Raw genomic sequence first — 55238 nt, forward strand, 5'->3', positions numbered from 1 at the left:
TCGAACTCGGCCGTGAAACCTGACAGCGCCAATGGTACTAACGCTCAAGCGTTGGAAGAGTAGGACGTCGCCAGGCATTGAAGCCGGCGTGCCGATAAAAACCCATCACAATGACAAAGGGCACAACTGTGCCCCAAAAGAGGGCCCTCGCAGGCCCTCTTCGCGTTCCAAAAGAACGCAACAAAGCCGCACGCGGGGTGGAGCAGCCCGCCGTCCAGTCCGGCGCAGTCGGAACGGAAAACAAACACGCTTCCGGGCTGAAAACATCAGCCCCAATGGTGACGCGGGGTGGAGCAGCCCGGTAGCTCGTCAGGCTCATAACCTGAAGGTCGTAGGTTCAAATCCTACCCCCGCAACCAAAGCAAATTGCAAAATATCGGCAGACTTCGCCCCCTTCTTAGAACCCGCCTTTCTAGCGGGCTTTTTGCGTTGTGCTGCGATTGTCAGGATTCCGGCCAGGTCGCCTTGAACCTCAACCACGAGTTCGTCGCCTTCGAGGGTGAGAATCACTCTTTCTATCAAGGAGCGGATGATCTCCTCAGCGTTGAGGCGATTGCAATCGTCCGCCTCAGATAACGCGCTGGCAAGGGTGTCCAGTTGCTCTCGATAATGATGAGCCATGCTGGGGTGTAAGATCGGTGTCGGTTCTTTCGCTGCGGTGAGTTGGGCCTCAAGATCACGCTTCCTTGCTTCAAGCACGAGCATGCGCTGGTTGATCTTCTCCGCGTTTGCGCCGCGCAGGATCGTGTCGACCAGCTTGTCGAGATCGCGGTCGATCTTCTTCACCTCTGTCTGTGCAGCAGCGATGGCTTTGCCAGCGTCTTTTCGGAGCCGGTTCATCTCCCGGGTAAACTCCTCGCAGTATTCTGCGAAGAGGGAAGGATCCATCAGATGATGGCGGAGTGCATGCAGAACGCGGCTATCCAGTTTGTCTCGACGGATGGTCGCACGGTTGTGACACGTTCCCTTGTTCCGAGAAGAGGCGCAGCCGAGATGGATCGACGAAACGAGCGTGTAGGCTCCCCCGCAGCAACCACAGCGCATCAAGCCCGACAGCATGTACTTAGCTCTGTTGCGAGGTCGGCTCCTGTCGACAACACCATCGACAACTTCGAGCGCCAATGATGCTTGTCGGCCCTTGGCCAATTCCCAGAGCTCATCGCTGATTATGCGTAGTTCAGGGACGGGTTGAGTGATCCACTCGCTTTCGGGGTTCGGTCGAGCTTGACGTTTTCCCGTGTCTGGATCCTTGATGAAACGCTGGCGGTTCCAGATAAGCTTTCCGATGTAGAGCTCGTTGTTGAGAATCCCAGTTCCGCGCTTGGGATTGCCGCTGATTGTGGAAAAGCCCCAAGCCCCTCCGCTTGGACCGGGTATGCCTTCCTCATTCAGATCGACGGCGATGGCTCGCCCCGATTTTCCGGCGCAGTACTCCTGGAAGATTCGTCGAACAATCTCGGCTTGGGGTTCATTGACAGTGCGAGCCCCTCGGGCAAGTTCTCCGTGATCATCGAGAGCCTTCACAACGTCGTAGCCATATGCGTTGCCACCGCCGGATTTGCCCTGCTCCACGCGGCCACGTAGACCACGGCGCGTTTTGTCGGCAAGGTCCTTGAGGAACAGCGCGTTCATTGTCCCCTTCAGACCGATGTGAAGGTGCGTTATCTCGCCTTCTGAGAGTGTGAGAATTTTGATGTCGGCGTACGCCATCCTTTTGAACAGGCCAGCTATGTCCTCCTGATCGCGGGACAGACGATCCAAGGCTTCCGCGAGCACGAGATCGAAATGGCCACGAGCCGCATCTGCCATCAAGGCCTGGATGCCGGGACGCAGCAACGAGGCGCCGGATATGGCGTGATCCGTATATTCCTCGACGATTTGCCAGCCCGACTTTTCGGCGTGCAGTCGGCAGATCCGCAACTGGTCCGCGATGGACGCGTCACGCTGGTTATCGGACGAATAGCGGGCGTAGATGGCAACCTTCACAGCAAGACCTCCAGCATCAGGAGTCAGGTGGGTGGCGCTCCGTCAGCTCATTGAAATAGGCTTTTCGAGCAGCCTGCCGGGCGAGAACGCGTACAAACGCAAGTAGCCGAGGATTACGGCTTCCTCCGGGAGAGGTGATCTCAAGGGGCGGCGTGCCCATCCTGCCCGAGCTGTTCGGCTCGTGACGGCTGTGAACGGTCATACTCGCTGTTCCTTTTTCGGAATGCAAGCCGAACCGGGTTGGCACTCATCAAACGGAATTCTGTGGGAGGGAGCGCGCTCAACCGCTGACGAGATTATCGCGCAGAGACGGCACAGGAAATAGATCATGCACATGGACTCGCCCATTTGGGCCTGTCCGCCATTTGCGATCATGCTCGGCCGTCGTTCGCGTGACAACCGAATATATTTAACGCTCTCCAATCCAGCACCGCGTCGAGCTAATTTGAAAATCAGGTGAAGTCTGACGCGTCAGCAGAGCCATGAACTTCGCTTTCAATTTTCGTGCCCATATCGACGGAGGCATGTGGTTAATTCTGCCCGCGATCTCACGCGGCACTGCCACTAGTTTTCGGGGCGCTTTAAATCCCAGGGTTGGGACCGCCGTTGATGTGAACAAGCATGCGTTCTCTCGGGCTCGTTGGCCCTGCTTGCGTATGCTGGATTGAGAAGCAGACGGTCCGCAGCTAACTCGATAATCGCCGCTGAACGTCGTGGTAGGGCGGAAGTGGTCGGTAAACGCTTGCCTGACAGGTGCTATTTCGATCGTGGAGGCGGAACGTCCCTATTATCGTTGCTGCGGGTAAACACGACCAAGACCAAGGACAGCGCAAGGAATACCGGCATGGCAAAGGCGATGCCATACCCCAACGAGGCAGCAAGCGCGGTGCCTGCCACGCCCGCGCCGATCTCTCCCGCATCGCGCATGCTCTGTACCGCCGTCATGTCGGTGCCGGCCTGATGGGATTGTGATGCAAAGTGCATAGCCCAGGTCATCGCACCCACCGAGCCCGCGCCGCTGCCGATGGATCCGGCGACCACAGCGACGAGAACCAACGGCATCGACAGCGCAATCACGCCCGATCCAATGAGCGCCCATGTCGCTGCGGATACGACGAGGCACACCCCCGCTGCCGTCAGCAGCGATCGCAATCCCACCCTGTTCAACAGCCACGCGCCCCCGCCGCAACCGATCAGGATCGTCACCGCGCCGCCCGTCGTCCCGACCAGACCGATAGCCTCCATGCTCCACCCCCGGTCGACCAGAAGCAGCTTGAACAAGCCAAAGGTGGCACTGGCGCTCATGGCAACCAGCAGCGCCAGCGCGAGAATGCGGAAGGCTCCCCGACGACGCAGAAACCGCTTCAGGCTTGCAGATTCTCGGGCCTGCTCCCGCGGTGCCTGCGGCTCGTGCCACAGCGCTGCCAGCAGCAGCGCCATCGCGACAATACCGGCCAAGCCAACCATACCAACCGTGCGTCCAAACAGTCCGGAAATGATCAGGAAACCACCACCGCCCAGAAAGAAGCCCACCATCGTGCCACCGACCTGAACCGCATTGGCCCGCGCCAGCATCGGACCTGAGAAATTCTCGACGGCCAGCCCGTCGGTAGCGGTGTCCTGCGTTGCCGATGCCAGCGAAGCGAGCGTGAAAAGGGCGATGGCGATGCGTGAGCCCGCCGCTTCGAAGCCTACCAGGGCGGCGGCGAGAAGGCAGGCTACTATTACGCCCTGCATCGGCAGGATCCAGCTACGCCGCTTGCCGAGACGCGGGGACCAGTGATTATCGACCCATGGCGCCCACAGGAATTTGATGATCCAGGGAATACCTACCAGCGGTAGGAAGGCCAGCGCACTAAGGGGAGCGCCGTCGCGGCGCAGAAGCGTGGGCAGGGCTTCCATCGCCAGCCCCATCGGTATGCCCTGCGTTATATAGAGCAAGCCGATGACGCAGAGCAGGCGCAGGTCGCGCGAAAGCGGCATAAACGGCATCAGGACAGTCTTTCGATTGCTTTGCGGCGTAGCGGTCGACGGGCCAGCCAGAGGCGGGTTCCGGTAACGACAAGCGTAACAGGGAGCAGGGACAGCAGCAGATAGATGACACGCACGACACCGCTGCTCCATAGTCCGATATGCAGGGACTTGGCGGCGATCATCACTTTCATGAAGCCCGGCTGCGGGCGATCGGGTAGGACAGTGCCACTGTGTGGGTCAAAAGCGAGTGAGCTGGACTTTGCCCAGGACCACGCCGAGCGATCCAGCAACATGACGGTTACCGGCCCGCTGCCGTCCCCCGGCATGATACCCATGATCTCCGTCCCCGGCTTTGCAGTCAGAGCAGTTCGGGCCGCCAGAGCGACACGCGGGGGCGATTCCGAGGCAGCCACCGCTGATGGCGCGGGCCTGCGTCCGCTCAGCATCTTGAAGCCCAGCAGAAGTGTGCCACTCGTCGCCCATAGATGCAGCATCGCCATGCCGACCAGTCCGGCCCACTTGTGCAGGGAAACGGAAGGCGAAGCACCATGCCAGGGCTTCCGTCTCAATACCCGCAGCCGCCCACGCATCATTACGAACCCAGACACCGCCAGCACAATCACGCCGAAAGCGGTCAGCAGAACGAGGATCTTGCCGCCCGCTCCCAGCAGCAAGGCGTTATGCAGATCGAGCAACCGGGTGCGGGGCGAACTGCCGTTGCTGGTCGGGGTGCTGATCACCCCGCTGTCGCCATCGAAAAGTACGGTCCCTGACATATGGTCGGCCCCATTGAGGACGATCGTCCAACCGGCGCCGGTCGACGCAGGCGGCAATGCCAACTGTACCTCGGCACCGGGCACTGCTCTGCCCGCATCGGCAAGCGCGCGATCGATGCCCGCAGGCGCTGTAGGCGAGGTATAGGCCGCATCCCAGGGTGGCAGGAGCAGGAGCGCGATGCCGCTGAGCAGCACCAGCGTAATCGGCAGCAGACAGAAAAGGCCGATCCAGCGATGCGCCTTCCATAAGGTCGGCCGCAGTTTCACGAGACGTCTCGGCAAGGCCGCATCCGGGTGCCTCCCGCAGGAGTCACGAACAGCAACCGCGACGGCTCGCGCAAGAGGAGGCGGTGCCAGGTGCCCGGCGCGACCACGCATCCCTGCCCTGAGGCCAGAGACACCAGACCGGTCTGCGTCTCGCCTTCTCCGGCAAGCGCGACATCGATCGCACCGTCGAGCAGGAAAAGTACCTCGTCCCCATCAGGGTGCATTTCCCATGTGTCGGGGTGCAAATCTGTCGGATCGACCGGCGTCGCCATTCCGACGATGCGTTCACCCGTCGCCCGGTTGATTTCCCGCCACGCCTCGGGAGTGCGGGGCAGCGGGCACGCGGCGCGCCCGGCAGCATCCAGACGGACCAGCGTCTCGACGGCAGGGAAGACGGTGACCCCCACTTCAGTACCGGACCCGGAGCGTGGCCATTACGCTGCGCGGATCGCCGTACCAGTTGTTCCACTGAGTGCCGCCGATCGAGGCGAAGTAGCGCTTATCGAACAAGTTATCGACATTGAGGCCAAGATCGACCTTGGGAGTGATCGCATAATCGGTGCGCAGGCCCACCACGGCATAGGCGCCCTGAGTCATCTTCACACCCGAACTGACGAGGTAATAGCTGCTCTGCCAGTTCACGCCGAGGCCCAGGCCCAGCTTGCCCTCCATCGCAGACGGTCGGTAATGCGTCCAGAAACGCACCATGTGGTGCGGCGTGAACGAGGCGAACGCGGTGCCCTCGCTGCTGCTGGCGGCGCCTGTGGCGGTACGATCGCGCAGATATTCAGTGTCGACATAAGTGTAGCCTGCCTGAATCGTCCAGTCGCGTGTCAGTTCGCCCTGCAGTTCGGCATCGATACCCTTGCTGGAAACCCTGCCGTCGGCAATGTATGCGCAGGTCGATCCGGTGACGCACGGATGGTCGGGGTCGAGCTGTGCACGGTTCGACTGGTGGATGCGGAACAGCGCCAGCGACCCGTTGAGCTTGCCGCCCAGCCATTCGCCCTTGATGCCCGCCTCGATGTTGCTGCCGGTAACGGGATCGAGGACATCGCCCTCATAGGTGAGATAGTTTTGCGGCGCAAAGATCGAGGCATAGCTGGCATAGAGGCTGAAAGGCCCGCCCACTTTCCAGACGAGGCCGCCATAGGGCGTGAACTCGCGGCTGACCTTGTAAGCGCCGGTCGGTGTCAGCGGGCCGCCGATGGTCGCCTGCCGGATCGTCTCGGTTTCCCACCAGCTGACCCGGCCGCCCCCGATCAGGGTCAAGGGGTCCGCCAGCTTGAGCCGCAGCACGGCATAGCCGCCATATTGCTTCGTGTTGGTAGTCTGCACACCGGCCCAGGTCTTCGTCGCCGGCTCGGCAACGGTGATCGGATTGTCGGAGAACAGATCCACCGACTGGCCGAGGCCCGGCAGGCTGTACGAGGTTTGCCGGGTTCGCCCGTCCCAGTAGTTCGCGCCAAGGATCACCTGATGGTGCTGGCCGAACAGATCGAACCCGCCCGAGACATAGCCGTCCAGATCCGTCTCGCGGTTGCGGAAATCATAGGCGCCGCCATAGACGATGGGGCCAAGCCCGGTTGTCCGGCTAACCGCGCCGTACGCGGCGGCATAGGTCATGTCGCTGTCACCGACGATCCGGCTGACCGCCAGCTTGCCCTCCCAGTCTCCACCGAAATTATGCCGCAGCTCGGCGAACATCTGCACGTTGTTCCAGTCTCGGGTGGACCAATCCGCCGCAGTGCTGCGCGATCGGGGGATGGCCAGCGTTCCACCGTCTGCATAGCGGGGTATGCCCATGGATATGCCTTTGTCGCGCACGTCCTGCCACTTGATCGTCGCTGCCAGCACCGTGTCCGGCGTCACGTTCCATTCGAGCGTGCCATAGGCCATGAACTTGCGGCGGTGGCCGTTGTCATAGAAATAGTCCCGGTCTTCGGCGACGCCCACCATCCGCGCGCGCAGATCGCCTGAAGCGGTAAGCGGGATCGAGATGTCGCCCTCTGCGCGGTAGTTGTTCCAGCTGCCGGCGCTAAGGGTCGCTTCTGCCTTGAGATCCCGTCCGGGACGCTTGCGCACGAGATTGATCGTTCCCGATGGATTACCGGTGCCCTGCAGCAAGCCGCTGGCGCCGCGCAGCAGTTCAACCCGTTCGTAGATCGCCATGTCCTCGGTATTCACCGCCTCATTCCATCCGGAGGTCGGGATGCCGTCGAAATTGAGTGTGTCGATCACGAAGCCGCGCGAGTAATAAGCGGTGCGCAACCGCGTGCCCGGCTGCACCGTGACGCCCGGCGTGTTCTTCATCACGTCGTCAAGCGTGATGAGGCGCTGTTCGTCGAGACGCACGCGCGTGATGATGCTGATGGTCTGCGGTGTTTCCGCGATCGTAAGCGGCAGCTTGGTGCCAACGCCGACACCTTCGGGCAAGGCGGCTGTGACGACAATCTCCGATGCCGAACTACCGTCACTAGCTTCTTCGGCCCGCGCCGATGCGGATGAAAGAGCACCGGACAGGCAGGCAAGCGCGCAGCCAGCGCGAAGCGCTGTTCGGAAGGAAGCGGACATCTCGGAAAACCCCATTTATGCGAACGATTATCAATAGGGTTGCCCCTACCTCTTCAAGTTCGCCGTGTCTTTTCGATTTACGGCGGGAATTTTCAGATTTTCATACCCTGCGTCCCATGGCGGGCGATCGTTCCGGGCGTCACGCCAAAGCGGCGCGCAAAGGCCGTGGTAAAGTGGGGCAGCGTGTAACCCACGGCTTCGGCTGCCAACGTCGCCGACATTCCCGCATCCAATAGCCGCCAGCCTTCGCGAAGGCGCAGTTCGCGCAGATGCTCGCTGATCGAGTACCCATACAGCCTCCGGAAGCCGGCGGTCATTGTGCGCAAGCCAAATCCGAACCGCCGGGCGAGGACATCGAGAGTCGGCGCATCGCGCCAGTTTTCGCGCAGATAGGCGTGCAGTTCACGGATACGCTTCGCCTCAGCCGCACTGGCAAGCGCCACTTCACGTGCCGGAGCCGATGATCCCAGCAGGTCGATCGCCAATGCAGCCAGCTCCAGCGCCTTGCCGGCAGAATGCAGGCGACCGGCAGCGCCGTTGAACGGGCCGTGCAGGATGGAGTTCGCCACGCTGGCCATCGCCAACGGGGTCGCACGGCGAATGTGCCGTACGTCTCTCGCGTCAGGAAGATCGCCATCAAACACGTCGCTGACCAGAGCAGCGTCCACAAACAGTGTGAGATAATGGAGCCGGCAGCCCTGTTCAAAACTGTGATCGAGTTGCCAAGGGCGGCTACTGATGAACAGACTGGTTTCAGCCGCGCGTTGTATCTGCGGCCCGGCACCGTCTACATCGAGTGTAAAGCTGCCTTCGATCAGGAAGGCCAGCTTGATGCCTCCTTCCAGCGTTTCCACCGCTCGCTCTTCCTCATCAAACCCTGCATGCCCGCCGCTGAGCAGGATGTGGGGTGTGGGATGGGACGTCCAGTTCATCTTCAGGTAGCCGGTTATAGCGAAATTTTAGAAAACGAGCGGCTCGCTCAGAAAGCTCAGCGCATAGCACGGGATCGATAGCCTATTTGCAAATCAGTCGCAACAAGGCCGCCGGGATCTGATGGTCCGGCCCTGTAAAAGGGTATGGGGGCGCTCGTGGGCAATCGTTCGCTCGTAATCTGTCGGCGGACGAAATCTTGGGAGCGGGTGGGGCGGTGTGTACACAGCATGGCTTGCAGCCTCGCCCGGACGTTCAAGCGTACGCCATCAGCCGCCCCACACGACGTCGAGGCGAGTGGCCGCGATCCGCCAAGCGCCGCTTACCCGGCGATACTTGTCTGCATAGATGCCGAGCAAAAGGAGGGGGGCGGGATCCGGCTTGGACGCGGTCTCGAAATCGATCAAATAGCAACGCCCAGTCGCCTCGCTGCCAGTAACACTGACCTCGTGGTTGGTGATCGCATGGACGAAGGGGTAATGCTTGCGCCCGTCGCGATCATAGAGCCGGTATGCTTCGGCTAAACCGGCCTTGATGGCGGGGAGACCGACCATCTCTCCGGTCGTCACCGCCACCACGGCATCTGCGGTGAACACCTGCTCCAACCCTTCGAAATCGGCGCTATCGAGACAATGGGCATACCGGATGCGCAATTGTCGGATTTCCTCGATGTCGAGCAGGGGCAAAAGGCGAGCCTCGCTGGCGTACCGGTGTTAGGCATCCTGCTCGACCTTCTTTTCGGCCCAGGTCGGATAATCGGTATAGCCCCGTTCACCCGACGCGCCGTACCATGTCGCGCGATCAGGGCTGTTAATCGGCTGATCGTTCTGCATCCGCTCAACCAGATCGGGGTTCGCGATGAACGGACGACCGAAGGCGATCAGATCAAGATCGCTGGACTGGAGCGCCTGCTCCGCGGTCTCTTTCACGAATCCGCCGGCAGCGATCAGGGTTCCGGTATAAGTCTTGCGAAATGTATGCGCAAAGCCCTCGGGCATCTTCTCGGCACCGATTGTCAGCTGGTCGCTGAGATGGACATAAGCCAGTTTGCGTTGCTCAAATTCCGCCGCCAGCGTTACCCAAGTTTCCGCCTCGTCGGCATAGGGCTCCATGCCGTACAGGCGCCCGAACGGTGATACACGTACTCCCACTCGGTCGCTGCCGATTTCTGCGCTAATGGCGTCAAGCGTTTCGAGCATGAAGCGCAGGCGGTTCTCGATCGATCCGCCATAGCGGTCGGTGCGTCGGTTGAGGGCGCCATTGACGAACTGCTCGAATAGATAGCCATTGGCGCCGTGTAGTTCGACTCCGTCGAAGCCGGCGTCGATTGCCAAGCGGGCCGCGCGGACGAAATCATGCGTGATCCGCGCGACCTCGCGGGTTGCCAGCGCGCGCGGCGGGCTTGCCGCGAGCGTCGCTGCGTTCCCGGCCTCGTCGCGGCCGAAAGCCCAGACGTTGGTGCCGGATGTCGCAGCGGAGGACACCGGTGCCGCGCCATTGATCTGGAGCGAGACGTGCGAGACGCGGCCGACGTGCCAGAGCTGCGCGAAAATCCGACCGCCCTCGGCATGCACTGCGTCTGTCACGCGGCGCCAGCCCGCTGCCTGCGCCGGCGTGTATAGCCCGGGATTGAAGAGATAGCCGCAGCCTTCGATCGAGACGGGCGCGCCTTCGCTGATGATCAAACCAGCGGTCGCACGCTGGCTGTAATAGAGTACGGTAAGATCATCCGGCACGGCGTCCAATGCCCGAGCGCGGGTCATTGGGGCCATGACGATGCGGTTCTTGAGGGTGATAGTACCCAGATCGTACGGTTCAAAAAGCATGGTGATTGGCTGTCCCTGTTACGCGGAGACGATCTACGCAGCCCAGTCGAAGACCTATGATCGGGTCTACGTCTTGGCACCGCTCGGATCACAGAAGAGCAGATCATCGGCGTGCTGAAGGAGCAGGAGGCTGGAATGGCGACGGCGGATGTGTGCCGCCGCCACGGGGTCAGCTCAGCGACGTTTTAAAAGTGGAAGGCCAAGTATGGTGGCTTGGATGTCTCCGAGGCCCGACGGCTGCGCTCGCTGGAAGAGGAGAACGCTCGGCTGAAGCGTCTTCTGGCCGACGCGATGCTGGATAACGCCATGCTCAAGGAGATCGGTCTAAAAAAGTTCTGACGCCTGGAGCGAAGCGTCAGGCGGTGGCTCACCTCCAGGAAGTCTTCGAGGTGAGCCAGCGCCTGACTTGCGAGGCTCTGGGCGTGGATCGAACGAGCGTGAGCTACGTCAGCCACCCGTCGGACGATACTGCGGCACGGGTACGCATCCGCGAGTTGGCCGGGCAGCGGCGTCGGTTCGGCTATCGCCGCTTGCACTGGCTGCCGTGCCGTGAAGGATGGACGATGAACCACAAGAAGTTCCGGCGATTGTATCGCGAGGAGCGCCTGCAGGTGCGCCGGCGCGGTGGACGCAAACGGGCTTTGGGCACGCGGGCACCCATGGCGATCCCTCAGGGGACGAACCAGCGTTGGAGCCTCGACTTCGTGTCCGACGCCCTCGTTTGTGGGCGCCGGTTCAGGATCTTCGCTCTGGTCGATGACTACAGCCGGGAGTGTTTGGCTCTCGTCGCCGACACCTCGATCTCAGGCTTGCGCGTTGCCCGCGAACTCGAGCTCGCCATTCTCGAGCGTCAGGACAAGCCAGCCATGGTGGTCAGTGATAACGGCAGCGAGCTGACCAGTATGGCTATCCTGCGATGGTCGCGGGATCGCGACATCGAGGGGCACTACATTGCGCCAGGCAAGCCGCAGCAGAACGGCTTCATCGAGAGCTTCAACGCTCGACTGCGTGACGAATGCTTGAACGAGACGCTGTTCTCCAGCCTTGGCCATGCTCGCCAGATCCTGGCGGAATGGCGGCACGACTACAACCACTTCCGGCCTCACTCGAGCCTGGGGAACAGAACCCCGGCCGAGATAGGAGCCAGTTCAGTCGGCAAACCGGGTTGGGGGTTAACCCCAAACCCGCTTGTTGCCATCACGCCCACGCTTGGGCATCAAACCGGGCACAGGCTTTACTCATAGCTGGTAGAAACCTCGGGCTCAGACCAGTAGATTTAAACGACGCCGCCTCCGTGCGACAGATACTTGAACGCTCGAAAATCGCTACGCGGACTGACGCCGAAGGTAGGTGCGCCGGCGCGCAACTCATCGCACGCTTCGGCCAAGCTGTGGACCGCCACCTGACCGGCCCCGATCGCATCGTAGCGATTGAATACGACATGCGGTTAACGGTGCTCCCCGAACTGAAATGGCAATTCTCGAATAGCAGTTGCCGCCCTTCGGACGCCGCAAGGCTGGACGCCTTAACCGTCGACGCGCTGATGAAGGCGTTTGCGGAGTTCGAAGAAATCCCGCGTCCGGACACGGCGACGGGTAGCTTCATCGCCGTTCCCGACTGGCTGCCTTATGCCCCGACGCGGTATACGCTGGCTAATTTCGTCTATAGCGATCCCACGATCGGCATCGCGATTAGTGTCTTCGCTTTGACCGACCGGCTCGTCGCAGTTCATACCCCTCAGAAATTCGCTTCCGAACTTGACGTGACCCTGGAACCGGATGGAACGGTTTACGTAAAGAGATCGGGCCCCGAGACCAACCTGATCTGGTTTGAGTACGACTCTCGCAATGAAGCTGGGCAAATCGCCACGTCGCGCGCCTATCTCGCAACCCGGCGGTACTGATCAGCTGAAGGCTTGCAACGGTAAACGCTGGCGTTCGGCCATGCGCCTTTTGCGATCTTCAGCAATGCTGGCCCGCTGCTCGATATTCTTCACGGCGGGCTGGGCATCAAAATCGCCCGTAGCCGCGAGAACGGAGCTTCCGTGCCTGTCTTACGATCTGAATTCGGCAAGGCTGGGCACTGGCAGTCCGTTTTGTATCAGATCGCCAGCCGCCCATGCGCCGATGATCAGTGTGCCCGCGAAGATCGCTTTTTCCCAGATGTTGAACACGCGTCGGTGCTGCTCCTTGCTGGCGATGATATAGAGGCACGTTCCGATGGAATAGAAAATCGCGGTGTTTGCTATTGCGCGTGACCCACCTGCAAAGACCAGCAGTAACGTGTAAACCACGGCGCAGATCGCTATGATGAGATTTGCAGGGCGCCTGGCCCGGTGAAGACCTCGTGTTCTTTCGCGCCACAGCACACCGGTGCCAAACAGCGCCGTGAGCAGAAAGGGGATCAGCGACATCTCGCTCGTCAATTGCAACATCATGTAATAGGGCGCCGATGACCAGTACGTCGCGATCATCATGGCCTGAACCACCAGGTTGCTGGCAAAAAGAGCCGCGACGGGGGCGTGGTTGCCGTTCGCCTGTCTGAAGATCTTCGGCATGTCGCCGCGATGGGCGGCAACGAACAGCACCTCCGCGCAGATCATGGTCCAGGCGAAATAGGCGCCCGATACCGAAATGATCAATCCGGCACCGACCAGCACACCTCCGGCGGGTCCGATCACGGCGCTCAATATGCCTGCCATCGATGGTTGGCGGATACCGGCCAGTTCGGAGCGTGCGATCACGCCGTAGGGCATCACGGTCACCAGGACGAGAATGATCGTAACCACCAGCAGGCCGAGCAACGTGGCCCGGCCGACATCGGCGCGCCGCCTGGCGAAGGCCGAATAGACGCTTGCGCCTTCCACGCCAAGCAAGGTGTAGAGGGTGACGAGCATCGTCGCCTTGACTTGCTGGCCAAGGCCGGTTCCGCCGACACTGTCTTGCAGATTGGCCTGAAAGACCTCCAAATTCCACGCCGCCGCCAGGACGAACAGGAAAACGATGAGCGGGACGAGCTTGGCGATTGTGGAAACCAGATTGACCATCGCACTTTGCGGAGGCCCCCGCAACATGATGAAGTGCGCCGTCCAGATGCCCGCCGAGGCAAGGGCGATGGAAGCGACGTTGTGGCCTCCGGCGAAAACCGGGAGATAGGCGCCCAGCGTCGCCTTTATCACTACCCAATAGGTGCAGTTTCCCAGGCAACCGGCCAGCCAGTAGCCGAATACCGAGAGGAAGCCCACGTAGTTCCCGAAACCCTCTCTCGCATAGATGTAGATGCCGCCGTGAAGCTCAGGCAAACGCAGTGCCAGCAATTGCAGGACGCGGGCGAAAGCGAACATCCCGGCCCCGGCTATAACCCAAGCCAGAATGGCGCCTTGCGGCCCGGCTACCCGCCCCAGCGATCCCGGCAGGGTGAATATGCCGCCGCCCACCATGGAGCCCACGACGATGGCGGTAAGGACGGGGAGCGCGAATTTCCCGCGCGAGACCGGCAGCTGTACGACCACGTCAGATGCTCCCGCCGCCTAACGCTGCATAGAGCGCAACGTCGTTCTGCAGCGCCGCCGCGCGAAGCAGGATAAGCTGCTGTTCCGCCGTGAAGAGATTGCGCTCCGCATCGAGCACTTCGAGGTAGACCGAGACGCCGCTGCTGTAGCGAAGCTCGGCCGTTTCCGCCAACACGCGCTGATCCTGCACCGCGCGCTGCTGGGCGGCGATCTGTTCCTGCAGGCGCTGGCGCCCCACCAACCCGTCGGCCACCTCGCGAAAGGCTTGCTGCACGGTGCGTTGATAGATTGCGACGAGTTCGTCCCGGCGCGCCTTGCTTAGCGCCAGCTGGGCGCGGCGGCGCCCGAAGTCGAACAGCGGAAGGCCCGCCCCGCCACCGAAGGCCCAGCTGCCGCTGTCTCCATCGAACAGGTTGCCAAGCTGCGGAGACAGGAACCCTGCCATGCCGGTAAGCGATATGGTCGGGAAAAACGCCGCGCGGGCCGCGCCGATATTGGCATTGGCACCGCGAAGCTGTTCTTCCGCTGCCAGGATATCCGGGCGAAGCGTCAGCAGCGAAGAAGGTAATCCAGCGTCCAGCAATGTCAGCTGGTGCGCATCGTTTATGCCATATCCATCCGGAAGCGGCTGCGCCATGGGGCCGCCGGCCAGAAGCAGGAGCAGGTTGCGCTGCTGATCCGTCGTGCGCTGCAAATCCGCCAGTTGCGTCTGCGCCTGCGTGATCAGGATCATCGCCTGCTGATAGTCGACCTTCGAGGTGACTCCTGCGTCCAGGCGAAGTCTGGCGATCTCCCCCGATTTCCGGCGGCTGGCCAGCGTGCGCTGCGCCACGTCGATACCCGCCTCGCCCGCGCGAATGGCGTAATAGACCGTGGCCACGTCGCGGATGAGGGTGAGCCGCAAGGCCCTCTGCACATCGACGGTCGCCAGATAGTTCCGCCGCGCCGCCTCCGTGAGATTGGCCACTCTTCCCCACAGGTCGAGTTCGAAGCTGGAGACGACGAACTGCACCTGGAAAGCGCTGATGGTCTGCGGGCCGATGGCCGTCGGCGTTCGCGAGCGCCCGGCACTCGCACCGGCATCGACGTTGGGCAGCCGGGCCGAGGCCTGAGCCCTGTACTGCGCCTCTGCCTGCGCGATGCGTGCGGCGGCGGCCGCAAGGTCGCGGTTTCTTTCCAGCGCCGAGCCGATATAGGCCTGAAGCTGAGGATCGCCGAAGAAGCTGTGCCATGAGATCGCGCTGGCCTGCGCGCCTGAGACAGGCGTCGTTTCCGGATAGGCGGTCGGAACCGGTAGCTCCGGCTGTACATAGGCGGGCGCCATGTTGCATCCGGCCAGCAGCGCAGGCAGGCAGAGTGCAAGGGCGTGCCGGCGCACGTCTAGCTTTCCTCTGCCTGATTCAGTTTGACCTGGGCATCCCGCTCCGCCCGCCGCGAACCGAGCCATCTGCGCGCCGATACGAAGAACAGCGGCGTGAAGAAGATGCCAAGCACGGTCGCCGTCAGCATGCTTCCCATGACGCCGGTCCCGACGGCACGGCGGCTGGCCGCGCCGGCTCCCACGGCGATGGCCAGCGGCACCATGCCGATCACGAAAGTCAGGCTGGTCATCAGGATCGGCCGCAAGCGCTGACGCGCGGCAAGGCTCACCGCCTCGGTCGCCGTCTTGCCGCGAGCCTCTTCGTCGAGGGCAAACTGCACGATCAGGATCGCATTCTTTGCCGCAAGCCCGATGATTGCGACAAGGCCGACGTTGAAATAGACATCCGCCATCATGCCGCGCGCCAGGGTAAAGAGCACCGCCCCCAGCACACCCAGCGGTACGATCATGAGCACTGCCAGCGGTATGGACCAGCTCTCGTACAGCGCCGAAAGCAGCAGGAACACGACGATCAGCGAGAGCCCAAGCAGGGCCCCGATCTGGCCGCTTGCCTGGCGCTCCTCGAAGGCGGTGCCGGTCCACTCATAGCCATAACCGGGCGGCAGGACCTCTCGCGCTATCCGCTCCATCTCGTCCAGTGCGGCCCCGCTCGATTTGCCGGGGGCGGGCTGGCCGGAAATGGCCACTGCCGGGAAGCCGTTGTAGCGTTCGAGCTGGGCGGGGCCCGCGGTCCAATGGGTGGTGCTGAACGCGCTGAACGGCACCATCTCGCCCCGGTCGTTGCGCACGCGGAGGGCGGAGATGTCACCCGGCTCCATCCGCTGCGAGGCTTCGCCCTGCACGATCACGCGCAGGACGGTGCCGTCATGCATGAAGTCGTTCGCATATGCGGAGCCGAAGGTGACGCTCAGGGCCTGGTTGATCTGGCCGATTTGCAGGCCCAGCGCCCGCGCCTTGACCCGGTCCAGCTCCAGATAGAGCTGCGGGCGAGAAGGCTGGGTTTCGAACCTGACGCCTGCCAGTATCGGGCTTTTGGCAGCTTCGGCAATGATCGCATGCGCACGTGCTGCAAGGTTCTCGCCGGTGCCGGTGCGATCCTGAACCCGCATGGTAAAGCCGGTGGCATTGCCCAGCGCCTGGATGGGGGGCGGCTCGAAGGCGAACATCGTCGCCTCCGGAATGGTGAAGAACGCCCGGTTCGCGCGAGCTGCAAGGGCACCGGCGGAGTTGTCGGCGCCGGGGCGTTCCTCCCAAGGCTTCAGGTCCACGAACGACATCGCCGCGCCTTCTCCCTGCCCGAACAGGCTGAAGCCATAAATCGAGACGACGTTGCGGACCTGCGGCTGCTTGAGCAGAAACGCTTCGGCCTGCGTCACCGCGCCTTCGGTGCGCGCCATGGTGGCGCCGGGGGCGGCGTTGTAGCCGATCAAGATCGAGCCCTGATCCTCGGTCGGCAGGAAGCCGCCGGGCAACCGTGCGAACAGCAGCCAGGTCGCAAGGCAGATCGCGAGGAACACGACGAACCAGCGCACAGGAGAGCGGAGCATCGTTTCCACCACGCCGACATAGCGCCGGGTGGTACTTTCCAGACCGCGGTTGAAGCGATCGAAGAACTTCGCCGGCAGGCTCCGCGGCCGGTCATCCGCCTCCGCCTTTGCCGGCGGCGGACGCAGAATGCTGCCGCAAAGCGCGGGGGCGAGCGTAAGCGAAAGCACCGTCGAAACGATCATCGAGATGGTCAGGGTGACGGAGAACTGGCGATAGACGCCGCCGCTCGCGCCCGGGAAAAACGCCATCGGAATGAACACGGCGACCAGCACCAGTGTGGTGGCGATGATGGCGCCGGTAATCTGCCCCATCGCCTTGGCCGTCGCCTCGCGCGGGTCAAGCCCTTCCTCGCCCATGATGCGCTCGACATTCTCGACGATGACGATGGCGTCGTCGTTGAGGATGCCGATCGCCACCACCATCGCGAATAGCGAGAGCAAGTTGAGCGACATACCGAACAAGAGCAGGCCAAGGCAGGTGCCGATCAGGGCGATCGGCACGATCAGTGTGGGAACCACGATCGCGCGCCAACGCTGGAGAAACAGATAGACGAAGGCCGAGACCAGCAAGAGCGTCTCGATCATCGTGCGCATCACGTTGTTCACGGAGCGAACGATGAACGGCGTGGAATCGAACGGCGTCTGCCACGCGATGTCCGGAGGGAAGCTGCGCTCAAGCTCGTGCAGGCGCGCGCGCACGCCGGATGCCGTCGATAGCGCGCTGGCCCCCGAAGCGAGCTGCACGCCGATGCCGACCATTTCCTGCCCATTCAGCGTGGCATGCATGGCATAGCTGTCCTCGCCGAGTTCAACCCGGGCGACGTCTCCGAGCCGAACGGTCGATCCGTCGGGATTGGAAGCGACGATGATTTCCCGGAACTGCTGCGGCGTGGAAAAGCGGCTCTGGGTAACGATCTGCACGTTGAGATCCGCCGCCGAGGCCGTGGGCCGCGCGCCCAGCGTACCCGCCGCGGTCTGGCTGTTCTGCTCGCGCACGGCCTGCAGCACTTCGGCCGGCGTCAGCCCGTAACCGGCAAGCTTCTCGCGATCGAGCCAGATCCGCATGGCATAGGCCGAGCCGAACAGCTGCACATCGCCGACGCCGGGCACGCGCCGCAGTTCCTCGACGATGTTGTTACTGGCATAGTTCCCCAATTGGGCCCGCGACATCGCCCCCGACTTCGATCGCAGAGCGATCATCATCAGAAATCCGGACGAGGATGAGGTGACTCTGACACCCGCGCGGCGGACGTCTTCGGGCAGGCGCGAGTCCACACGCGCCAGGCGGTCCTGAACTTGCGAAACCGCCACGTCGAGTGAAGTGCCGGGCTGGAAGGTCACGGTGACCTGGGCAGTGCCGTTGGAGCGGCTGGTGGAGGACATGTAGAGGAAATTGTCGACCGCGTTCATCTCGCGCTCGATTACCGATGTCACGGTCCGGTCGAGGGTGCTGGCATCGGCGCCGGGCAGGGCGGTGGAGATGCTGACGGAAGGGGGCGCGATGTTCGGAAACATCTCGACCGGCAGGTTGGAAATGGCGATCCCACCGAACAGCAGAGCGAAAATGGCTATTACCCAGGCGAAGACCGGGTGATAGACGAAGAAGCGGTTCATCCCTCGCTGCTCGCCTGTTGCGCGGACTCTTGCGCGGGTTGGGGGGGCGGCTTGAATGGCTGAGGCGCGACCTTCTGGCCGGGGACAACGGTTTGCCAACCCTCCACCACGATCCGCTCGCCCGCCTTCAGTCCTGACCGGACGATCCACATTCCGTCGTGCGCTTCGCCGAGCGTGACAAGCCTGCGTTCCGCCACATTGTCTGCGCCGACGACGATCACGCTGGTATCACCGGCGCCGATCATGACCGCGCGTTCGGGCACCGAGAGCACATTCACGAACATCCCGGCCTGCAGGACGCCGCGCACGAACTGCCCGGGAAGAAGGTCGCGTCGCGGATTGGGAAATACCGCGCGCAACGCCTGGCTTCCCGTGCCGGGTTGCACAACCAGGCCCGCGTAATCGAGGTGACCGACCACGCCGTAGTCCTGACCATTCTCCGTGGTCAGGCGGACTTCGATATTCCGCAAGTCCGGGAGCCGAACTTCGCCGGACCGCGTCATGCGCGCCAGATCGAGCAAGTCGGAACTGGACTTGGTGAACACGACATAGACCTGCGACAGTTGATCGACCTGCGTCATCAGCGTGCCCGCTCCGGCACTCACGAGGGCGCCTTCGCTTACTTCCGCGCGCGCCACGCGGCCGGCAATGGGCGCGCGCACTGTCGCATATCCTGCCGCGAGCTTCGAACGATCGAGAGCCGCGCGGGCGTCTTGAACACCTGCCTCGGCCTGACGCAAGTTGTTCCGCGCGCTTTCATATTCCAGTTCGCTGATCGCCTGCTGGCCGATCAAGGAGGAGAAGCGCTTCACGACCTGAGCCGCGTCCGATCGGGCGGCGAGCGCGCGGCTCAATCCGGCGTTGGCCTGTCTCAACTGCGCCTGCACATCGCCGGGATCGATCTGGAACAGGGGGGTGCCGGCAGCGACATCCGATCCTTCCTGATAGAGCCGCCGCAGGACGATGCCATCGACGCGGGCACGCACCTGCGCGGAGCGGACGGCTTCCACCCGTCCAGGCAATTCGATGGCATTTGCCGCCGACGAACGGCCCACCGTCAAGACTTTGACCGGGGTTGGCGGCGGACTGGGAGCGGTGCTTTCCGAACAGGCCTGAAGCAGAAAGGCACAGGTCAAAACCGCGCGGCGGCAGCGATAAATCGGCCCAAAAATCGCTTTCTTCTTTGGGATCATGAGGAAGTTCCTCTGCAAATCCTCAAAAATTCGCGGCCTTGTTTCCTGCTGGTTTTCTCCTCGGCAGGCGTTGCCCTGCCTGCCGAGGAGCAGTTCGAATCGGCCTAATCGGCAGCATCGCGAATGATCGGGCAGGTCATGCAGTGACCGCCTCCACGGCCTCTGCCGAGTTCTGCCCCGGAGATGGTGATGACCTCGATCCCGGCCTTGCGCAGCAGGGTATTGGTGTAGACGTTGCGATCGTAGGCCAGCACGGCACCGGGCGACACGCAGACAAGATTTGCACCGGAATCCCATTGTGTGCGCTCACGCATATAGTGGCTGCCGCCAGTCTCCACCACGCGCATGTTGTCTACCTTGAGAGCGCGTGCGACCGCCGCCACCCAGCCGCCTTCTTCTTCCCTCACGTCGAAGCCGCCGTTCGTGCCGGGCCGGATCATATAGGGCGTGATCGTGTTGACGATATCGGGATAGATCAGCACGCAGTCCCGGTCCGCAAAGGTGAAGATCGTGTCGAGGTGCATCGCCGCGCGCAGCCGGGGCATGCCCGCGACCAGAATCTGGTCGACCACGTTCTGCTGGAACAGCGAACGCGCCAGCAAGGCGATGCCTTGGCGCGAGGTGCGCTCGGACATGCCGATCAGCAATGTGCGGTTGCCCGCCGGCATCACGTCGCCGCCCTCGATGGTGGCCAGACCGTGATCCTCTTCCGGGTTCCCGTGCCAGATCGTAGTCTTGCCGGCGAAATCGGGGTGGAACTTGTAGATCGACGTGGTCAGCAACGTCTCGTCCTTGCGCGCGGGCCAATAGAGCGGGTTGACCGTGCAGCCGCCGTAAATCCAGCTGGTGGTGTCGCGGGTATAGAGTGTGTTGGGCAAGGGGGTGATCAGGTATCGCGCGATTCCCGGTGTTTCGCGAATAAGCGACATCAGCGCGCCGGAGTAGCTTTCCGGGAACTCGTCCACCGACAGGCCCCCGATCAGAATCTCGGCCAGTTCCCGGTCTGGCAGACCTTCCAGGTAGCTTCGCACGTCGGTCAGCAGGCCCAGGCCGACCTCGTTCTCGGTCACGCGGTGATCCAGTATCCACTTGCGCGCCTCGGGTATCTTGACGGTCGCGGTCAGCAGGTCATGCATCTCGACGACGTCGACGCCGCGGTCGCGCATTTTCTGCTGGAAATCGAGATGGTCGCGCTTGGCGGCATCTACCCAGAGCACATCATCGAACAACAAGTCGTCGCAATTGGACGGCGTCAGCCGCTGATGCGCTCGACCCGGCGCGCAGACCATGACCTTGCGCAATTTGCCGACTTCCGAATGAACGCCATAAGGGATGTCTGTGGACATGAGGCACTCCTTCAAAAACAGATTTTTTCAGTTCACGGAACGATGCGGCCGGTCAGCAGCCCGACCAGGCCGATCAGACCTGCGGCCAGGACGACCAGGAAAATCACCAGTTCGACCGGTTTGAACAATCGCACACCCTGTTCGCGCCGGGCCCAGACGTAGAGGACCGCAGTGCCGGGGATCAGCAGGATGGCCACCAGCATGACGTGCTCCAGTCCGGCCGCCACGAACATCACGATCGAATAGAACACCGCCACCCAGGCAATGAACTGGTCGCGTGAAGCAGAGCCTGCTTCGGCGCCGTAACCCTCGCGGCGGCGCGCGATCAGCACGCCGTACCCCGCGACCAGCAGATAGGGCAGCAGGGCACTGACACTGGTCAGGTCCAGCATGAGGTTGAAGGCGTCCTGAGACCAGTATGTCGAAACCACGAAGAGCGAGACGACGATGTTGGACAGCCAAAGCGCGTTGGCCGGCACCCGATTGCGGTTCTCTTCCGAAAAGAGCCGAGGCATGTCGCGTGACTTGGCCGCCGCGAAAAGCACTTCGGCGCAGATCAGCGACCATGCGAGATAGGCGCCCAGCACCGAAACCAGCACGCCGACTGAAATGAACACACTGCCCCAAGGCCCGACGACGGCGGAAAGCGCGCTGGCGAGCGAAGGCTGGCGCAGCCCGGCCACCTCTGCCTGCGGCATCACCGCATAGGGTAGCAGCGTTACTGCGACCATCAGGCCGGTCACTCCGACGAAGCCCAGAATTGTCGCGGTGCCGATATCGGCACGGGTTCGGGCGAAGCGCGAATAGACGCTGGCGCCCTCGATACCCAGGAAGACGAAGACCGTGATCAGCATGGTATCGCGGACCTGTGCCACCAATGTCTTCTCGGGCATCCCTTCGCCGCCCCAGAAGTTGGCCGCGAAGGTGTCCCAGTGGAACGCCAGCAGCATCAGCAGCAGCGCTGCCAGAATCGGCACGATCTTGGCGATGGTGACGACGAAGTTGATGTAGGTTGCCTGCTCGATCCCTCGCAAGATCATGAAATGAAAGGCCCAGATGCCGATCAGCGAAACGCCGATTGCAACTGCCGAGCTGCCATCCCCGAAGATCGGGAAGAATTTGCCCAGAGTCGCGCCGATCAGGACCCAGTAGAACACGTTGCCCAGGATCGAGCCCAGCCAGTATCCGAAGGCGGAGAGGAATCCCATATAGTCGCCGAATCCCGCCTTGGCGTAAGCGAAGACGCCGGCGTCGATATCAGGTTTGCGCTCCGCCAATGCCTGGAAGACCCGTGCCAAGGCATACATGCCGGTGCCGGCGATGAGCCATGCGATGATCGCTCCGAACGGCCCCGTGGCCGTGCCGAACCGCGCCGGCAGATTGAAGATGCCCGCGCCGATCATCGATCCGACGACCATCGACGTCAGCGAAAACAGCGAGATCGTATTGTCTTTGCTCGTCATCTACGTCTCCCGGCATGGAATTTCGATGGTCGGCGCAGGTTGTTCGCTCAGCGCTATGAATGCTTCCGGCTTCACCGTTACAAATTGGCCCGCAAGGTGATGGCAGGCAGGAATTTGAATGCGGAGCGGTCCACACTGTTCAGATTCGAGTCGACCTCCAGCCAAAGCACCCCGACGCCGAGTGCGTGAAGGGGGTTCGGCCGGCCGGGCGGAGGAGCCAACAAGTTTGCGATATCAATTCCCGCAAACCCTTCGAAGCGCCAATCCCTGCGCTTCCCAGGTACCGCAAGGTCGTCATTCAGGTACCAACGACGGTCGATCGAGACTTCGCCAATCAGTCCCAACCCATCATCCAGAACCGGATAGTAGACGTCGATGAAAAGCTCCACGGCGAGGTAATCGTCCGTGTTATTGCTGGAATTCAGCCATCGCGGAGCGAGTTCCACGCCGATTGCGCCGGCGCCGACATTCGCGCCGTACCGCATGCCCGCCGTCAAGGCCTGGTCTGTGGCGAGGCCGCTGCCGAAGAAAGCATCCATGATGTGCGCCACTTCATAGCGAGCGAAACCAGCGAAGCCCGACGGACTTTGATGCGTGCGCAGCTCAAGCGATGCGGCAACCGCCGATTCCGTAATGTCCCCATGTTCCAACAACATGGATGGACCGGCATCGAATTCTACTTCAAGCCGGTCAGACAAGGGCTGGGTCGTCATGAACGTAAGCGCGGTGGTTGTGGATGTGCTCGTCCGGGAATTCGACCCTAACGGATTGTGGGAGGCGATCTCAGGTGCAAATTCGAGTTCGATCGCCGTTTCGCCCACGCGCGTTCCGTCATACCCGGGAATGTGAAGCTGATCGACTTCCTGGTGGGACTCGGGTGTGTCGGAGCTAACTACCTCCGTTTCACTGTCCGCTGGTGTCGTTGGTGCCGCGAGCGTCGGGAGAGGAGCAAGTGCCAAAAGCAATCCGAAAGCACGCGCTGCGTCAGCTTTCATTTCGCGTTCCAAGCAGACCTTCAAAGCCCCTTCCAATACTGTGGTAATGCGGCATGAGAGCTTCTTTGTCCGTGAGAACCTTCATAATTCGCAGTCCCAAGTACTTCCAAATAATGGTGCTTGATATTTCTGAATTGTGCTATCGGGGAAAACCCGCATGCGTCCGTAGCGCCGGCTTCCGAACCGACCAGAACAGAAATGTCTGAGCGAGTGACTTGGTTTTAGTATGATTGGGAGGCACGGGTGGGCTTCAGTTATTAATTTCCACCAGTTTTTAAGAAGTTGAATGGCGCAACCGCGCTATGTAGTTTCCCGCGCGGCGGCCGCCTGGGAAGCAATCCATCCATCGCGCACATCGGCGTCATCTCTTTTGCGTTGGCATCGCCAAAGGCGGCTATCATGTCATCGCTGCCCAAAAGCTGTCGGTTTTTTGCGGGCAGACTTCCTCGTTAGGCAGACCACCTTCCTCATCTTTCTTAGCTGCAATCGCGTATCACGCTGTCGTCCAGCTAAAGTCGTTCAGGTTCATCCGAACCCCGGTGAACGTAGCGCAGCTATCAGAAAACCGAGATCACGCGCTCCACGTCCACTTAGTCGGCGAGTTCAGCCATCGAAGACATCGCGGATCTTCATTGCCAGTGCATCCATGGCAAAGGGCTTCGTCATCATGTCCATGCCCTTGTCCAGAAATCCTGATCGCACTGCGGCATTCTGAGCGTACCCGGTAATGAAAAGCACTTTCAGCTCGGGCCTGGTCTGACGGGCGATTTCGGCGAGTTGGCGACCGCTTATCCCGGGTAAGCCGACATCGGTGATAAGCAGATCGATATCTTTGTTCGATTGCAGGATGGGGAGCGCGCTCGCAGCGTCGAGCGCTTCGAAGACGCTATAACCGATCTCGCACAGCACTTCAGTGACGACGAGTCGGACTGACGGGTCATCTTCAACAACCAGCACCATCTCACCCTGACCGCCAACGGTCTTCGTCTTCGGGGCGTGAACAGGTTCAATGCCCTGGTGAGACCGCGGGATGAAGAATTTGACGGACGTCCCAACTCCCAGCTCGCTGTAGATGTGCACATGTCCGCCGGACTGCCTGGCAAACCCGTAGATCATCGACAGGCCTAGGCCGGTACCCTGGCCGACCGGCTTCGTGGTGAAGAAAGGCTCGAAAACCTTCTCGAGGGTAGAGGCCGACATGCCGATCCCGGTGTCGCTGACACTGAGAACCACGTAATCCCCCGGTGCCAGACCCGGATGGTCCATGGTGTAATGCTCGTCGAGGTGCACATTGTCCGTTTCCACGACGAGCTTGCCGCCGCTGGGCATTGCATCGCGAGCATTGATGCACAGGTTGAGCAAAGCGCTTTCCAACTGGTTCGCATCAGAGGACGCGGCCCACAGTTCCGGGTTCAAATGGGTTTCGAGAACGGTTTGCTCGCCAAGCGTTCGATCCAGCAATTCATTCATGCTGCAAACCAGCGCGTTGACGTCGAGAGTACGCAGATCGAGTGACTGGCGTCTGCCGAATGCAAGCAGGCGCGACGTGAGGGCGGCTGCACGCTGAGCGGATGCGTTTGCCGCGTCGATGTAGCGATCAACGCGTTCCAGCTTTCCAGCGCCAATGTTGCGCCGGATGAGATCGAGGCTGCCAATGATGCCTGTGAGCATATTGTTGAAGTCGTGGGCGATACCTCCAGTGAGTTGACCGACGGCTTCCATCTTCTGGCTCTGACGCAAAGCTTCCTGGGCATTTTCCAGTTCAGTCGCGCGAGACTTGGCATCGGTAAGATCGCGGCCGACTGCAACGAAGTTCTCGCCATCCGGTTCGGGTGCGACCGTCCATTCAATGTGTCGCCAGCCACCATCGCGGGTGGACACCCTGTTTTCGAAGCGCGAGGGCTGTCCAGTCACCGCCATGCCGGAGATCGCGTCCATTGAAGGGCCGACATCATCGGGATGCATGAAATTGGCATAAGCACGGGTCAGCAGATCGCTTTCACTCCACCCCAGGACCTTGCTCCAGGCCGGATTAACCGCGGACATCATCCCGGCGAAGTCGGCTCTTGCCAGCATATCCTGCGAAAGGTCCCACAGCCGATCACGCTCCGCTCGGGCCCGCTCGATCGCAACCTTGACGCGTTCGCCAACCTCTTGAACCAATCTTTCTTCGGCCGTGCTCCAGATCCGCGGGCTTGCATATTGGACTGCGAGGAGCCCGACCCATCGGGCTTCGTTGAAAAGAACCACATCGATGAACGCGCCAACCTCACGCGCAGTGAGACCTGTGCGGGCCGGAGCGCTCAAACGCTCGTCTCCGCCGACATTGCGCACCACCACGGGCTCTCCTGCGCGATAGGCGGCGAGCAGATCCGGACCGAATGACGCTAGCGAGTGTACGCCGACGATCGAATCCACGCCGCGCGAATAGTCGCGCTCGACAGTCATCATGCCTTCGTCGGTGATCTCGGCGTAGAAGACCCGGCTTGCGTCGAGGAGTTCGCCGAGCCTTTCAGCAGTTCGGTTCATTATATCGGCAGGTGTGGTAAGCGGCCGGAGTTCGTCGGAAAGTGCCAGCAGAAATGCAGCACGCCGCTCTGCAGCAACCCTTTCGGTCGTATCGGCCAGAAAGCATATCACCCCGGCCGGCAAGCCTGCCTCATCCACCACCGGCGAGTAGTTGAGGTCCATCCAGACCGTTTCGGGAACGCCGCCGCGCAGGATGGTCAGTTCCTGATCGCGATAGTGCAGCGTGTTTCCCGCAAGGGCCTTGGATATCACCGTATCATTGAAGCCGGCAAGCTCGGGCCAGCTTTCCCGGACATTCGAACCTAACGAGGCCGGGTGACGGTTTCCGGCGAATTCCGAGTAGGCGTCGTTGTACAACATGACGCCGTCATGCCCCCACAGCACGACGATGGGCACCCGGGATCGCAAAAGGATGGAGAGCGCGCTGGTGAGGCAGTGCGGCCAAAGCTCTATCGGACCAAGCGAGGTATGAGACCAATCATGGTCAGCCAGAAGCCTCCCGCACTCTCCCCCGCCGCTCAAGAATTGCGGGGTCGCGCGCGCGAGTGGAAAATCGTTGGTTGGCGCATTGTACATATAGCAGGACCTTTAGAGCGGTCGCGAGTTGCCATGTGTCGTGGTCTCGTGCGCCTTCGTAAATCCCGTTTTAGCGAAGCTTCGCCGTTTCGGATACCTCTTCTAGCCCGTGGCTATCAGAGTGAACGACAGCGTTGTCTCTTTGCCTGCGATCGGCTGCACCAAATCTGCGGAGCGCATTGAAGAGGCCTACGTGGCAGCCCAACGTTTTTCGAGATGCGGTGAGGTGGTAAGGTTCGAAGGTCGAGGGAGCGAAGGTGGTGGATCGAAGACGCCGTTAGCCAGATATTTGAGCGCGGTCACCATGCCGGCATTGGAAAACGGCTTTTCGATCACTCCGTGTCCCCCGGCGAAATCCGCCGGTATCTTGGACACGTTGGCTGTCACGAAGACGATAATGGTTTCCGGCCATCGTGTCTGGATCAGGTGGCAAACCTCAAGGCCGTTGGATCCGTTGGCAAGGTTCATATCAACAAACGCAAGCTGGGGCGTAATGCCCGATGGCAGTTCTTCTACCTCCCTGAGACAGGCTGCCTCGGCAAGAACTCGGTGGCCCGCGTCCTCAACGATCGCCTCGATATCCATCGCCAGAAGCATTTCGTCTTCCACGATCAACACGTCCATCACGCCTACCATCATACCACCGTGCTACGAGGGAAGGTTATTGTCACGCAGGTTCCAGGCTTGTTGTCGCTCCATGTGGCCTCGGCCTTCGCCTGACGCGCCAGTCTTGTTATGAGCGCCGTGCCGATGCTTTTCGTGCGCTTGGCAGACGGTAATCCGGGCCCATCATCGCAAATCCGGATAAAGCCCCGATCGTTCTCATTTCTAACGAGCAAGGTCAGTGTTCCCCCGCGACCATTGGCAAAACCATGTTTGATGGCGTTCGTAAGAATTTCATTCAGAATCAAGCCAAGTGCCGAAGCATGTACTGCTTCGATCAGCAGAGGGCCTGCTTCGATATTCAGGGTGATATCCATTCGCCCGCTTGAGCCCACCACGTCCAGGGCAAGGTTTTCAGCAAAGCCACCGATATCGAACCTGGCGATATCCTCTGACTGATAAAGCTGCCGATGGACCACAGCAAGGGCATCCACCCGCTCGAGCATGCTCTCCAGCTTCGCCGAGATTATAGGGTCATCAATGGTTCGGGCCTGTAAGCGGAGCAGAGACCCGATCATCGTGAGGTTATTTTTGACGCGGTGATCGACTTCGTGAAGAAGGATCGTCTTCGCATCGAGGGCTGCGCGCAGATCGGACGTGCGCCGAGCCACTTCCCGCTCGACCAATTCCTTCTGCTGGTGGATGATGTCCTGCGCCGCGACCCGATCGGTAATGTCAAGCTGTGAAGCGAAGAAGAACCGGATCATACCATCCTTATCTCGCACGGGCGACAGGTAGAGCGCATTCCAAAAAGTGGTACCGTCCTTGCGATAATTCAAAAGGTCTACGTCGATGTCGTGACCATTCTGGATCGCTGCCCGCACCCTTGCAACTTCGGCGGTATCTGTCTCGGGCCCTTGCAGGAACCGACAATTTTTGCCGATGATCTCCTCACGGGCGTATCCTGTAAGTTCTTGAAAAGCGACATTGCAAAATACGATCGGATTGTCGGCCTGCGCAGGGTCGGTGATGACCATCGGCATCCGCGTAGCCCTGACAGCAGCGGCAAACGGATCCCCTCTACCATGCTCATAGTCAAGTTCGTCGCTTAGATGCCAATCGTCTCGTTCTCGCAAAATCTTCCTCCAGCGATCGCCGGAGGGCCTCACGCGATATCAAAACAAGTGGCATATCGCCCGGTTCCGCGTAGGTGGATTAAATGATTGGGAGCATCGATTTCGATGATTGGTCATCACGGCCAATGATAGGAGGCTTCACAATATGCCGGCCCTCTAGGGTCATTCGAAGCTTGTGTTCCTGATATCAGGTGCAGGCGCCTTTTACGGCAGCACTTAACCAACTCCCCGATCTCAGCAGGGGGCGGAAACGCATCGTTTGCTTGCCCCTGCTTTCCCTCAGCGGAAGTCTTGCGTTAATTGCCAGCAGCCGCTTCGCCAGGCGAACAGATATGCGGCAGGCTTTCCGATGTGGCGCTCCACGGTCCAACCGTCGCCTTCGTCGTCATCGCGCAGGATGGCGGGCTGATAAGTGAACTTGAAGCTGCCGTCGGGCAGGTCCTCGAACTTCACATCAGCGCCGCGAGATTTTCGGCCAGCACTTGGAACCTTTGCCGACTGGGCGCCGTCCTTAAACACCTGAAATCATAAACTTAAGTAGAATTCGCCTGGGATAATAGAGACTTTTGACAAGGAGCGGATACGTTGCAGCGTTTGCTGGCAGCGCTCAGGCTTTCACAAGAACGGCCGAGGTCGCGTGGTGACATGTGGAACAGGCTGAACCTCCGTCGCTTTCTTATGTGACTTCCAGAAACGCATGAGAAACAATTATGACCACCGTTGCGCAAGTGATCGTCGAAACCCTGGCGGCTGCGGGGGCTTCCCGTTGCTACGGGGTGCCCGGTGATACGTTAAACCATGTAACCGACGCGATCCGGCAAAGCGGCATACGATGGGTCCATGTGCGCCATGAGGAAGCTGGTGGGTTCGCTGCCGGTGCAGACGCGCTGCTTACCGGAGAACTGGCGCTTTGTGCGGGGTCATGCGGACCAGGCAGCCTCCACTTCATCAACGGCTTGTTCGAATCCCATCGCAATCGCGCTCCGGTGGTACTGATCGCCAGCCAGATCGTACGTGACGAACTAGGTTTCGATTTCCCGCAGGAGGTCGACTTCAAAGCGATCTACCAAAGCTGCTCGGTCTTCTGCGAGGAAATCCGCACGCCGGAACAGGCTCGCCGCAAAACGGCCATGGCAGCGCAGGCGGCATTGTCGAAGCGCGGCGTCGCGGTGCTGATCGTCCCAGCGGATGTTTCGAGTGCGAAAGCTCCTGAAGAACCACCCTTTGCCGTTCACCGCGCCGATCCCGTGGTATGCCCCTCTCACGTCGAACTGGAGCGGATCGCGCACTTGCTGAACGACGGGCGCAAGGTCGCCATCTATGGTGGCTCGGGCTGCGAGAAGGCTCATGACGAAGTCGTGGCGCTGGCGCAGGCGCTTCAGGCTCCAGTCGCACATACCTCGCGCGCCAAGGACTTTTTGGAATACGATAACCCCTACGATGTCGGCATGACCGGGATATTCGGTGGAGAAGCCGGCTATCACGCCCTCATGGATTGCGACACGCTGCTTCTTCTGGGTTGCGACTTCGCATGGCGACAGTTCTATCCGGCTAAGGCGACTATCATCCAGGTCGATCTGGATGGTACGCATCTGGGACGCAGGCATCCGGTCGATCTGGGCGTAGTGGGCGATATCCAGGCAACTCTGCGCGCGCTGCTGCCACATGTTGCGACGCGTTCGGACCGAGCCTTCCTAGACGAGTGTCTGGAGCGACGCACGAAGATGCGGGACAAGCAGGCCAAGCGCGCCACCGTGGGCAAGGGCGGCGCGATCCACCCGCAGTACCTTACCGAAGTGATATCCCGCGCAGCGCCTGACGACGCCATCTACACTGCGGATGGCGGATCGCCGATGGTTTGGTCTTTGCGTCATGTGGCCGCGACCGGGCGCAACCGAACGGTGGTCAGCCTCAGCCATGGCACGATGGCTAACGCGATGCCGCAGGCGCTTGGCGCCAAGGCCGCCTTTCCAGACCGGACGGTGATCTCGTTGTCGGGCGATGGCGGCCTTGCGATGCTGCTCGGCGATCTGCTGACGGCAGTTCAGGAGAAGCTGCCGATCAAGGTCGCCGTGTTCAATAACAGCGCGCTCGATTTCGTGGAGATCGAACAGAAGGTCGAAGGTCTGCTGGATACGTACACCGACCTGCTGAACCCCGATTTCAGCCGTGTGGCCGAAGCGGTCGGATTCTGGGGGCGCCGGGTGGAAAAGGCCGAAGACCTCGAAGGCGCGGTGCGTGATTGGCTGGCGACACCTGGTCCGGCCTTGCTTGACGTCGTGACGGACCGGTTCGAGCTTGTCATGCCGCCCAAGATCGAAGCAGGACAAGTTGCCGGCATGGCGCTCTATTCGGCAAAGGCCGTGCTGGGTGGCCGCGCTGCAGACGTAGCAGGTCTTATCCGTAACCTGCTGCCATGAGCGCGCGTCCGGGACTGGTCGCAGCGCTCACCCGCGACCACGCGCTCTCTCGCAATCTGGTCCTGTTGGCAGGGCTGGTCGGAACCTTGGCGGCGTTGGTCGCGGGAAGGCGTTATCCCGATGCCATGTGGCCCCTGGTAGTCACCCTGCCGGTTCTGGTGCTGTCGCTGATCGATCTGTTCCAGACTGAGCATTCGCTGCGTCGCAACTATCCGGCATCCGCACGTTTTCGCTGGTTCTTCGAATGGCTGCGACCGTTCCTGCGGGCATACATCGTAGAAAGCGACCTGGACGGTCGACCCTTCAGCCATGACGAGCGCGCCTTGGTCTATGCTCGTGCGAAGGGCGATGTCTCGGCTCATCCTTTCGGAACGGAGCTGGATGTCTATTCCGACGAGTACGAATGGCTGGCGCACAGTATCGCGCCTTCGCGCCACGCACCCAAAGAGACGCGGGTACATGTGGGAACGGCCCAATGTTCCCAGCCCTATGATGCGGCCCGTCTCAATATATCCGCGATGAGTTTCGGAGCGCTCGGAGCGAACGCCATTGAGGCGTTGAACCTTGGCGCCAGCATGGGAGGCTTCTATCATGACACCGGCGAAGGCGGCCTCTCGCCCTACCATCTGAAGCATGACGGCGACATCGTTTGGGAGATCGGTTCAGGCTACTTCGGCTGCCGTGACAAGGACGCACGTTTCGATCTTGCCCGCTTCGCGGAGCGGGCGGCTCACGATTCCGTAAAGATGACCGAGATCAAGCTGAGCCAGGGTGCCAAGCCCGGTCACGGGGGGCTTCTGCCCGGCCCAAAGGTGACAAGGGAAATCGCCCAGACGCGCGATGTGCCGGAAGGGGAGGACTGCCTGTCACCGCCTTGGCATACAGCGTTCTCCACCCCCATCGAGCTTGTCGAGTTCGCTGCAAGAATGCGTGATGCGTCCGGGGGGAAGCCTGTGGGCATCAAGCTGTGCGTAGGCTACCCGCACGAACTCTTTTCCGTGGTGAAGGCCATGCTGGAAACGGGCATCCTCATCGACTTCATCGTCATCGACGGTGCCGAAGGCGGCACGGGCGCCGCGCCTACCGAGTTGTCCGATCGCGTAGGTATGCCGCTGCGCGAAGGCCTAATCCTGGCGCGCAATGCGCTGGTGGGCACGAACCTCAAAGGGCAAGTGAAGCTGGCTGCTTCCGGCAAGATCAGCTCGGGTGCAAACATCGCGATGAACGCCGCCCTCGGCGCGGACTGGTGTAATGCCGCGCGCGCTTTCATGTTCTCGCTTGGCTGCGTGCAGTCCATGCGCTGCCACACCGACACGTGCCCCACGGGCGTGGCAACGCAATCTCCGGCGCGCCAACGTGCGCTCGTCATTCCGGAAAAAGCGGAGCGTGTGGCACGGTTCCAGCGATCGACGCTAGACGCTCTGCATGACATCGTGGTCGCCTGCGGGCTGCAATCGCCCGACGAGTTCACTCCGGATGGACTGCGGCAGCGGATCAGCGCGGTGGAAATGCGCTCTATCGATGAACTCTATCCTTTCGTCGAGCCGGGCGAACTCCTGTCCGGTGTACGCGATCCCCGCATAGCTCGGTGGTGGGCGCAGGCCGATGCAACCACGTTCCAGCGACGCGTTCCGTAATCATTGAGCACGATAGCCAGCTGGAGCTGGGCCTTATGCAGAACGCGAAGAACTCTGGATGCGAGACGCCGCGGCCTTGTTTCGAATTTCGATGGCGTTCCAGCCAGGCGATGGCGATTTCAGAACAATACGGTCGCGGATAATCCCAAATTTAGCGCCGGCTTGAAGTCGCCCACGAAACTGGGGTTGCGGATGTAGTTGATCGACGGTGAGAGGAACAGGCCGTCAAGAGCGTGGAAGGCGTAAAGTGCGCCGAGGGAAAACTGGCTCTTATGCGCAATGCCGCCCGCCTGCTCGACTGCCTGGGCGCCGGTACGACTGAAGCTGTTCAGGCCAACGGTGACCGTGACCTGATCGAGGGGCCGGCCCGGGACAAGACCCAGCGCATAGACCCGCGCTTCCAGACTGCGCTTGTAAACGTTGACCGTATCTTTCGCAAACAATGCCGAGGCGCCAAGGTAGACGCCCTTGTAGGCCATGGTTTTATCGGGCTGGTACACTTGATAATCCGCCAAGGCATAGGCCGACCAGTTGCGCTCCTGCCCGGCACCATCGAGGCGGTCATAAAGCGTGGTGTTGTAGCTTGCGCCGGCTCGCAGCCAAATCTGGCGGCTGTCGGATGAGGATGGACGCCGCAGGCCGACTTCCTGAATGAACAGCGCCTTGGCGCCGGGACGGGTGAACTTCAGGCCGGCCCCGGCGCTGGCGGCATCGGCAGACATGCCCTGTGGCAGGATGCTGCGCTGGATCGCCGACTTGGAGTACCAACCGCCTTTCGCGTTGAACTGCACATTGAAACTGGGTGCCAGGGCGGTGCCGCCACTCATGCCCGTCGACAACGGGATCGACCCGGCGACGCCGCTGGCGAGAATGGGATTACCGCCAGCGAAAATCCCTACGAAATCGGAGAGGTTCTGGTTGTATCCCGCCTTCACTTCGATAGTGCGATCGAGGAAACTGCTGAACACAGTGAGGTTGGAGAAACGGGCTCCCGAAGGCCCCAGTTGTCGCCAGTTGGCGATGCTGAAAAGTCCGCCAACATTGATCTGGGTGATGTCCTCGCCTGTTCCACCGACTTTCCAGCTCAGGCGCAACTCATTGCTCTGGGTGAAGGTCAATTTTTGCCCGGTGTAGCTTTGCGCACCATCGGCGAGCCCGTTGCCGGAGACATCTCGGGTCAGGGTGTTCGAACTGACGCCGCGAAAATAGAGATCGCTATCGTAGAGCCAGGAACGGATGCCCCCGACATCTTTAGTGAGTGTCTGGCCGACACCGGGAAAGTCAGTCGTTTGGCCTTGCGTCCTGAGCTTATCGAACTCCATGAACTTCGCCGCCTCGCGGCGCGCCCTTGCCCGGTCGTCGTTATCGCCGGTTGAGGTGGCGGCCTTGGTATCGATCGATGGCGCTCTGGCCGAAGGCGGCGGCGCTTCCGGCGATTGCCCTTGCAGGCCTGGCGATCGATCCGTCTGCGCGTCCTCCTGGGCGAAGGCAGCCTCAGGGACTGGGAAGATGGAAAGAGCATACGATAGCGAGAGCAAACTACGCAAAGTCGATACGGGCATGAAAAGACACGGTTCCCTGAAATGAAACCAGTCAAAGACCCCGCGCATTCGCCTGTTCCTCTTCCGGCGGCGCACACCGCTCCGGCGAGGCCTCATCGCCGGTGCGATGGGCGGCTGCGCAATACTTCTTGTTGTACGGCTAAGGTCTTGCTGAAGTTTATCTGGACGTTGCGCGCACCGATAATGAAGACGCAGCCTTGGTCAAAGCCGATTGAGCGAACAATACGGGTAATCGAATGCCTCAGGCTTCCGAGAAGGATTGCGGTCCGTTGAAATCTATTTCAATTGGATCGCGCGAGCATGCCGGCAATGAAAAGGCACGTTTCGGCGCAACCTGTAGATCAAGGGTTATGTTTGGGGATGGTTGCGGATGGGTCGGAACTAACAGTGTTATAAAAGAATAATTTACGTAAGTCTTTATATCTTGTCCCCGCAACCATATCCAGTCCCGGTGCGTCCCGTCTAAGGACGATCATTTCTTTAGAAAAATCAGATATTTTCGCTCATCCCGCGGCCGCGGCTGCGGCCGCAAGGCGGGCGCCCAAACTAAGCGGCAAAGCGCTTCACGTGCCGAGCATAGTCGAACTGGGTTTTGCGGGCGAACCGTCGCAGGTTCATGTCCTCGATCATGCGTTGGCGCAATGTGCCGGATGGCAGATCAGAGATACTATTGGTCATCGTACTGCTCCTTGGTCGAAAAGAGACGCAATGGTCTGCCTATGCCGCGGATGGCTCAACTACAGGGCGGACCTAGGTCGCGTTGACAAAGTGTGGCTGACGCCCGGTATGCGAACTGACGGCGAAAAATGACCGCACGGGTGGACGTTATGGCCCTACATCGCTGCCGTTCGCGCGTAGTTGGTGACTGCTGCCTGCCGAGAAGCCGAGCGCAGTCGCCACGCGGTCGTTCCAGCCATAGGGGTCGGAACGGATCATCGGCTCGCCGTCGTCACCGAACAGGACGGTGTGGTAGAGCAGGCGCACGGGAATCTCGCGTCGGAGGGGCACGAAGGTCTCCTTCCCAGTGGCGCGGGCGCGGCGCCATTCGTCAAGAACGCCTTCGTCCTTCGCCAGCATCTCGGCAAAGCCCAGCGCGTCTTCCACGCGCACGCAGCCGTGGCTGCGCTGGCGCTGGACCTCCTGGAACAGCTGCTTGGCGGGTGTGTCGTGCAGGTAGATCTGGTGCTCGTTCTTCATGTCGAACTTGACGAGGCCCAGCGAGTTCTTCGGACCCGGCTGCTGGACGATCCAGCCGTCCTTCCACGCCATGTTGTTACGGCGCAGATAACCACTGCCCTTGCCTGCGATCTCCTTGCTCTGGATCGAGCGGGGAACGGTCCAGGTGGGGTTTGCGACGAGGCGATAGATCGGCGAACCCAGTTGCGGGGTCTCGTTCTCCGGCTCTCCGACGACGACCTTGCGGGTATCGGCCATTTTTCCGTCGCGCCAGTAGACCAGCCGGCCCGCGGCGACGTTGACGTCGATGCGGGTCTTCGGCGGGTCGCGATCCAGCCACCGCATCCGCTCCATGGCGACCGCGACTGCACGCGCCTTGTCGGCATCTGAGAGGTTGAGGATTTCCAGCGCATCCTTGCCGATCACCCCGTCCGGCTTGATCCCGTAGTCGGCCTGCATCCGCTGCACGGCCTTCACCATCGCCGGGGAGTAGTGCTCGCCCTGCGCATCCCTTCCATCGAGGTAGTCGGACGCCACGAGCTGGCGTGCGATCCGCACGACACGGGGATCGGTCTCGCCCGGCCTGAGCGGTTCGTTATCCTGCGGGATGGCGGGTGACGGCGCATCCTTGCTGCCGCGCAGGGCCAGGTAGGCTTTCGACAGGCTGCGATAGCCCTCATCCTGCGGGGCGAGGCCTTCCAGCCAGTCCTTGAGGTCGCCGTCTTCCAGCGCCCTGGCGAGCCCGGGGAGCAGGTCGGCATCGGGCCGTGGCACAGTGTAGATGCCGTAGAGCTTCTTCGGATCGGCTCTGCCGCGTGCAAGCGCGGCTGCATAGCGCAGGGCGCTTTGCGTCAGGGCGCGGTCACCTTCGGCATTGCCGGGACGCCCTTCGATGGCGAACGCCATCCGGTCGAGCGCATGGACAGCACGCCCGTCGATCGCGACGCGAAGATCACGCAGGGCCGCATCGGTCCAGTGGACCTGGTCGATGCTGACGGCCGATGCAGGAGCTTCAGGCGTTTCGGAAGCTGGACCGCATGCTGCCAGCACACAGGTAACGGCAAACAATGAGGAAACGAGCAGCCGATTGTGCACATGGATCTCCTTGAAAGACCCAAGTAGAACCAGCGGGAAAGTGAGTTGTTGCCCGGACCCCGAATTTCAGGGCCGAAATCAGGTTCTTGCCGCAAAGATCATTCTACCCTTGCCGAGGAAGGAGAACACGTCGTCGAGCTTGTTCTCACCGACTGCAAAGCAGCCCTGGCTGCGACCGAGCTTGCCATGAGCCGGGATCATCTCCTCGTTTGCGTACCAGGCGCTGTGGACGACCACCGCGCGATCCAGCGCGTTGCTGTTCGTGGCGTCGAGGCCGACGAGCCGCTGCGATCGGCCATGCTTGCCGACGTAATAGTCCTGCGTAAGGAATGCGCCCTCGCTCGACGCGTTGGAGTTGAACGCATTGGAGAACCTGTCCACAAACCCGGTGTGATGCGGGTCGGAACCGGAGCCGTGTGCCACCAGCTGGCGCGATGCCTTGCCGTCGACGACATCGAGGAAATGCATGCGCATGTCCGAGGAAGATGCCGAGAAATCCACTATCGCGATCCGGTCGCGCTGCTTGATACGGTCGCCATGCCGGTCGAGCGAAGCCAGCGCCTTGCGCAGGAGCCCGGGGTTGACCGTGGAGAACGTCTTCGGCGCGCTGTCGCTGCGAACGGTCGCGGGTACGCTTGCCAGCTTTCCGGGCGGCAGGGAAGGTGCCGCAAGCGGTGTGGGCTTCAGGGGCGAAGAGGACCGTGAGCAGGCGCCGACCACCATGGCCGCGCCCGCCATCATCATCGCCCGGCGATGCATTGTGGTTTCATGCTGGGCCATGAGCGAGATATGGGGAGGGCCTGCGCAGATGGAACAGGTGTTTTCCCAGAATAATCAATTAAGTATGGTCAGTTGTGCACATGATCGGATGGGCTGTGCTCCAACTGCCTCGCGTCTCGATACCTTGTTGCATGCCGTTATGCCTAGGCGCTGAGGTCGCCGCGAATCTGCCCATGGGCGAGAACGGTGAACAGTCCCGTGCCGCCGATGATGTTGCCCGCCAGCGTAGGCAGCGTGAATTCCAGCCAAGCCTCGCCGATTCCGATGCTGCCGCTGAGCCACAGGAAGCTGGCCTGCGACGAGCCGGTGACGACGTGCGCCAAGCCGCCCAGCGCGATCACGTAAGTCAACGCGAAGACCAGCCAGAACTCGCTGCCGCGCACGTTGGCAAGCACCCAGGCGGCCGCCGCCATGATGAACCCGACGGGGATTCCCAGCGTCAAGGGTGTGTGTCCAGTGCTGGAGTTCGAGCTTGCCCAGGATATAGACGAGCGGCGCCCAGTCGGGGTCGGGCAGGTTGCTGCGCAGGAAAAGTTCGCACAGAAATGACTGCGCGGTCGCGATGCCCGCCGCGATGCCCGACAAGGTGAGGGCAAGGGCAGGCCGCCGCACTTCCTCTCGCCCTGAAGACGCACGACTTCAGGGACGAATCCGTGCGCCGCTCCTCGACATCCCGCGGCTCGCCCAGATCGAGGCCCTCGTCGGTTTCGGCATCCACCTCGAAGTTGGCGGTCACGGCTGATCGCTCCCGGCAGGCTCGCGACTTTCCAGCAGCTGCCTGAGCGTGGCGAGATCCTTCTCGACCATCGCGGCGTCCTGATCGAAATCCCCGTCGCTCATACCCGGCTGTCGGAACAGCGTGAACACAACCTGGGTCCCGGTGCCGTTCTCGACCATCCGCAGCGGGATATGGATCACGGGCTTGCCGGGCAGCATCACCCAGTGGTCGAGCACGCCGAAACCGTTGGCAGGGCTGAACCTGACCGTGGCCTCTCCCAGCGGAGTCTCGGCCCGCCATTCGCCGCCATCGCGGTGGAGCGCGGTCGACATGCCTGCGGCCCATTTCGGGAAGTTCTCGGGCCGGCTGGCAAAGGCGTAGGCCTCTTCCATTGGGCAATCCACGGCGATGCCGATCATGCGTGCTTCGAGAACGGTCATCGCGCAACTCCTTCTGCCGGTCGATAGCCCGCGAACGGGCGAGGAGTTCTCATGGACCTTTCCGACCAGGCGGGCGAGTGCTGGGCTGGGTCGCGGGCGCATACGAAACAGCTTGGAGCGCGGCGCATGGGGTGCGGTGACACCTTGCACGGGAACCTGCACGCCCTGGCCGACTTCGATCTCTACTATTGACCCGTTCCGCTTCGCGGGCAGTTCATCCGCGGGATCCTCGCCTGTGCGGGGAAGAGCTGGACGGAGCACGACAGCGACGAAATCGGCGAACTCATGGCCCTCGCGCCCGCTGATCAGCCGGTCCGCCTCATGGGGCCGCCGGTCCTCGTCGACAACGCGAGCGCATTCGCCATTGCCGAGATGCCTGCCACCGGGCTCTACCTCCGTGAGAAGTTGTCAACGATGCGAACGACGTGCTGGACGAACTGACGCTTGATGGCGGGCGCAAGATGTGGACCGAAGAGAAATAGGCCGAGTTCGTGCCGCGCCTGACCCGGTGGACGGACATCTGGGAAGGCACCGGATCGGCGAACGGGCTTGGGGAAGAACGTGGCACCCTGTTGGGGACCGACGATGCGGGAGCGGCAGATATCGTTACAGCCGTACTCTTCTCGACGGTGGCCGACCGTTTCGAAGAGATCGCTGCGCTTCTTGTGAATACCGCGCCTCGGGGAGCCGCCCTGACCCGGCGGATGCAGGCAATGCCGCGACTGGCTCGAATGGCCGGGAACATCCGCGAGAAATACGGTGACGCTTATTGCGGCGGCGAGATCGAGAAATCGCTGCGCATCGTTGCGACCTGATGTCCGGCTCGCCATCGTACCGCCGCACGCACTGGTCCGATGAGCGCCAGCCGGGCACCAATCGCATTCGGGAAGGTTGTTCAGGTGCGAGGCAGGGCCACGTCGGGCATGCCTGATGCGAGAGGTTCACGCATGTCCATGACCGTCAACGGCGAGGCCGCCGAAATTCCGCGCGACCCGCGCGTCTCGCTTCTGGATTTCCTGCGCGAGCACCTACACCTTTCCGGGACCAAAAAGGGCTGCGATCAGGGCGCCTGCGGTGCCTGCACCGTGCTTGTCGACGGAGAACGCATGCTGTCCTGCCTGTCGCTGGCCGTCCAGTTCGAAGGACGATCGGTTACAACGATCGAAGGGCTGGGGCAGCCGGGTGACCTGCACCCGTTGCAGCAGGCTTTCGTCGAGCATGACGGTTTCCAGTGTGGCTACTGCACGCCGGGGCAGATTTGCTCAGCGGTCGGCATGGCGGCGGAGATCGCGCGCGGCGTGCCGAGCCATGTGACCGTCGACCTCTCGGACTGTGACATCGATCTCAGCCACGACGAACTGCGCGAGAGGATGAGCGGCAATCTCTGCCGGTGCGGCGCCTACAACGGCATCGTGGCGGCCATCGCCGAAACCTATTCGCAGGAAACTCTTGTGGAGGCGGCCGAATGAACCCCTTCACCTATACGCGCACCGCCGATACATCCGATGCCGTCCGGCAGGGCGGCGCTGCCGGCGCGAAGTATCTGGGCGGCGGCACCAACCTCGTCGATCTGATGCGCGAGACGATCGAGCGGCCGGAAATCCTCGTCGATGTCACCGGACTCTCGCGCGGGATCGAGGAACTGGACGGCGGCGGCCTGCTGATCGGCGCCGCCGTGCGCAATACCGCGCTGGCGGAGCACCGGCTGGTGCGCCGGCGCTACCCCTTGCTCACCCGCGCCATCGTTTCAGGCGCCAGCCCGCAGATTCGCAACATGGCGACCGTGGGCGGCAACGTCCTCCAGCGGACCCGCTGCGCCTACTTCTATGACGAGGCGGGATCGCGCTGCAATAAGCGGCGTCCGGGCTCGGGCTGCGACGCGATCGACGGCTTCAACCGCAATCATGCGATCCTCGGCGCATCGGCATTGTGCGTGGCGGTGCATCCTTCGGACATGTGCGTGGCGCTCGCCGCGCTGGATGCCGTGGTCCATCTGCGCGGCGAGGAAGGCACGCGGCAAATCGCGCTGGCCGATCTCCACCGCCTGCCGGGCCATCGGCCGGAAATCGAGACGATGCTGGAGCCGGGCGAACTCATCACCGCCATCGAACTGCCGCCGCTGTCTCCGTCCGCCCGCTCGACCTATCGCAAGGTGCGCGACCGTTCGAGCTACGCCTTCGCGCTGGTCTCGGTCGCGGCGGTGCTCGAAGTCGAGGATGGGCATGTCCGCGACGTGCGGGTCGCGCTTGGCGGAGTGGCGCACAAGCCATGGCGCGCAGCGCGGGCCGAGGCGGTACTGCGCGGAGGTCCGGCGGCGTCGCTGGCCTTCGCGACGGCGGCCGACGCCGAGCTTGCGGAGGCACGGTCGCTGTCGGGCAACGGCTTCAAGATCGAACTCGCGCGCCGGACCATGGTCGCCGTGCTTGAGGAACTTGCGGGAGAGATCGCATGAGCATCGTAGGCGACGCCAAGCAGGCGATACAAGGTGCGGTTCAGAGCGCCATGGCGAAGGCGGTGGCGCTCGCCCCCGACAGCTGGGTTCCGGGGGGCGAGCCCGATCCCCTGATCCGGGAGCGCTACGGGCATGTCGGCAAGCCGCTGTCTCGGATCGACGGCCCGCTCAAGGTGTCCGGGCAGGCGCGCTTTGCGGCGGAATTCCCTATGGAGGGCATGGTTTATGCCGCGCTGGTCTTCAGCACCATCGCCAAGGGCCGCATCGCCGCCATCGACACCGCGCTTGCCGAGGCCGCGCCAGGCGTCGTCGCAGTGATGGACCATCGCAATGCCCCGCGCCTCGCGCTGCCACCGGTGTTCATGTCCGCCCCCAAGGCGGCAGGTGGAGACGACCTGCCGATCATGCAGGGCGACGACATCCGCTGGAACGGCGAGCCGGTGGCGGTCGTCCTCGCCGGGACGCAGGAGGAGGCCAGCCATGCGGTCTCGCTCATCCGCGTGGCGTACGAAGAAGAGCCTGCGCTCACCTCCTTCGCCCAGGCACGGGGGCAGGGCACTCGGCCCGCGATGTTCATGGGCCAGCAGCTGCACGACGAGCGCGGCGATGCGGAGGCGGCACTGGCGGAGGCCGAGGTGCGCGTCGATGCAGAGTACCTGACGCCGCGCCACAACCATAACGCGATCGAACTGCACGGCGTCACCGCCGCGTGGCAGGGCGACGTGCTGCGCATCCACGACGCCTCGCAACTCGTCGCGCATACCGCCTGGTCGATCGGGCAGATGTTCGGCATGCCCGAGGAGAAGGTCGTCATCACTTCACCCTTCGTGGGCGGCGGCTTCGGCGGCAAATGCCTGTGGCAGCATCAGGTTCTCGCGGCCATGGCAGCGAAGGTGACGGGCCGTCCGGTGCGCCTCGTCCTGTCGCGCGAGGGGGTCTATCGCGTGGTCGGCGGCCGCTCGCCGACCGAACAGCGCGTCGCGCTCGGCGCTGATCGCGAGGGGAAGCTCAAGGCGCTGATCCACACCGGCGTAACCATCAAGACCGCGACCAACGCGATGCCCGAGCCGTTCATTCTGCCGACGCGCAGCGCCTATGCGTCGGAGACGCTGAAGCTCGACGTGCAGATAGTGGAACTGGACATGCTGGCGAACACCTTCATGCGCGCGCCGGGGGAGTCGGTCGGCACGTTCGCGCTGGAAAGCGCGATGGACGAACTGGCCGAGGCGCTCGGCATCGACCCGATCGAACTGCGCATCCGCAACGAGCCGGAGAAGGATCCGGCCACGGGCCTGCCGTTCTCCTCCCGCCACATCGTACAGGCATGGCGCGATGGCGCGCAGCGCTTCGGCTGGGCCGGGCGTGATCCGCGCCCGGGGATGCGGAGGGAAGGAGAATGGCTCGTCGGCATGGGCTGCGCCACCGGGACTTATCCCTATTACCGCATGCCCGGAGGCGCCGCACGGATCACCCTCACGCGCGAGGGTCGAGCAATCATCGACATTGCCGCGCACGAGATGGGCATGGGCACTGCGACCGCGCAGACGCAGGTCACGGCCGAGCGCCTCGGGTTGCCGCTCGACCGGGTGACGTTCAACTACGGCGATTCCACCCTGCCAGGCGTCGTCCTTGCAGGCGGATCGCAGCAGACCGCGGCGATCGGCGCGGCGGTCGGTGCCGCGCACCGTGAACTGGTGAAAGCGCTGCTCAAGCTTGCCGGCAACGACTCCCCGCTGGCGGGGCTCGGCGCGGACGAGGTGGTCAGCCGGGAGGAAGGGCTGTGCAAGGCCGACGGGCCGGCGAGGCACGAAAGCTACGCCTCCATCCTCGCGCGTGCCGGGCAGGACACGGTCAGCGTGGAGGCCGAGGGGCCGCCGCCGCTGGAGACGATGCACTGGTCGATGCACAGCCACGCCGCGATGTTCTGCGAAGTGCGTGTGAACGCAGTGACCGGCGAGCCGCGTGTCAGCCGCTTCCTCGGCTCGTTCGATTGCGGGCGCATCCTCAACCCCAAGACGGCGACCAGCCAGTTTCGTGGCGGGATCATCATGGGTCTGGGCCTCGCGCTGATGGAGGAGGCGCAGTTCGACGAGCGCAAGGGGCGGGTGATGAACCCCAGCCTGTCGGAATACCATGTGCCGGTTCAAATGGACGTGCCCGAGATCGACGTGATCTGGACCGACCTCCCGGACCCCCACGCCCCGATGGGCGCGCGCGGCATCGGCGAGATCGGCATCACAGGCACCGGCGCCGCCGTCGCCAACGCGATCTACAACGCGACCGGCAAGCGTGTCCGCGACCTGCCCATCACGCTCGACAAGCTGCTTTGAGGCTGGCGATCATGGTGCACAGGAGTTTCCACGATGATGCGGAAGCTATGAAACCTCTCGATCTGGTGCGGCAATGACATCGTCGGGCAGTGGCGACATCATTGCAGGGTCGCGGATGCTGCCAGGACTACTCAACGGCTTCGGTTTTTACGGAGCTACAGTTACAGGAGCAGCGTCATCTCGGTGGAGCAGAATACGATCGGCAACATTCCCTTGCCCCACCGTCGAAGCATGTGGGCAATACCGGACTGTTCGCCAACCTGGGTGGGTTCGAGGTAACGCATCGCCTATTGGGCATTTTTGTCCTATTTGGCCCAAGTCGGCGACAGGTACCTTCTGACCTTCAACGAGGGCGACGATTTCTTCGCGTCGTGCGATTTCAGTGCGAAGGGGCCGTTACGCGGACTTCGTTTCGCCTTCCAGGCTCGCAATCGCCGACGGATGAGCGGACAGTCCGCACCTAGGGACCGAAAATTGACACCTGAGCATCGGGAATGGGTGATTAGTTGCCGCTCCGGATTGGCAGTTTGCAGGCGTCTAGTTCGGTATCCCAAGCACCACCACGATCCAAACAACGGTCGCGCGCGATGAAGCCGCGACCAGTCCAACCTGCTGAAATGCCAACGAGCAGAGCGACAAGCGCAGCGATCAGAATGCGGGTCTTCATATCGCCAAGCTGACGGTTTTCGAATAAGCCGTCAACGACCGCCATGGGTCGATCTTGGTAGGCTTGGCTTGGACCATCAAAACCGCTTCTGTCCGGGATCGACCTTATCGCAAGTGCCGGAAAAGTCCTGCCCCGTCCCCTTTATACTGATCTCTCCAGTTTTCCGGTCAATCCTTAGCTTTGGCTTGTTCAGCCCGTTCAGTCGATAGCTGGCGCGAATCTCGTCAGCGCCCACAATCAGGTCGTCCAGTTGCCACCAGTGCTGATGATCGCCGCCCGAATTGAGCGGCGGAATCAACTTTTCCGGCAAGCGAATGCGGCCGTCATCGCCGTATATCTGGAGGGTCACGGCCGATGAAAAGCTTTGCATCTCTGTTTGAACACCGCTGCGTGTCCGATACTTGTGATCGTATCGATCCCACTCCAGAGTATTTACATATCCTGACCCGAGCTTCTCGCCTTGCCCCAAGCAGATCAGATTGATCGCGTCGTCGGCGGGCTCGGACTGTGCCAAAGCCGGCGCCGCAACCATTACGGACAATGCGCACGCCACCGAAATTGTCACTTGCATCGCAGTTCTCCCACTTTTCTGCCGGAATGTCAGAGCTGCCTATGATAGGCTAGCCCTCGCCTAGTGAACGATGATTGCGGCGACTACGAACAAGGCGATGCTGTAGAGGGAGGCAACGCACGCGTCGCCAACGCCGACGAGAAGGGGCACGTGCAATTTTCGTGCGAACCACCGGGCCATCGTGACGAAGTACCATAGAGTCCCCGCACCAATCACTCCGACCGAAATGATACGTGCGCCTGCTAACGGCAGATTCGGTACCAGGGTGCCTATCCCCAACATCAATGCGAATGGGGCCGCCGTGTAGCACTGGGCGTAAAAGGGACGGCGCAGGCTGGCATGGTTTAAGCGTGTGTGCTGGCGACGCAACAGGCGGACCGCCATCATTAACGGAAATAGACTGAACAGCAGCATCCTGAGCGCCAGCAGCGCCAGGTCGCTGTCGACCAAAGCCGCCAAGCCGTGCGTGTCAGATAGGAGCGGGTTGCGCGCGACCGTCGCGACTTCGAGGCCGTGCGATATGAGCAACGTCAGAAACAGGAAAAGAGGTGGGCGGATCGCGTCGTCATACTGCTCTTCCGGACGATCAGAGACTTCGCGATCGGCATAGTCCATCATACTCTGAGGTTGGACGATCGTTCGCCAAAGTGTCATCGGATAGAAAATTAGCCAGCTCATGACGCTGTAGAGGGCCTCATCGAGCGACTCGATGATCTTCATGAAATCCATGCCCGTAGCTTCGCGCGTGCGGCTCAGACTGTCGAGCAGATTACACTGGGACGATCGACTACGTTCCCTCCTGGTACGGCTGCAGCCAAGTGGCTATGTCGCTCATTTGGCGCCGCCTGTTATTTTAGACGTTTGCGCCTGACAGACCCCTCTGAGGTCTGTCACAGATATCCAGAAACCAGGCACGCCGAGTTTCCAGTGACTGAAGGGTAGCCCCACAGGAGCCACCCTTCGGTTGAACGATCAGAAGGCCACGCGGAAGCCCACCGAGTAAGTCGCCGGGGCGCCGACCAGACGGGCAGCGCCGTTCAATTCCGGGAAATAGACTTCATCGGTGATGTTGCGCCCCATCGCATAGACCGACCAGCCGTGCGGCGACTGGAGTTCGATGCGGGCATTGAGCAGCGTGTAGGCAGCCGAAGTGTTGTTCGGCAGCGCATTGAGGCGGTTCGATTCCTTGCCGTGGTAGAACACGTTGACGCGGCTCTCCAGCTTCCAGCCTTCGCCGAAGCTGTAGTCGTGGACAAGGCCGGCGCGGCCGGTCCATTTGGGTGCGCCCGGCAGCGGATCGCCCACGGTCGCCAAAACGTCGGCGATGCGGGCAGAGTTGAACTCGGTGATCTCGGAGAACAGGTAGGTTCCTGAAGCATCGAAATCGAGCTGGTGGCTGCCCGAACGGAACACCGTCAGGTTCAGTGATCCTTCAAAGCCGCGCGTCTTCGCCTTGCCGACGTTGGTGCGCCCGTTGGTGTCGTTCGCCAGGCGGGTGGTCGCCTGCAGGTTGTCGAAATCGTTGGCGAAAGCATCGAGCGACAGACGGATCGGCCCGTTGAAGTATCGTACGCCCGCCTCGTAGGCCCACACCGTTTCAGACTGGAACGGCTCGGTTTCGGCCAGCGTCATGATCGAGGTCCCGTCGAAGCCGCCCGAACGATAGCCGCGCGCAACCGAAGCGAAGACGTTGAGATCGTCGTTGATGAACCACTGCACCGAAGCGCGGCCCGAGACGTCGCTGTCCTTGAACTGCTTGTCCCAGTTGAAGTTGTTCGTCGAGGCGAACAGCGTGTTGTAATAGGTGATGCCCCAAGGATCGTCGTCGACGTTTCGGCCCGTGGAATCGATCTGGTCGCTGGTATAGCGAAGACCGCCGGTTACCCGCACGTCGGGGATCACTTCGAAGTCGGCCTGTCCGAAGACCGCGCCCGAACGGCGGCGCTGGCTGTGGATGTTGTGATAGATCGTACGAGCAGCCCAGCTAGTCCACTGGCTTTGGTAGTCGATCGTGTCGCTCATGATGAAGGTGCCGACCACCCAGTTGAAGCGGCCCTGCTGTTCGTTGCGCAGGCGCGCTTCGAACGAGGCCTCGCTGAGCTTTTCGTCGAACAGATACTCGTACTGGGGATAAGGGGTGCCGTCTCCGTTGCCGCCGACCTGACGCTGGCTGGCTTGCGCGCCGACCACGACGTCGAGGCGCAGGTCGTCGTTGATTACGTGCGATAGCTGAGCCGAACCTCCCTGAATGTCGATCTTCTGGCGAAAGTACTTGGCCGAATAGAAGGTGTATGGATCGCTGTCCTCGCCCGCATTGAGCACGCTGGTGTCCTGAGCCGCGTTGATGCGGTCATACTGTCGGGTGTCGCCCCTGTCGCGGCTGGCGAAAGCCTTGAGGGTCAGCGAGGTGTCGGCGTCCAGATCGATGTCAAGCGTGCCGCGCGCGGCGAACAGGTCCTTGTCGCCAAAGCCCTTGCGCTCGCCGGGGTCGGTGATCGCGGGAACCTGCGTCTGGACCACACCGCCCACGCTGAGCTGCGCGCCGGCCAGATCGCCCGCGCCCATGCCGTGCATAAAGCCCCCGCCCTGATCGGTCATCACAGCGATGCGCATGCGCACATTGTCGCTCAGCGGCCCGCCGAAGGCCGCTTCGGCTCGGAAGCTGTCATAGCTGCCGTAGCGGGCATCGACATAGCCTTCGAAGTGGTCGCTGCCGCCGCGCGTGATTGCATTGATCACACCCGCCGTGGTGTTGCGGCCGTAGAGCGTGCCCTGCGGCCCGCGCAGTACTTCGATACGCTCAAGATCGAACAGCGGCATGCCAAGATAGGCGTTGGAGCTCTGGTAGACGCCGTCAACGTGCAGTGCGACCGAAGGGCTGCCGTTGGGTTTATAGTCGTCTGCGCCGCCTATGCCGCGGATGGAGAGCAGGCCGTAGCTTTCGCCGCCGGTGCTGTAGTTGATCGAAAGGCCCGGAACTTCGTCGACCAGGCTGGTGAAGTCGGTGATCTTGCGCTTCTCGACTTCGTCCCCCGAAACGACGGTGAGGGCGGCGGGAACCTTGGAGAGATCCTCTTCGCGCTTCTGTGCGGTGACGACGATGTCGCCGCCCGCAGCCGCGTCGGTCGCGGCGACTTCGCGCTTGAGCGAACGCGGTTCGGCGGCGAGCGAGATCATGCTCGAACCCTCGAAGGCGATCTTCATGCCGCGACCGGCGATCAGGCGGCGGATCGCTTCGGCGCGGGTGAACCGACCCTTGAGCGGCGCCGAGCGCAGGCCCGCCACGGTGTCGTAGGGGAACACCATCTGCACGTCTGCCTGGCGGCCGAACTCGTTGAGCGAGGTTGCCATGTTCTGCGCGGGAATATCGAAGCTGACAATTCGATCCTGTGCCGCATTGGCGGGCGAAATCGCAAGGATCATGGGTAGTGCAATAGAGTGAACTGGCATTCTTGCCCTCCGGGAAAACCGTGTCTCGGAAAGGGAGATGGGCGAAGCCGCGCCCACCTCTATCGCAATGCAAAAAATGTTCAGCTTGCCGAAAGCATGATCGCGCCGCTCTCGCTGCGGCGGGCGTGAATGCCGAAGGATGCGCCGAGCGCTTTGAGCAATTCGGCCGGGTCGGTATTGGTGAATCGTCCGCCAAGGCGGATGCGCGAAAGCCGGGGGTCGGCGACCACCAGCTTGTCGTCGAGGTAGCGGTTGAACTCGGCCACCACGAAGTCGAGGCTCTCTCCTTCGAAGACCAACTGGCCGCTCTGCCAACTTCTGGCCCGGTCGATTGCCACGGCCTCGGCCGGAGCCACGGCGAGTTCGCGTCCGATGACTTGCGCCAGCGCGCCTTCGTGAACGGGCCGGCGTTCAGCATCGGCGGCACCCTTGAGCACCAGCAGTGCCACCGTCTCCGGCTCGCGGCGTGCGTTGAAGGTGCCTGGCTTCAGTTCAAAGCGCATGCCGTTGGCGGAAAGGCGCAAGGGCGGCCCCGTGACCGCGCGCACGTCGAGCGCGATCTCGCCCCGCTCCAGCCAGAGCGATCGTGTGTTGCCCTTGATGCGCCAGCTTATCCGGGTGTCCGTGTTCAACGATACTCGCGTACCGTCCTCCAGCATCACCGTGCGTGTCTCGCCCACGCCTGTCTCCGCGTGTTCGCGGGCAGCCGCCTGCATGGCGAAGCCGCCTGCCAGTGCGGCTCCGCCCACCAGCATGCCGCCGCGCAGCAGGTTGCGGCGGTTGAGCCGCGAGGGACGGCGCAGGGGCTCATGAACAGGGCGTAACGCTTCGATCTGCTCGAACGCATCGACGACTTGCGCAAACGCGACCGCGCGCCGGGGATCGCCCGCGCGCCAGGCTTCGAAGTCCTCGCGCGTGGCCGATCCGGCGTCCAGTGCGGCCAACCACGCGGCCGCTTCTTCCATCAGTTTGCTCGGTTTCGGCGGCGTTGCCATAGGCGTGAAATCGTTGGTCCTTTTGCCTGCGGTGGCGCTTCCTGCAACGCGCAGGCCAGAATGGCCAGCCCCTTCGCAAGATGCTTCTCCACTGTAGAGACGGACAAGCCCATCCTCACCGCTATGTCGCGCGGCAACATTCCTTCGAAACGCCGCAACTGCACCACCGTGCGCGCCTGAGGGGGCAGCGTTTCCATCAATTCCATCAGCCGCGAAAGCTCGATCCGGCCCGAGACTACGGCGAACTGGTCGGGCGCGCCGTCAGCGAAATCCATCGCTTCCATGTCGGCCAGATGCTCGAAGCGCACTACGGTCGCGCGGCGGTGACGTTCGTGCGCAAGGTTGCGGATGATCGTCAGGACGAAGCCGCGCGGATTGGCGATCTTGCGCTGATGTGCGGCATCGATGGCGCGGGCATAGGCTTCCTGCACCAGGTCCTCGGCATCGGCAGGCGCAACCAGGCGCGCGGCCTGACGCCGGAAAGCCGCGCGATGCGGCAGCACTTCATCGATGAACCAGCGATCTGCGTCCCGTAACCAGGCCAACGCCCTTGTCCTTTTTCGCGAACCCGGACGCGGCCGTTAGGCGGTGTGAATGACATTTCGGGGACACCGATTGTCACATCTCTGTCTGAAAGGGCGGATAGCGGCGCGGTCATGCACGATTTTCCGCAAAGCTTCGGGTGGCATCGCCGGGCGGTGCTAGTCGCTATGGCCGCGCTCAGCACGCAGACCTTTCCCCGAGTGGACGCGTTTGCCGCAAGCGCCGATCCATTCGCCCTGGGGGTTGCCAGCGGCGATCCAGCGCAGGATGGTTTCGTCCTGTGGACTCGCCTCGTTGGTCCGGCCGCGACCCCTTTACCCCCGCGCGCCGTCACCGTCCGCTTTGAGGTTGCTGAGGACGAGGCGTTCCGCCGCATCGTGCGAACCGGCTTCGAAATCGCCCACCCAGCGGCCGCTCACAGCGTTCACGTCGAACTGGGTGGATTGGCACCGGGGCGCACCTACTGGTATCGCTTCCACGCGCTGGGCGCGACCAGCCCGATCGGTCGCACGAAGACCGTGCCGTTGAACGCCGACCGCCTCCGCATTGCCATGACCTCCTGTCAGCATTGGGAACTCGGCTGGTTGCACGCCTACCGCGACATGATCGCCGCAGCGCCCGATCTTATCGTCCAGGTTGGCGATTACATCTACGAACAGGCTTACCCCGACCAGCCGAAAGTCCGCAGTTTCGGTGCACCCGACCCCATCGACCTCGAAGGCTATCGCGCGCGCTACGCGCTCTATCGCAGCGATCCCGACTTGCGAGAGGCGCATCGGCTGTTCCCGTGGCTGGTCACCTGGGATGACCATGAAGTCCTGAACGACTACGCTGCGCTTGCAAATCGCGAAGGGTTGCCACCAGAAGTCTTCGCTCCGCGCCGGGCAGCAGCCTACCAGGCCTATTTCGAACATATGCCGATCCGCCCCAGCCTATGGCGCTCGAGACCCATGCCGCGGCTGTTCCGGGGCGTGGATTGGGGCGAGCTTGCCTCCCTTTCCATGCTGGATACCCGCCAGTATCGAGATGCTCCGGCCTGCGCCGCTGCGCACGTTGCGCGCAACGTGAAGCTTGATCACTGCCACGAACGCAACGGCACCGACCGATCAATGCTGGGTGCGGCGCAGGAAGCATGGCTTGACCAGCGCCTCCAACGTGAACGTCGCCCCTGGTCCCTTTTGGCTCAAGGCGTATTTTTCGCTCCTCTGGCACTGGACGGGACAGGCGAGAAGGTATGGAGCGACCAGTGGGACGGCTATCCCGCTGCCCGAGATCGACTGACGAAAAAGCTGGGCTGCCCATCTGTGAACAGCGCCGTCGTGCTTAGTGGCGACATTCACAGTTTCTGGGTCAATGATCTGAAGCACGGTCCGGCTTCAAGCCCGACGGTCGGCACCGAAATCGTGACGTCTGCTTTGGCTGCGCAGTCGCCGCCTCCGGGACGTTTCGGTGATGTTTTGGCCAACAATCCGCATATCCGGTTCAGCGACGTGCAGCACACAGGCTATGTTTTGCTGCAGGTTGACCGACATCGGATGAGCGCTCAGCTCAGGCAAATCGATGCAACGCAGCGAAATGCACCGCCGAGAATACTGGCGATGGTCGAACAGGACGCGAGTGCCAGGCATGAACCTGCTGTCGTTACATCGGTATCTTCACACGGCGCCTGAGCATGGCCCGATTAAGATTCGAAAGCCCACCGTTAACGGACGGCGCAATCTTGCAGAACAGTTGCCAAGTGAGAATTGGTAAGAGCAGGTTTAGCGAATCTTTTGCCTAGAACCCGCCGTTTTAACTGTCATTTCTTCCGCCCACCTTGGCCTGTACGAAAAGAAAACTGTCAATCGGAAGCCGCTCCGTCTTGGCTTCTTTGGACATCCTCCGTGCAACGCTTCTTAGGGGCCCCTGCGCTACGTTAAATATTGTCACGGTGGCCGCACACCCGGTCAGCCGCTTGGGTTGGTTGGCGACGAAACGCACGTGAAGGTCGCTGCAGCGCGGGTACGCGAAGGGCCTCCGCGTTGCACCCGACGCACCGGGCATTGCGACGGTTAAGGCCGTAATGACGCTGGCCATAGGGTTTTGTGTCTGATCTTGAATGATTTGGGAAGTGTTTCCCGAAGATCTCTGCTCGTTGACAAAATTCGCGCACAATCACGTTGCATATGACACGCATTCGCATTAACGGGCCGGGCGATCTGAAGCCTAAGGGTTTCCGGTCATGCGCGAACAGCGCTTACCAAAAAGGGAGGCCGCAAATTTCCATCCGAACCCAGATCCGCGCCCATCATGCCGCTGCATCGATGCTCGCGATCAGCTTGCTGATTGCCACGCCTGCTCGCGCCGACACCGGAAATGAAAAAAGCGACGCGGATCCCGATCCCAATTCGATCGTCGTCACCGGAGCTGCGGAGACGACCGGACTTAGCCTGTCTTCCCGCGAGACGCCGCAATCGGTAACCGTGCTCGACAGCGCCCGGATGGAGGAGCAAGGACTCTTCGACATCGCCGCTGTCATGGAACAGGTCGTCGGCATCCAGTCCAACCGGTCGAGCGCGCTCGGTACGGACGGCACCAACTATACCGCCCGCGGCTTCGAGGTGAAGAACTACCTGGTCGACGGCGTTGCCCGGCCGACCAATATCTACGGCTTCACAGAAGATACCGCCGACATGGTCGCCTATGATCGGATCGAGGTCATTCGTGGCTCCGCCGGCATGATGACCGGCACCGGCCAGCCCTCCGCCGCAATCAACATGGTACGCAAGCGACCGGGTACGACTACCCGCGCCAGCGCCGCCGCGACCGTCGGATCCTGGGATATGTACCGTGTCGAAGGCGACCTTGGGGGAGCGCTGACCGCCAACGGCCGTGTTCGCGCGCGCGTGGCAGGGGCGTTGCAGGACAACGAAACCTTCATCGATCGCGAGCACGCCAAACGGCAGGCGCTCTACGGCATCGTCGAGGCCGATCTGACGCCGAACACGCTGCTGACCGCCGGGATCGAATACCAGAACTTCCGCAACAAGGGCGCATCGCGCGGCGGCGTGCCGCTGTTCTTCACGGACGGCACGAAGACCGATTTCGCGCGCTCGACCAACGGCGGCACGGACTGGTCCGATTTCAACCGCAAGAGCGTGAACCTCTTCGCTTCGCTGGCGCACGATTTCGACAAAAACTGGCACTTCCAGATCGATGCGGAGCACAAGTCCGGCTCCTATGACGAATCGATCGGCTATTTCTTCGGCTCCGCGATCGACAAGCAGACCGGCCTTGGCGGCAACCTCTACGCCACGCGCTGGGCTTCCGATCTCACACTCGATGCCGTCTACGCCAACTTGCGCGGCAGCTTCGAGGCGCTGGGGCAGGAACAGCATGTTGCCCTGACGCTTAGCCACGCGCAGTTCGACGATGACCAGACGCTCTATCCCGGCTGGTGGGACGGCCCCGAGTACATGGACTCCACGGTCAACGCGCTCGAATTCTTCAAGGACGGCAAGTTCCCCAAGCCCGACCTGTCGGCCACCGGCGACCTTGGCGGCAATCGCATCAGGACCACTGCGGCCTCCGGTGTCGCCCGGCTCAAGCCGATCGCGCCGCTGTCGATCATCGCGGGCGGGCGCCTTACATGGTGGCGCCAGGATAGCTATTCGCAGGGCTCCACGGGAGGCCGGACCTGGACCCCAGGCATCCGTGAAAAGGCCGTGTTCACGCCTTATGCCGGTGTGGTGCTGGATATTACAAAGACGGTCTCCGCCTATGTCAGCTACGCCAGCGTGTTCGAGCCGCAGACCCAGCGCACGGTCGAGGGCGACATGATCGCACCGCTGGAAGGCAATACCTACGAAGCCGGGCTCAAGGCCGATTTCCTCGACGGCAAGCTGAGCGCCAGCGCGGCGGTGTTCAAGATGAAGCAGGACAACTACGCCCTTGCCGATGGTCCGGGCATTTTCGCGCCGGATGGCAGCGCCGCCTATCACGCGGTGTCGGGCATGAAGTCTTCCGGCTTCGAACTCGAAGTCAACGGCGAGATCCTGCCCGGCTGGCGCGTGGCCGGCGGCTTCGCCAACGCTCGTGCCGAGGACCGGGATGGCGTGCGCCAGCTACCACAGATCGCCAGGAACACCTTCAAGATGTTCACCGCCTATAGCCTTCCGGGCGACCTCGACGGTTTGACGCTGGGAGGCAACGTGAATTGGCAGGGAAAGACGACGGCCGATGGAACCGGGCCGAACGACGAAATCTATACCCAGGGTAGCTTCGCAATCGTGGACCTGATGGCGAACTATCGCCTCTCGCCGCAATTCTCGCTGGCGGTGCATGTCGATAACGTCTTCGACAAGACCTATTACTCCGGGCTGTTCATCGGCAGCGCGCGCTATGGCTCGCCCCGCGCCTTCACCGTTACGCTGCGCGGCACACTGTAGTTCCCGCAACACACATCTAAAAACTTCAATCGACGTCGGCGGCATGGACGCACAACCATGCCGCCGGTTGAATTCCAAAACAAACGTCATTTGTTCAACTGAAGTCTTAGAACAACCAAAGGCTTTCTTACGAAAGCGCCCGACCCTTCAAAGTCTCGGGCCCAGAATGCCGAAGCGGATATTCCGCATCTAAGGATTGAGTTTTGACCTCTGAGCGTCCGGGAAGGGTCGAACAGATCATCCACGGTTTGCGTAGGATGGCCGGCTTTTTTATCCAGTTGGCGAAGGCAAACTGCTGCTCACGCACGGGTGGTTTGTCGGTCTTCTTCTGATTGCGGTCCCAGGTGCGGTAAGGCATGGCCAGCCGATGGTTTCCGCACAGCTTTTTCCCGGTGAGCGTTATCATGGCCGCTTCGTCACCCCTGCAGTCCGGCAGCGATCCGAGCAGAACTTGACGCTATCCCAGTCCCGCGCCCATTTTTTCCGCCACGCGAACGGCCGCTGGCAGGAGAGGCATATTTTGGTGGGCAAGGTCAGCTTATGGTGCGGCATATCGTCCCAACGCACCAGATGCCAATTGGAGGCAGATCTCGATCGAGCGCGGTTCGCTTTCCTGGAGGCCTCGCAAGGCAGCCGGCCGCCCGTAACTAGGCGGGGCAATGCTGCTCGACCTGGGTGCCCAGGCGTTCTACCCGTAAGGCCATGCTTCATGTCGTCCATCATCCCGGCTACGTGGTCGAAACCGAGTGCGCGGGCACTTTTCCGCATGACAAGTATGCGCTGGTCATGCGGATGCTGGGCGAGAGCGGCGCGACGATGACGGTCCACACGCCCGAAGTGATGCCGCGAGAGTGGCTCGAGGCTGTCCACGACCCCATTTATGTCGACGAGGTGATCGGTTGTTCGGTGCCCATGGCCAAGCAGCGGCGGATCGGTTTCGCGATCGACAAGCGCATATCCCGGCGATCACAGCTCTCCCCCGGCGGAACATGGCTAGCGGCGAAGCTGGCGCTGCGGCACGGTTATGCCGCGAATTCCGCTGGCGGCAGCCACCACGCCCTGGCCGATACCGGCGCGGGCTATTGTGTGTTCAACGATCTGGCGCTCGCCGCCAACAGGCTGATCGAGGAGGGTGACGTCTCGCGCATCCTCATCCTCGATCTCGACGTGCACCAAGGGGATGGCACGGCGGCCCTGACCGCGGTGCGGAGCGACATCTTCACGCTCTCCATCCATGCCGAGAAGAACTTCCCCACCCGCAAGGCGCGCTCTTCGCTGGATGTCGGGCTGCCCGATGCAACGGGCGATGCGGGCTATCTGGACGCTCTCGCCGGATCGCTGCCCATGGTCCTTGAGCATTTCATGCCGGAACTGATCCTGCTGCAGGCAGGCGTCGATGTGCATGTGGCAGACAAGCTTGGCCGGCTGTCCGTGACTGACGAAGGCCTCGCAGAGCGTGATCGCTTCGTGGCAACAGAAGCCAAGCGGCGCGGCATTCCTTTGGCGAGTACGCTGGGCGGCGGTTACGGCGCGGATCGGCAAGCAGTGGCCTTGCGGCACACGAGCACGATCCTTGCCCTAGCTGCCACGATCAACGAAAGCGATGCCAACTGATCGCGCAGGCTTGTAAAGCGGTTTCCTCTCTCCATCGAGCTACTCGACGAAGTTTTCGATCTCCCCGGGATTGAGAACCTGGATGCAGGTATTGCGGTCTCTTCGCGGAATGCCGGCCGCGCCAGCAGGATGCC

Annotated in this window: 43 protein-coding genes, 1 tRNA gene and 2 pseudogenes; 13 read left to right on the top strand and 33 right to left on the bottom strand. The window is 61.9% G+C overall.

What is annotated here, in order from left to right; translation table 11 throughout:
• Positions 1-282: 282 nt before the first annotated feature.
• Positions 283-359: transfer RNA gene (locus tag ACI3K3_RS17210), tRNA-Met, on the top strand.
• On the opposite strand, the gene ACI3K3_RS17215 is transcribed toward ACI3K3_RS17210, so the two are convergent.
• From ACI3K3_RS17215 to ACI3K3_RS17250, 8 genes are all read right to left on the bottom strand, one after another.
• Positions 316-1986, bottom strand: a complete 1671-nt coding sequence (locus ACI3K3_RS17215) for a recombinase family protein (RefSeq protein ID WP_404915925.1) — start codon at positions 1984-1986, stop codon at positions 316-318. The two genes, ACI3K3_RS17210 and ACI3K3_RS17215, sit on opposite strands and share 44 nt — an antisense overlap.
• Positions 1987-2742: 756 nt before the next feature.
• On the bottom strand, positions 2743-3978 hold the full coding sequence (locus ACI3K3_RS17220) for a RhtX/FptX family siderophore transporter (protein WP_404915843.1): 1236 nt from the start codon (positions 3976-3978) through the stop codon (positions 2743-2745).
• Complete coding sequence (locus ACI3K3_RS17225) at positions 3978-5003, bottom strand: PepSY domain-containing protein (RefSeq protein ID WP_404915845.1); 1026 nt, start codon at positions 5001-5003, stop codon at positions 3978-3980. Before ACI3K3_RS17225 ends, ACI3K3_RS17220 begins: the two co-directional genes overlap by 1 nt.
• On the bottom strand, positions 5000-5410 hold the full coding sequence (locus ACI3K3_RS17230) for a cupin domain-containing protein (RefSeq protein WP_404915847.1): 411 nt from the start codon (positions 5408-5410) through the stop codon (positions 5000-5002). Before ACI3K3_RS17230 ends, ACI3K3_RS17225 begins: the two co-directional genes overlap by 4 nt.
• A gap of 1 nt (position 5411) precedes the next feature.
• Positions 5412-7439 (bottom strand): TonB-dependent siderophore receptor, encoded by a 2028-nt coding sequence (locus ACI3K3_RS17235; protein ID WP_404915849.1) that lies wholly within the window; start codon positions 7437-7439, stop codon positions 5412-5414.
• Between the two features lie 230 nt (positions 7440-7669).
• Positions 7670-8509, bottom strand: a complete 840-nt coding sequence (locus tag ACI3K3_RS17240; RefSeq protein ID WP_404915851.1) for a helix-turn-helix domain-containing protein — start codon at positions 8507-8509, stop codon at positions 7670-7672.
• A 267-nt stretch (positions 8510-8776) separates the two neighbouring features.
• The gene (locus tag ACI3K3_RS17245; protein ID WP_404915853.1) at positions 8777-9193 is read right to left on the bottom strand and encodes a nuclear transport factor 2 family protein; all 417 of its coding nucleotides are present in this window, start codon (positions 9191-9193) and stop codon (positions 8777-8779) included.
• 27 nt (positions 9194-9220) lie between these two features.
• A complete protein-coding gene (locus ACI3K3_RS17250) occupies positions 9221-10333 on the bottom strand; it encodes an alkene reductase (RefSeq protein ID WP_404915855.1) in 1113 nt (370 codons plus the stop codon).
• An 87-nt stretch (positions 10334-10420) separates the two neighbouring features.
• On the opposite strand from ACI3K3_RS17250, the pseudogene ACI3K3_RS17255 reads away from it, so the two are divergent.
• Together ACI3K3_RS17255 and ACI3K3_RS17260 are read left to right on the top strand one after the other, a co-directional pair.
• Positions 10421-11469: pseudogene (locus ACI3K3_RS17255) on the top strand (IS3 family transposase); the annotation flags it as partial.
• 254 nt (positions 11470-11723) lie between these two features.
• On the top strand, positions 11724-12236 hold the full coding sequence (locus ACI3K3_RS17260; protein WP_404915857.1) for a hypothetical protein: 513 nt from the start codon (positions 11724-11726) through the stop codon (positions 12234-12236).
• A 150-nt stretch (positions 12237-12386) separates the two neighbouring features.
• Here ACI3K3_RS17260 and ACI3K3_RS17265 read toward each other — a convergent pair whose 3' ends face one another.
• The 11 genes from ACI3K3_RS17265 to ACI3K3_RS17315 all read right to left on the bottom strand — a co-directional run bounded on the left by ACI3K3_RS17265 (position 12387) and on the right by ACI3K3_RS17315 (position 28680).
• Entirely contained in the window at positions 12387-13844 is a 1458-nt protein-coding gene (locus ACI3K3_RS17265; protein WP_404915859.1) for a basic amino acid/polyamine antiporter, read from the bottom strand.
• Position 13845: 1 nt separating this feature from the next.
• Positions 13846-15222 (bottom strand): efflux transporter outer membrane subunit, encoded by a 1377-nt coding sequence (locus tag ACI3K3_RS17270; protein ID WP_404915861.1) that lies wholly within the window; start codon positions 15220-15222, stop codon positions 13846-13848.
• Positions 15223-15224: 2 nt separating this feature from the next.
• Entirely contained in the window at positions 15225-18386 is a 3162-nt protein-coding gene (locus ACI3K3_RS17275; protein WP_404915863.1) for a multidrug efflux RND transporter permease subunit, read from the bottom strand.
• Positions 18383-19396, bottom strand: a complete 1014-nt coding sequence (locus tag ACI3K3_RS17280) for an efflux RND transporter periplasmic adaptor subunit (protein WP_404915865.1) — start codon at positions 19394-19396, stop codon at positions 18383-18385. Before ACI3K3_RS17280 ends, ACI3K3_RS17275 begins: the two co-directional genes overlap by 4 nt.
• Positions 19397-19683: 287 nt before the next feature.
• Positions 19684-20925, bottom strand: coding sequence for an arginine deiminase (locus ACI3K3_RS17285; RefSeq protein WP_404915867.1), 1242 nt, complete (start codon positions 20923-20925; stop codon positions 19684-19686).
• 32 nt (positions 20926-20957) lie between these two features.
• A complete protein-coding gene (locus tag ACI3K3_RS17290; protein ID WP_404915869.1) occupies positions 20958-22388 on the bottom strand; it encodes a basic amino acid/polyamine antiporter in 1431 nt (476 codons plus the stop codon).
• A 77-nt stretch (positions 22389-22465) separates the two neighbouring features.
• A complete protein-coding gene (locus tag ACI3K3_RS17295) occupies positions 22466-23383 on the bottom strand; it encodes a hypothetical protein (RefSeq protein ID WP_404915871.1) in 918 nt (305 codons plus the stop codon).
• A gap of 603 nt (positions 23384-23986) precedes the next feature.
• Positions 23987-26488 (bottom strand): PAS domain S-box protein, encoded by a 2502-nt coding sequence (locus tag ACI3K3_RS17300; protein ID WP_404915873.1) that lies wholly within the window; start codon positions 26486-26488, stop codon positions 23987-23989.
• A gap of 189 nt (positions 26489-26677) precedes the next feature.
• Positions 26678-27112: a response regulator gene (locus tag ACI3K3_RS17305; protein ID WP_404915875.1), complete on the bottom strand. Its 435-nt coding sequence runs from the start codon at positions 27110-27112 to the stop codon at positions 26678-26680.
• Between the two features lie 11 nt (positions 27113-27123).
• Positions 27124-28260, bottom strand: coding sequence for a histidine kinase dimerization/phosphoacceptor domain -containing protein (locus ACI3K3_RS17310; RefSeq protein ID WP_404915877.1), 1137 nt, complete (start codon positions 28258-28260; stop codon positions 27124-27126).
• A 246-nt stretch (positions 28261-28506) separates the two neighbouring features.
• Entirely contained in the window at positions 28507-28680 is a 174-nt protein-coding gene (locus ACI3K3_RS17315) for a hypothetical protein (protein ID WP_404915879.1), read from the bottom strand.
• A 257-nt stretch (positions 28681-28937) separates the two neighbouring features.
• Here ACI3K3_RS17315 and ACI3K3_RS17320 point away from each other — a divergent pair, with 257 nt between their 5' ends.
• Both ACI3K3_RS17320 and ACI3K3_RS17325 read left to right on the top strand, forming a co-directional pair.
• Positions 28938-30647: a thiamine pyrophosphate-dependent enzyme gene (locus ACI3K3_RS17320; protein WP_404915881.1), complete on the top strand. Its 1710-nt coding sequence runs from the start codon at positions 28938-28940 to the stop codon at positions 30645-30647.
• The gene (locus tag ACI3K3_RS17325) at positions 30644-32284 is read left to right on the top strand and encodes an FMN-binding glutamate synthase family protein (RefSeq protein WP_404915883.1); all 1641 of its coding nucleotides are present in this window, start codon (positions 30644-30646) and stop codon (positions 32282-32284) included. Before ACI3K3_RS17320 ends, ACI3K3_RS17325 begins: the two co-directional genes overlap by 4 nt.
• A gap of 119 nt (positions 32285-32403) precedes the next feature.
• Here the strand turns inward: ACI3K3_RS17325 and ACI3K3_RS17330 are convergent, their stop codons facing one another.
• The 5 genes from ACI3K3_RS17330 to ACI3K3_RS17350 form a co-directional block, all read right to left on the bottom strand.
• Positions 32404-33846, bottom strand: a complete 1443-nt coding sequence (locus ACI3K3_RS17330; protein ID WP_404915885.1) for a carbohydrate porin — start codon at positions 33844-33846, stop codon at positions 32404-32406.
• A gap of 546 nt (positions 33847-34392) precedes the next feature.
• Positions 34393-34524: a hypothetical protein gene (locus ACI3K3_RS17335; RefSeq protein ID WP_404915887.1), complete on the bottom strand. Its 132-nt coding sequence runs from the start codon at positions 34522-34524 to the stop codon at positions 34393-34395.
• Between the two features lie 147 nt (positions 34525-34671).
• Positions 34672-36072, bottom strand: a complete 1401-nt coding sequence (locus ACI3K3_RS17340) for a L,D-transpeptidase family protein (RefSeq protein ID WP_404915889.1) — start codon at positions 36070-36072, stop codon at positions 34672-34674.
• Between the two features lie 123 nt (positions 36073-36195).
• Positions 36196-36897, bottom strand: a complete 702-nt coding sequence (locus ACI3K3_RS17345) for a murein L,D-transpeptidase catalytic domain family protein (RefSeq protein WP_404915891.1) — start codon at positions 36895-36897, stop codon at positions 36196-36198.
• 143 nt (positions 36898-37040) lie between these two features.
• A complete protein-coding gene (locus ACI3K3_RS17350; protein ID WP_404915893.1) occupies positions 37041-37340 on the bottom strand; it encodes a formate/nitrite transporter family protein in 300 nt (99 codons plus the stop codon).
• Between the two features lie 119 nt (positions 37341-37459).
• Between ACI3K3_RS17350 and ACI3K3_RS17355 the strand changes: the two genes are divergently transcribed.
• Complete coding sequence (locus ACI3K3_RS17355) at positions 37460-37639, top strand: hypothetical protein (RefSeq protein ID WP_404915895.1); 180 nt, start codon at positions 37460-37462, stop codon at positions 37637-37639.
• On the opposite strand, the gene ACI3K3_RS17360 is transcribed toward ACI3K3_RS17355, so the two are convergent.
• Complete coding sequence (locus tag ACI3K3_RS17360) at positions 37630-38055, bottom strand: SRPBCC family protein (protein ID WP_404915897.1); 426 nt, start codon at positions 38053-38055, stop codon at positions 37630-37632. The genes ACI3K3_RS17355 and ACI3K3_RS17360 overlap by 10 nt on opposite strands.
• 461 nt (positions 38056-38516) lie before the next feature.
• Between ACI3K3_RS17360 and ACI3K3_RS17365 the strand changes: the two are divergent.
• The 4 genes and pseudogenes from ACI3K3_RS17365 (at position 38517) to ACI3K3_RS17380 (ending at position 42837) form a co-directional block, all read left to right on the top strand.
• Positions 38517-38870, top strand: a pseudogene (locus ACI3K3_RS17365) (hypothetical protein).
• A 132-nt stretch (positions 38871-39002) separates the two neighbouring features.
• A complete protein-coding gene (locus ACI3K3_RS17370) occupies positions 39003-39524 on the top strand; it encodes a 2Fe-2S iron-sulfur cluster-binding protein (RefSeq protein WP_404915899.1) in 522 nt (173 codons plus the stop codon).
• Positions 39521-40507 carry an FAD binding domain-containing protein gene (locus ACI3K3_RS17375; protein ID WP_404915901.1) on the top strand — a complete coding sequence of 329 codons (987 nt, stop codon included), beginning with the start codon at positions 39521-39523 and terminating at the stop codon, positions 40505-40507. Before ACI3K3_RS17370 ends, ACI3K3_RS17375 begins: the two co-directional genes overlap by 4 nt.
• The gene (locus ACI3K3_RS17380) at positions 40504-42837 is read left to right on the top strand and encodes a xanthine dehydrogenase family protein molybdopterin-binding subunit (protein ID WP_404915903.1); all 2334 of its coding nucleotides are present in this window, start codon (positions 40504-40506) and stop codon (positions 42835-42837) included. The genes ACI3K3_RS17375 and ACI3K3_RS17380 overlap by 4 nt, the downstream gene beginning before the upstream one ends.
• A gap of 502 nt (positions 42838-43339) precedes the next feature.
• Here ACI3K3_RS17380 and ACI3K3_RS17385 read toward each other — a convergent pair.
• The 6 genes from ACI3K3_RS17385 to ACI3K3_RS17410 form a co-directional block, all read right to left on the bottom strand.
• A complete protein-coding gene (locus ACI3K3_RS17385) occupies positions 43340-43549 on the bottom strand; it encodes a hypothetical protein (RefSeq protein WP_404915905.1) in 210 nt (69 codons plus the stop codon).
• 31 nt (positions 43550-43580) lie between these two features.
• Entirely contained in the window at positions 43581-44075 is a 495-nt protein-coding gene (locus ACI3K3_RS17390) for a hypothetical protein (protein WP_404915907.1), read from the bottom strand.
• 60 nt (positions 44076-44135) lie between these two features.
• Positions 44136-44804 (bottom strand): hypothetical protein, encoded by a 669-nt coding sequence (locus ACI3K3_RS17395; RefSeq protein ID WP_404915909.1) that lies wholly within the window; start codon positions 44802-44804, stop codon positions 44136-44138.
• Between the two features lie 243 nt (positions 44805-45047).
• The gene (locus ACI3K3_RS17400; RefSeq protein ID WP_404915911.1) at positions 45048-47498 is read right to left on the bottom strand and encodes a TonB-dependent receptor; all 2451 of its coding nucleotides are present in this window, start codon (positions 47496-47498) and stop codon (positions 45048-45050) included.
• Between the two features lie 107 nt (positions 47499-47605).
• Entirely contained in the window at positions 47606-48490 is an 885-nt protein-coding gene (locus ACI3K3_RS17405) for a FecR family protein (protein WP_404915913.1), read from the bottom strand.
• Positions 48490-49065, bottom strand: coding sequence for an RNA polymerase sigma factor (locus tag ACI3K3_RS17410; protein ID WP_404915915.1), 576 nt, complete (start codon positions 49063-49065; stop codon positions 48490-48492). Before ACI3K3_RS17410 ends, ACI3K3_RS17405 begins: the two co-directional genes overlap by 1 nt.
• A gap of 45 nt (positions 49066-49110) precedes the next feature.
• Here ACI3K3_RS17410 and ACI3K3_RS17415 point away from each other — a divergent pair, with 45 nt between their 5' ends.
• Together ACI3K3_RS17415 and ACI3K3_RS17420 are read left to right on the top strand one after the other, a co-directional pair.
• Positions 49111-50733, top strand: coding sequence for an alkaline phosphatase D family protein (locus ACI3K3_RS17415; protein ID WP_404915917.1), 1623 nt, complete (start codon positions 49111-49113; stop codon positions 50731-50733).
• 633 nt (positions 50734-51366) lie between these two features.
• Positions 51367-53490 (top strand): TonB-dependent siderophore receptor, encoded by a 2124-nt coding sequence (locus ACI3K3_RS17420; RefSeq protein WP_404915919.1) that lies wholly within the window; start codon positions 51367-51369, stop codon positions 53488-53490.
• 127 nt (positions 53491-53617) lie between these two features.
• On the opposite strand, the gene ACI3K3_RS17425 is transcribed toward ACI3K3_RS17420, so the two are convergent.
• Together ACI3K3_RS17425 and ACI3K3_RS17430 are read right to left on the bottom strand one after the other, a co-directional pair.
• On the bottom strand, positions 53618-53896 hold the full coding sequence (locus ACI3K3_RS17425; protein WP_404915921.1) for a hypothetical protein: 279 nt from the start codon (positions 53894-53896) through the stop codon (positions 53618-53620).
• Positions 53893-54042, bottom strand: a complete 150-nt coding sequence (locus ACI3K3_RS17430) for a DUF2256 domain-containing protein (RefSeq protein WP_404915927.1) — start codon at positions 54040-54042, stop codon at positions 53893-53895. The genes ACI3K3_RS17425 and ACI3K3_RS17430 overlap by 4 nt, the downstream gene beginning before the upstream one ends.
• A 150-nt stretch (positions 54043-54192) precedes the next feature.
• Here ACI3K3_RS17430 and ACI3K3_RS17435 point away from each other — a divergent pair, with 150 nt between their 5' ends.
• Positions 54193-55104: a histone deacetylase gene (locus ACI3K3_RS17435; RefSeq protein WP_404915923.1), complete on the top strand. Its 912-nt coding sequence runs from the start codon at positions 54193-54195 to the stop codon at positions 55102-55104.
• The last annotated feature ends 134 nt before the right edge of the window (positions 55105-55238 follow it).

It is taken from the genome of Novosphingobium sp. ZW T3_23 (genome assembly GCF_044987305.1).
In the GTDB taxonomy this organism is placed as follows: Bacteria; Pseudomonadota; Alphaproteobacteria; order Sphingomonadales; family Sphingomonadaceae; genus Novosphingobium.

Excerpts from the sequence above, each read along its gene's own strand:
- ACI3K3_RS17435 (WP_404915923.1), top strand. The coding sequence starts at position 54,193 with ATGCTTCATGTCGTCCATCATCCCGGCTACGTGGTCGAAACCGAGTGC.
- ACI3K3_RS17390 (WP_404915907.1), bottom strand. The coding sequence starts at position 44,075 with ATGCAAGTGACAATTTCGGTGGCGTGCGCATTGTCCGTAATGGTTGCG.
- ACI3K3_RS17385 (WP_404915905.1), bottom strand. The coding sequence starts at position 43,549 with ATGGCGGTCGTTGACGGCTTATTCGAAAACCGTCAGCTTGGCGATATG.
- ACI3K3_RS17360 (WP_404915897.1), bottom strand. The coding sequence starts at position 38,055 with ATGACCGTTCTCGAAGCACGCATGATCGGCATCGCCGTGGATTGCCCA.
- ACI3K3_RS17250 (WP_404915855.1), bottom strand. The coding sequence starts at position 10,333 with ATGCTTTTTGAACCGTACGATCTGGGTACTATCACCCTCAAGAACCGC.
- ACI3K3_RS17370 (WP_404915899.1), top strand. The coding sequence starts at position 39,003 with ATGTCCATGACCGTCAACGGCGAGGCCGCCGAAATTCCGCGCGACCCG.
- ACI3K3_RS17420 (WP_404915919.1), top strand. The coding sequence starts at position 51,367 with ATGCTCGCGATCAGCTTGCTGATTGCCACGCCTGCTCGCGCCGACACC.
- ACI3K3_RS17305 (WP_404915875.1), bottom strand. The coding sequence starts at position 27,112 with ATGGACGTGTTGATCGTGGAAGACGAAATGCTTCTGGCGATGGATATC.
- ACI3K3_RS17380 (WP_404915903.1), top strand. The coding sequence starts at position 40,504 with ATGAGCATCGTAGGCGACGCCAAGCAGGCGATACAAGGTGCGGTTCAG.
- ACI3K3_RS17290 (WP_404915869.1), bottom strand. The coding sequence starts at position 22,388 with ATGACGAGCAAAGACAATACGATCTCGCTGTTTTCGCTGACGTCGATG.
- ACI3K3_RS17430 (WP_404915927.1), bottom strand. The coding sequence starts at position 54,042 with ATGCCGCACCATAAGCTGACCTTGCCCACCAAAATATGCCTCTCCTGC.
- ACI3K3_RS17300 (WP_404915873.1), bottom strand. The coding sequence starts at position 26,488 with ATGTACAATGCGCCAACCAACGATTTTCCACTCGCGCGCGCGACCCCG.
- ACI3K3_RS17320 (WP_404915881.1), top strand. The coding sequence starts at position 28,938 with ATGACCACCGTTGCGCAAGTGATCGTCGAAACCCTGGCGGCTGCGGGG.
- ACI3K3_RS17275 (WP_404915863.1), bottom strand. The coding sequence starts at position 18,386 with ATGAACCGCTTCTTCGTCTATCACCCGGTCTTCGCCTGGGTAATAGCC.
- ACI3K3_RS17395 (WP_404915909.1), bottom strand. The coding sequence starts at position 44,804 with ATGGATTTCATGAAGATCATCGAGTCGCTCGATGAGGCCCTCTACAGC.
- ACI3K3_RS17375 (WP_404915901.1), top strand. The coding sequence starts at position 39,521 with ATGAACCCCTTCACCTATACGCGCACCGCCGATACATCCGATGCCGTC.
- ACI3K3_RS17325 (WP_404915883.1), top strand. The coding sequence starts at position 30,644 with ATGAGCGCGCGTCCGGGACTGGTCGCAGCGCTCACCCGCGACCACGCG.
- ACI3K3_RS17335 (WP_404915887.1), bottom strand. The coding sequence starts at position 34,524 with ATGACCAATAGTATCTCTGATCTGCCATCCGGCACATTGCGCCAACGC.
- ACI3K3_RS17345 (WP_404915891.1), bottom strand. The coding sequence starts at position 36,897 with ATGGCCCAGCATGAAACCACAATGCATCGCCGGGCGATGATGATGGCG.
- ACI3K3_RS17400 (WP_404915911.1), bottom strand. The coding sequence starts at position 47,498 with ATGATCCTTGCGATTTCGCCCGCCAATGCGGCACAGGATCGAATTGTC.
- ACI3K3_RS17405 (WP_404915913.1), bottom strand. The coding sequence starts at position 48,490 with ATGGAAGAAGCGGCCGCGTGGTTGGCCGCACTGGACGCCGGATCGGCC.
- ACI3K3_RS17295 (WP_404915871.1), bottom strand. The coding sequence starts at position 23,383 with ATGAAAGCTGACGCAGCGCGTGCTTTCGGATTGCTTTTGGCACTTGCT.
- ACI3K3_RS17425 (WP_404915921.1), bottom strand. The coding sequence starts at position 53,896 with ATGATAACGCTCACCGGGAAAAAGCTGTGCGGAAACCATCGGCTGGCC.
- ACI3K3_RS17220 (WP_404915843.1), bottom strand. The coding sequence starts at position 3,978 with ATGCCGTTTATGCCGCTTTCGCGCGACCTGCGCCTGCTCTGCGTCATC.
- ACI3K3_RS17330 (WP_404915885.1), bottom strand. The coding sequence starts at position 33,846 with ATGCCCGTATCGACTTTGCGTAGTTTGCTCTCGCTATCGTATGCTCTT.
- ACI3K3_RS17285 (WP_404915867.1), bottom strand. The coding sequence starts at position 20,925 with ATGTCCACAGACATCCCTTATGGCGTTCATTCGGAAGTCGGCAAATTG.
- ACI3K3_RS17240 (WP_404915851.1), bottom strand. The coding sequence starts at position 8,509 with ATGAACTGGACGTCCCATCCCACACCCCACATCCTGCTCAGCGGCGGG.
- ACI3K3_RS17355 (WP_404915895.1), top strand. The coding sequence starts at position 37,460 with ATGCCCGCCGCGATGCCCGACAAGGTGAGGGCAAGGGCAGGCCGCCGC.